The sequence below is a fragment of the Blastococcus litoris genome, from assembly GCF_003075095.1.
GTDB lineage: Bacteria > Actinomycetota > Actinomycetes > Mycobacteriales > Geodermatophilaceae > Blastococcus_B > Blastococcus_B litoris.
In genome coordinates this window covers 113168-162426 of the sequence record NZ_QCZF01000010.1, presented here as the reverse complement: position 1 = coordinate 162426, position 49259 = coordinate 113168, and the positions used below count along the sequence as shown (strand labels likewise).

Annotated in this window: 48 protein-coding genes and 1 rRNA gene; 30 read left to right on the top strand and 19 right to left on the bottom strand. The window is 74.0% G+C overall.

Annotation, left to right across the window (positions count from 1 at the left end):
- Nucleotides 1-3 precede the first annotated feature (3 nt).
- Nucleotides 4-120 (top strand): 5S ribosomal RNA (gene rrf, locus DCS98_RS19535).
- Nucleotides 121-239: 119 nt separating this feature from the next.
- On the opposite strand, the gene DCS98_RS19530 is transcribed toward rrf, so the two are convergent.
- Both DCS98_RS19530 and DCS98_RS19525 read right to left on the bottom strand, forming a co-directional pair.
- Nucleotides 240-902, bottom strand: coding sequence for a DUF2461 domain-containing protein (locus DCS98_RS19530; protein WP_116453055.1), 663 nt, complete (start codon nt 900-902; stop codon nt 240-242).
- Nucleotides 899-1489 carry a GNAT family N-acetyltransferase gene (locus tag DCS98_RS19525; RefSeq protein WP_116453054.1) on the bottom strand — a complete coding sequence of 197 codons (591 nt, stop codon included), beginning with the start codon at nt 1487-1489 and terminating at the stop codon, nt 899-901. Before DCS98_RS19525 ends, DCS98_RS19530 begins: the two co-directional genes overlap by 4 nt.
- 67 nt (nt 1490-1556) lie before the next feature.
- Between DCS98_RS19525 and DCS98_RS19520 the strand changes: the two genes are divergently transcribed.
- Together DCS98_RS19520 and DCS98_RS19515 are read left to right on the top strand one after the other, a co-directional pair.
- The gene (locus DCS98_RS19520) at nt 1557-2549 is read left to right on the top strand and encodes an EamA family transporter (protein ID WP_206340353.1); all 993 of its coding nucleotides are present in this window, start codon (nt 1557-1559) and stop codon (nt 2547-2549) included.
- 52 nt (nt 2550-2601) lie between these two features.
- Nucleotides 2602-3831, top strand: a complete 1230-nt coding sequence (locus DCS98_RS19515) for a winged helix-turn-helix domain-containing protein (protein ID WP_116453052.1) — start codon at nt 2602-2604, stop codon at nt 3829-3831.
- Here the strand turns inward: DCS98_RS19515 and DCS98_RS19510 are convergent.
- Nucleotides 3799-4236 (bottom strand): DUF1232 domain-containing protein, encoded by a 438-nt coding sequence (locus DCS98_RS19510; RefSeq protein WP_116453051.1) that lies wholly within the window; start codon nt 4234-4236, stop codon nt 3799-3801. The two genes, DCS98_RS19515 and DCS98_RS19510, sit on opposite strands and share 33 nt — an antisense overlap.
- Nucleotides 4237-4326: 90 nt before the next feature.
- On the opposite strand from DCS98_RS19510, the gene DCS98_RS19505 reads away from it, so the two are divergent.
- From DCS98_RS19505 to DCS98_RS19490, 4 genes are read left to right on the top strand one after another with little or no spacing between them, the layout of a single operon-like run.
- The gene (locus DCS98_RS19505) at nt 4327-5136 is read left to right on the top strand and encodes a thymidylate synthase (RefSeq protein ID WP_206340352.1); all 810 of its coding nucleotides are present in this window, start codon (nt 4327-4329) and stop codon (nt 5134-5136) included.
- Nucleotides 5133-5642, top strand: a complete 510-nt coding sequence (locus tag DCS98_RS19500) for a dihydrofolate reductase (protein ID WP_116453050.1) — start codon at nt 5133-5135, stop codon at nt 5640-5642. The genes DCS98_RS19505 and DCS98_RS19500 overlap by 4 nt, the downstream gene beginning before the upstream one ends.
- 9 nt (nt 5643-5651) lie before the next feature.
- On the top strand, nt 5652-6548 hold the full coding sequence (dapA, locus tag DCS98_RS19495) for a 4-hydroxy-tetrahydrodipicolinate synthase (RefSeq protein ID WP_116453049.1): 897 nt from the start codon (nt 5652-5654) through the stop codon (nt 6546-6548).
- Nucleotides 6545-8245 (top strand): ribonuclease J, encoded by a 1701-nt coding sequence (locus DCS98_RS19490; RefSeq protein WP_116453048.1) that lies wholly within the window; start codon nt 6545-6547, stop codon nt 8243-8245. The genes dapA and DCS98_RS19490 overlap by 4 nt, the downstream gene beginning before the upstream one ends.
- Nucleotides 8246-8308: 63 nt before the next feature.
- Here the strand turns inward: DCS98_RS19490 and DCS98_RS23375 are convergent, their stop codons facing one another.
- A complete protein-coding gene (locus DCS98_RS23375; RefSeq protein WP_206340351.1) occupies nt 8309-8503 on the bottom strand; it encodes a hypothetical protein in 195 nt (64 codons plus the stop codon).
- Nucleotides 8500-10440 carry a dipeptidyl-peptidase 5 gene (locus DCS98_RS19480; protein WP_116453047.1) on the bottom strand — a complete coding sequence of 647 codons (1941 nt, stop codon included), beginning with the start codon at nt 10438-10440 and terminating at the stop codon, nt 8500-8502. Before DCS98_RS19480 ends, DCS98_RS23375 begins: the two co-directional genes overlap by 4 nt.
- Before the next feature lie 80 nt (nt 10441-10520).
- Between DCS98_RS19480 and DCS98_RS19475 the strand changes: the two genes are divergently transcribed.
- From DCS98_RS19475 to pgsA, 3 genes are read left to right on the top strand one after another with little or no spacing between them, the layout of a single operon-like run.
- Nucleotides 10521-13028 (top strand): FtsK/SpoIIIE family DNA translocase, encoded by a 2508-nt coding sequence (locus DCS98_RS19475; protein ID WP_116453046.1) that lies wholly within the window; start codon nt 10521-10523, stop codon nt 13026-13028.
- A gap of 57 nt (nt 13029-13085) precedes the next feature.
- Nucleotides 13086-14525, top strand: coding sequence for a 30S ribosomal protein S12 methylthiotransferase RimO (gene rimO, locus DCS98_RS19470; protein ID WP_116453045.1), 1440 nt, complete (start codon nt 13086-13088; stop codon nt 14523-14525).
- A gap of 5 nt (nt 14526-14530) precedes the next feature.
- A complete protein-coding gene (pgsA, locus tag DCS98_RS19465; protein ID WP_116453044.1) occupies nt 14531-15193 on the top strand; it encodes a CDP-diacylglycerol--glycerol-3-phosphate 3-phosphatidyltransferase in 663 nt (220 codons plus the stop codon).
- Here the strand turns inward: pgsA and DCS98_RS19460 are convergent.
- Entirely contained in the window at nt 15190-15936 is a 747-nt protein-coding gene (locus tag DCS98_RS19460) for an AfsR/SARP family transcriptional regulator (RefSeq protein ID WP_116453043.1), read from the bottom strand. The two genes, pgsA and DCS98_RS19460, sit on opposite strands and share 4 nt — an antisense overlap.
- A gap of 114 nt (nt 15937-16050) precedes the next feature.
- On the opposite strand from DCS98_RS19460, the gene DCS98_RS19455 reads away from it, so the two are divergent.
- The 3 genes from DCS98_RS19455 (at nt 16051) to DCS98_RS19445 (ending at nt 17670) form a co-directional block, all read left to right on the top strand.
- The gene (locus DCS98_RS19455) at nt 16051-16530 is read left to right on the top strand and encodes a CinA family protein (RefSeq protein ID WP_116453042.1); all 480 of its coding nucleotides are present in this window, start codon (nt 16051-16053) and stop codon (nt 16528-16530) included.
- Nucleotides 16531-16679: 149 nt separating this feature from the next.
- Complete coding sequence (locus DCS98_RS19450; RefSeq protein ID WP_116453041.1) at nt 16680-17087, top strand: helix-turn-helix domain-containing protein; 408 nt, start codon at nt 16680-16682, stop codon at nt 17085-17087.
- An 88-nt stretch (nt 17088-17175) separates the two neighbouring features.
- Entirely contained in the window at nt 17176-17670 is a 495-nt protein-coding gene (locus tag DCS98_RS19445; RefSeq protein ID WP_116453075.1) for a TetR/AcrR family transcriptional regulator, read from the top strand.
- On the opposite strand, the gene DCS98_RS19440 is transcribed toward DCS98_RS19445, so the two are convergent.
- Together DCS98_RS19440 and DCS98_RS19435 are read right to left on the bottom strand one after the other, a co-directional pair.
- Entirely contained in the window at nt 17651-18127 is a 477-nt protein-coding gene (locus DCS98_RS19440; RefSeq protein ID WP_116453040.1) for a GNAT family N-acetyltransferase, read from the bottom strand. The two genes, DCS98_RS19445 and DCS98_RS19440, sit on opposite strands and share 20 nt — an antisense overlap.
- Nucleotides 18124-19137, bottom strand: coding sequence for a PfkB family carbohydrate kinase (locus tag DCS98_RS19435; RefSeq protein WP_116453039.1), 1014 nt, complete (start codon nt 19135-19137; stop codon nt 18124-18126). The genes DCS98_RS19440 and DCS98_RS19435 overlap by 4 nt, the downstream gene beginning before the upstream one ends.
- A gap of 120 nt (nt 19138-19257) precedes the next feature.
- On the opposite strand from DCS98_RS19435, the gene DCS98_RS19430 reads away from it, so the two are divergent.
- Nucleotides 19258-20103, top strand: a complete 846-nt coding sequence (locus DCS98_RS19430) for a PspA/IM30 family protein (protein WP_116453038.1) — start codon at nt 19258-19260, stop codon at nt 20101-20103.
- Nucleotides 20104-20130: 27 nt separating this feature from the next.
- Nucleotides 20131-20628, top strand: coding sequence for a cupin domain-containing protein (locus DCS98_RS19425; RefSeq protein WP_116453037.1), 498 nt, complete (start codon nt 20131-20133; stop codon nt 20626-20628).
- A gap of 1 nt (nt 20629) precedes the next feature.
- On the opposite strand, the gene DCS98_RS19420 is transcribed toward DCS98_RS19425, so the two are convergent.
- The gene (locus tag DCS98_RS19420) at nt 20630-21484 is read right to left on the bottom strand and encodes a DNA-formamidopyrimidine glycosylase family protein (protein ID WP_116453036.1); all 855 of its coding nucleotides are present in this window, start codon (nt 21482-21484) and stop codon (nt 20630-20632) included.
- A 97-nt stretch (nt 21485-21581) separates the two neighbouring features.
- Between DCS98_RS19420 and DCS98_RS19415 the strand changes: the two genes are divergently transcribed.
- Nucleotides 21582-22166, top strand: coding sequence for an antibiotic biosynthesis monooxygenase (locus tag DCS98_RS19415; protein WP_241038426.1), 585 nt, complete (start codon nt 21582-21584; stop codon nt 22164-22166).
- A 15-nt stretch (nt 22167-22181) separates the two neighbouring features.
- On the opposite strand, the gene DCS98_RS19410 is transcribed toward DCS98_RS19415, so the two are convergent.
- On the bottom strand, nt 22182-26756 hold the full coding sequence (locus tag DCS98_RS19410; protein WP_116453035.1) for an ATP-dependent helicase: 4575 nt from the start codon (nt 26754-26756) through the stop codon (nt 22182-22184).
- A gap of 100 nt (nt 26757-26856) precedes the next feature.
- Between DCS98_RS19410 and DCS98_RS19405 the strand changes: the two genes are divergently transcribed.
- The 4 genes from DCS98_RS19405 to DCS98_RS19390 all read left to right on the top strand — a co-directional run bounded on the left by DCS98_RS19405 (nt 26857) and on the right by DCS98_RS19390 (nt 30358).
- Nucleotides 26857-28152 carry an MFS transporter gene (locus tag DCS98_RS19405; RefSeq protein WP_116453034.1) on the top strand — a complete coding sequence of 432 codons (1296 nt, stop codon included), beginning with the start codon at nt 26857-26859 and terminating at the stop codon, nt 28150-28152.
- A 146-nt stretch (nt 28153-28298) separates the two neighbouring features.
- Nucleotides 28299-28493: a DUF3046 domain-containing protein gene (locus tag DCS98_RS19400; protein WP_116453033.1), complete on the top strand. Its 195-nt coding sequence runs from the start codon at nt 28299-28301 to the stop codon at nt 28491-28493.
- A gap of 174 nt (nt 28494-28667) precedes the next feature.
- The gene (gene recA, locus DCS98_RS19395) at nt 28668-29699 is read left to right on the top strand and encodes a recombinase RecA (RefSeq protein WP_116453032.1); all 1032 of its coding nucleotides are present in this window, start codon (nt 28668-28670) and stop codon (nt 29697-29699) included.
- 8 nt (nt 29700-29707) lie between these two features.
- Nucleotides 29708-30358 (top strand): regulatory protein RecX, encoded by a 651-nt coding sequence (locus DCS98_RS19390; RefSeq protein WP_241038424.1) that lies wholly within the window; start codon nt 29708-29710, stop codon nt 30356-30358.
- A 57-nt stretch (nt 30359-30415) separates the two neighbouring features.
- Here the strand turns inward: DCS98_RS19390 and ctaD are convergent, their stop codons facing one another.
- From ctaD to DCS98_RS19360, 6 genes are all read right to left on the bottom strand, one after another.
- Nucleotides 30416-32176: an aa3-type cytochrome oxidase subunit I gene (gene ctaD, locus DCS98_RS19385; protein WP_116453030.1), complete on the bottom strand. Its 1761-nt coding sequence runs from the start codon at nt 32174-32176 to the stop codon at nt 30416-30418.
- Nucleotides 32177-32389: 213 nt separating this feature from the next.
- On the bottom strand, nt 32390-32953 hold the full coding sequence (locus tag DCS98_RS19380; RefSeq protein ID WP_116453029.1) for a hypothetical protein: 564 nt from the start codon (nt 32951-32953) through the stop codon (nt 32390-32392).
- A 61-nt stretch (nt 32954-33014) separates the two neighbouring features.
- A complete protein-coding gene (locus tag DCS98_RS19375; protein WP_116453028.1) occupies nt 33015-33905 on the bottom strand; it encodes an amino acid ABC transporter permease in 891 nt (296 codons plus the stop codon).
- A complete protein-coding gene (locus DCS98_RS19370) occupies nt 33902-34549 on the bottom strand; it encodes an amino acid ABC transporter permease (RefSeq protein ID WP_116453027.1) in 648 nt (215 codons plus the stop codon). The genes DCS98_RS19375 and DCS98_RS19370 overlap by 4 nt, the downstream gene beginning before the upstream one ends.
- Nucleotides 34550-34623: 74 nt before the next feature.
- Nucleotides 34624-35520: a glutamate ABC transporter substrate-binding protein gene (locus tag DCS98_RS19365; protein ID WP_116453026.1), complete on the bottom strand. Its 897-nt coding sequence runs from the start codon at nt 35518-35520 to the stop codon at nt 34624-34626.
- A gap of 23 nt (nt 35521-35543) precedes the next feature.
- Nucleotides 35544-36299 carry an amino acid ABC transporter ATP-binding protein gene (locus DCS98_RS19360; RefSeq protein WP_116453025.1) on the bottom strand — a complete coding sequence of 252 codons (756 nt, stop codon included), beginning with the start codon at nt 36297-36299 and terminating at the stop codon, nt 35544-35546.
- A gap of 122 nt (nt 36300-36421) precedes the next feature.
- Between DCS98_RS19360 and miaB the strand changes: the two genes are divergently transcribed.
- Entirely contained in the window at nt 36422-37900 is a 1479-nt protein-coding gene (gene miaB, locus DCS98_RS19355; RefSeq protein WP_116453024.1) for a tRNA (N6-isopentenyl adenosine(37)-C2)-methylthiotransferase MiaB, read from the top strand.
- Here the strand turns inward: miaB and DCS98_RS19350 are convergent.
- The gene (locus DCS98_RS19350; protein ID WP_116453023.1) at nt 37897-39444 is read right to left on the bottom strand and encodes a DUF349 domain-containing protein; all 1548 of its coding nucleotides are present in this window, start codon (nt 39442-39444) and stop codon (nt 37897-37899) included. The two genes, miaB and DCS98_RS19350, sit on opposite strands and share 4 nt — an antisense overlap.
- 41 nt (nt 39445-39485) lie before the next feature.
- Here DCS98_RS19350 and DCS98_RS19345 point away from each other — a divergent pair, with 41 nt between their 5' ends.
- The 3 genes from DCS98_RS19345 to dapF are packed head-to-tail and all read left to right on the top strand — an operon-like array spanning nt 39486 to nt 42003.
- Nucleotides 39486-40211, top strand: coding sequence for a class III extradiol ring-cleavage dioxygenase family protein (locus DCS98_RS19345; RefSeq protein WP_116453022.1), 726 nt, complete (start codon nt 39486-39488; stop codon nt 40209-40211).
- On the top strand, nt 40208-41128 hold the full coding sequence (gene miaA / locus DCS98_RS19340; RefSeq protein ID WP_116453073.1) for a tRNA (adenosine(37)-N6)-dimethylallyltransferase MiaA: 921 nt from the start codon (nt 40208-40210) through the stop codon (nt 41126-41128). The genes DCS98_RS19345 and miaA overlap by 4 nt, the downstream gene beginning before the upstream one ends.
- Nucleotides 41125-42003: a diaminopimelate epimerase gene (dapF, locus tag DCS98_RS19335; protein ID WP_241038421.1), complete on the top strand. Its 879-nt coding sequence runs from the start codon at nt 41125-41127 to the stop codon at nt 42001-42003. Before miaA ends, dapF begins: the two co-directional genes overlap by 4 nt.
- A 6-nt stretch (nt 42004-42009) precedes the next feature.
- Here the strand turns inward: dapF and DCS98_RS19330 are convergent, their stop codons facing one another.
- A complete protein-coding gene (locus DCS98_RS19330; RefSeq protein WP_116453021.1) occupies nt 42010-42219 on the bottom strand; it encodes a hypothetical protein in 210 nt (69 codons plus the stop codon).
- A gap of 153 nt (nt 42220-42372) precedes the next feature.
- Between DCS98_RS19330 and hflX the strand changes: the two genes are divergently transcribed.
- The 3 genes from hflX (at nt 42373) to DCS98_RS19315 (ending at nt 45641) form a co-directional block, all read left to right on the top strand.
- Nucleotides 42373-43839 carry a GTPase HflX gene (gene hflX, locus DCS98_RS19325; protein WP_116453071.1) on the top strand — a complete coding sequence of 489 codons (1467 nt, stop codon included), beginning with the start codon at nt 42373-42375 and terminating at the stop codon, nt 43837-43839.
- Nucleotides 43840-43900: 61 nt separating this feature from the next.
- Nucleotides 43901-44620 (top strand): phosphatase PAP2 family protein, encoded by a 720-nt coding sequence (locus DCS98_RS19320; protein ID WP_241038419.1) that lies wholly within the window; start codon nt 43901-43903, stop codon nt 44618-44620.
- A 4-nt stretch (nt 44621-44624) separates the two neighbouring features.
- Nucleotides 44625-45641 carry a hypothetical protein gene (locus tag DCS98_RS19315; protein ID WP_241038409.1) on the top strand — a complete coding sequence of 339 codons (1017 nt, stop codon included), beginning with the start codon at nt 44625-44627 and terminating at the stop codon, nt 45639-45641.
- Between the two features lie 77 nt (nt 45642-45718).
- Here the strand turns inward: DCS98_RS19315 and lexA are convergent, their stop codons facing one another.
- The gene (gene lexA / locus DCS98_RS19310) at nt 45719-46471 is read right to left on the bottom strand and encodes a transcriptional repressor LexA (RefSeq protein WP_116453019.1); all 753 of its coding nucleotides are present in this window, start codon (nt 46469-46471) and stop codon (nt 45719-45721) included.
- Between the two features lie 207 nt (nt 46472-46678).
- Here lexA and DCS98_RS19305 point away from each other — a divergent pair, with 207 nt between their 5' ends.
- From DCS98_RS19305 to nrdR, 3 genes are all read left to right on the top strand, one after another.
- Entirely contained in the window at nt 46679-47239 is a 561-nt protein-coding gene (locus DCS98_RS19305) for a LysM peptidoglycan-binding domain-containing protein (RefSeq protein ID WP_164704665.1), read from the top strand.
- Between the two features lie 206 nt (nt 47240-47445).
- Nucleotides 47446-48318, top strand: a complete 873-nt coding sequence (locus tag DCS98_RS19300) for a hypothetical protein (protein ID WP_164704664.1) — start codon at nt 47446-47448, stop codon at nt 48316-48318.
- 438 nt (nt 48319-48756) lie between these two features.
- The gene (gene nrdR, locus DCS98_RS19295) at nt 48757-49257 is read left to right on the top strand and encodes a transcriptional regulator NrdR (protein WP_116453016.1); all 501 of its coding nucleotides are present in this window, start codon (nt 48757-48759) and stop codon (nt 49255-49257) included.
- Nucleotides 49258-49259: the final 2 nt, after the last annotated feature.

Genomic DNA, 49259 nt, shown 5'->3' with positions numbered 1-49259 from the left:
AGTTACGGCGGCCATGGCGAGAGGGAAACGCCCGGCAACATTCCGAACCCGGAAGCTAAGCCTCTCAGCGCCGATGGTACTGCCCTGGAGACGGGGTGGGAGAGTAGGACGCCGCCGGACAACCATTCCCGAAGGGCCCCAGCACACGCTGGGGCCCTTCGGCGTTCCCCCACCAAGCCGCGCATCACCGCCACGACGCCCGCACCCGAGCCACGCTTTCATCGCCATGAAGCCCGGACTCAGCGGCGGCGGGTGGGCTCCTTCGTCGTTGCGCCGACGTTGTCGTCCAGCCAGGCGTTGAGCGCCGACAGGTCGCGCCACGCATTCCGCACCTCGTCCAGCGCCCGGCGGGTGTGCAGCCAGTCCGCCGGCTCCCACGACCGGCCGGCGTGCAGCGACTTCCGCTTGAGCAGGTCCATCCGCGGGGCGTCGGCGTCGAAACCGGACGGCACCCGCACCAGGCGCTCGCCGTCGAGGGACCAGCCCGCCGCTGACAGCCGGTCGGTCTCCTTCTCCAGGCGGGGCCCCTGGACCCCGTCGGCCACGGCCCGGCGGTACCGGGAGACCTGGTCCGACTCGAGCCGCCAGCACCCGCCGGCCACCCGCAGCCCGTCGGCGGAGATCTGCACGTACAGGGCGCTCGCCCGGCCCTCGGGGTGGATCACGGCGCCCTGGTGCGTCTTGTAGGGCGTCTTGTCGTTGCTGAAGCGCACGTCCCGGTAGGGGCGGAACACCTTCGCCGTCCCGAACTCGGGGCCGAGCTCCTCCAGCAGTGCCAGCAGGGGGCCCCGGACGTGAGCCTCGTAGGTGCCCTTGCTGCGGGTCCAGTAGGTCTTGGTGTTGTCGGCCTCGAGACCTTCGTAGAAGACCAGGCCCTCGTCCGGGAAGCCCTCGAACGTCACGGTGCACCTTCCTCGTCGAGCAGCGCGTGCCAGCGGATCTCGCGCAGCGGATCCGAGCCGGTGTCCAGGGTCCGGGCCCAACCGTCCGGCTCCCATCCCGCCGATTCGTAGAAGCTCGCCGACACCCGGTCGGCCTCCAGCAGCCAGACCTGGAGCCGGGCGGCTCCGCCGGCGGCGGCGAGATCGCGCACCGCTGCGAGCAACCGGCTGCCGTGGCCGCGGCGGCCCCACCGGGGCTCCACCAGCAGCGTGCCCACCTCCGTCGTCGGGCCGGCCGGGTCGGGCTCCTCGCCGGACGTCAGCTCGGCGGGACCGTACGCCGCGAATCCCACCAGGGAGTTCCGCTCCAGGGCGACGAGGACGCCGTGGGCCGGGGTGGGCGGCGCAGCGACCGCCGAGCGCCAGCTGCTCTCCGCGGCGTCCGCGTCCCAGCCGTCGAGCACCTCCGGGGGGAGCGCGGACCGGTAGGCGGTCCGCCACGTGACCGCCTGGACCCGGGCGATCTCCGCCGCGTCCTCCGGAACCGCCGGGCGGACCGACACGTCGGCCCGTCCGGTGAGGCGGGGGAACGTCGAGGTCGGGTCCACGCGGGCAGCCTAGGTGCGCCGGGGAGTCGCCGGCCGACCCCTCCCGCCGAGGTGCTGCAATCACCGGGTGACCGCCACCGCCCCCCGCTCCGCACCAGGGGGCGCCGCAGTCGACCGGCCGGTGACGACGGGCGTCCTCGTCGCGCTGGGCACCGTGTACCTGGTCTGGGGATCCACCTACCTGGGCATCAAGTACGCGGTGGAAGGCGGGCTCCCGCCGTTCCTGGCCATGGGCACCCGCTTCCTGCTGGCGGGCCTCGTGCTGCTCACGGCCCTGCTGCTGCTCCGGGGCCGGGCCGCCTTCGCGATGACCCGCCCCCAGCTGGTCACCGCCGCGGTCACCGGCCTCTTCCTCCTCGTCGGCGGCAACGGGCTGGTCGCCGTGGCCGAGCAGGACGTCGACTCCGGGCTCGCCGCCCTGCTCATCGCGGGGACGCCGCTGTGGGTCGTCCTGCTCCGGGCCCTCCTGCGCGACCGTCCCTCGGGCGCGACCGTCGCGGGGCTGCTGATCGGGCTGGTCGGCGTGGCCGTCCTGCTGCTGCCCGGCGTGCGGGGTGCGGCGGAGCTCGGCCCGCTCCTGCTGGTGTGCCTGTCCTCGCTGCTGTGGTCGGTGGGGACCGTGCTGGCGACGCGGCGGCCGATGCCGGCCGACCCGTTCGCCGCGACGGTCGTCGAGATGGCTGTCGGCGGCACAGCGATGGTCGCCCTCGGCTCGCTGGGCGGGGAGTGGGGCCGGCTCGAGCTCTCGGGGACCGAGCCGTCGTCGTGGGTCGCGTTCGCCTACCTGGTGCTGGTCGGGAGCGTGCTCGGCTACAGCGCCTACGTCTGGCTGCTCGCGCGGGCGCCGCTGTCGCTGGCCACGACGTACGCGTACGTCAACCCGGCGGTCGCGGTGGCGCTCGGCGCGATCTTCCTCGCCGAGCCCCTCACCCCGAACGTGCTGGTCGGCGGCGTGGTGATCATCGGCGCCGTCGCCTGGGTGATCACCGCCGAGTCGAGAGCCCGCCGGCGTCCGCTGCCCGGCCGGGAGGCCGGGGCCGCGCCCCTCGAACCCACCTGATCGGGCGGCCCACCGGGCGGGATGTCGGACCCGACCGGCACGATGACCAGCCGTGAGCGTTCCCGAGAGGCTTCCGGCCGGTCTGGCACGGCGGATCGCCCTGGCCGCCCAGGGCTTCGCCGATCCGCGCCCGTCCGCCGACGTCGGCACCCGGCAGCTCCGGCGGGTCACCGAGCGGCTCGCCGTCGTCCAGATCGACTCGGTGAACGTCCTGTCGCGCTCCCACTACCTGCCCTACTTCAGCCGGCTCGGGGACTACCCGCGCGCCGCCCTCGACGACCTGACCGCCCGGCGGCACGCCGTGTTCGAGTACTGGGCGCACGAGGCGTCGTTCCTGCCGGTCCGCCTGCAGCCGCAGCTGCGCTGGCGGATGGCCGCAGCCGAGCAGCAGGCCTGGGGCAACATGGTCCGCCTCCAGCGCGACCGGCCCGGATTCGTGGCCGAGGTCCTCGAGCGCGTGCGGACCGAGGGGCCGCTGAAGGCCGGCGACCTGCTCGAAGGCCCGCGCGAGCGGTCCGGCGAGATGTGGGACTGGCACGCCGGCAAGGTGGCGCTCGAGTGGCTCTTCTTCACCGGGGCGGTCACGGCCACCCACCGGACCACCAGCTTCGAGAAGGTCTACGACCTCACCGAGCGGGTGCTGCCCGCCGCCGTCCTGCGAACGCCCACGCCCGACCCCGCCGACGCCGTCCGGGAGCTCGTGCGCGTCGCCTCCCGGGCCCTGGGTGTCGCCACCGAGCGGGACCTCCGTGACTACTTCCGGCTCACGCCGGCGGCCGCCCGCGCGGCGATCGAGGAGCTGGCCGACGCCGGGGAGCTGGTGCCCGTCGACGTCGCCGGCTGGGGCAGCCCTGCCTGGCTGGACCCGGGCGCTCGCCGGCCGCGGTGGATCCGCGCCCGGGCCCTCCTCAGCCCCTTCGACTCCCTGGTGTGGGAGCGGCCGCGCGTCGAGCGGATCTTCGGCTTCCGCTACCGGCTCGAGATCTACACACCGGCGGCCAAGCGCGTCCACGGGTACTACGTGCTGCCGTTCCTGCTCGGGGACCGTCTGGTCGCGCGCGCCGACCTCAAGGCCGACCGGCAGGCCGGCGTCCTGCGGGTGCAGGCGGTGCACGGCGAGGAGGGCATCCAGCGGCCCGTCGTCGCGGAGGCGCTGGCCGAGGAGCTGCGGCTCATGGCCGACTGGCTGCAGCTCGACGACGTGGTCGTCACCGGCGCCGGCGACCTCGCGGCCGACCTCCTCGGGGCCTCACGCGCGGTCCGGGCCGATCTCGGGGCCTGAGCCGGCCGGCAGCCCGGCCAGCCGCAGGACGACGGCCAAACCCGCCGGTCCGCCCGGCCACGCGGCAGCGAGGGCGTCGCTGCCGGCTCTCCGGACCACCGACCGGAGCGCCAGGGCGACCACGACGACGTCGTCGGCGTAGCCCAGGACCGGGACGACGTCCGGCACGAGGTCGACGGGCGAGAGCAGGTAGGCCAGCAGCAGCCAGAGGCGGATCCGGACGCCGCGGGGGAGTGACGGGTCGGCGGCCAGGCGGCGGACCAGCCGGACCAGGTCGGGCAGCAGGCGGAGCGCCTCGCGCACGGTGAGGTCCTCCGGCCGCGCCCGCCACAGGAGCGCGAGGCCGGCCGCCCAGACCAGCAGCAGGCCGCCCACGACGGCGAGCAGGGTCTGCCACCAGTCCACGCCGAGGAGTCTGCCGGGAGCCGGTGGGCGGCTGGGGCAGGTGGTGCCGGCCGCTCGGCCGTGTCGGTGCGCAGCCGTACCCTCGGGCCCGTGGACGGCGCACCGATCGACACCCAGTACGAGGACCTCCTGCGACGCATCCTCGAGCGGGGGACGCCGAAGGAGGACCGCACCGGGACCGGGACGGTGAGCCTCTTCGGCGAGCGGCTGCGCTACGACCTGTCCGAGCGGTTCCCGCTGGTGACGACGAAGAAGGTGCACTTCAGGTCGATCGCGGTGGAGCTGCTGTGGTTCCTGCGCGGGGACAGCAACGTGGGCTGGCTGCGCGAGAACGGCGTGACCATCTGGGACGAGTGGGCATCCCCCGAGGGGGAGCTCGGCCCCGTCTACGGCGTCCAGTGGCGCTCCTGGCCGACCCCCGACGGCGGGCAGGTCGACCAGATCGCCCAGCTGCTGGACACGCTGCGCTCCGACCCCGACTCCCGCCGGATGATCGTCTCCGCCTGGAACGTCGCCGCCCTGCCCGACATGGCCCTGGCGCCCTGCCACGCGTTCTTCCAGTTCTACGTGGCCGACGGGCGGCTCTCCTGCCAGCTCTACCAGCGCAGCGCCGACATGTTCCTCGGCGTCCCGTTCAACATCGCCAGCTACGCGCTGCTGACCCGGATGATCGCCGACCAGGTCGGCCTCGCCCCCGGCGACTTCGTCTGGGTGGGCGGCGACTGCCACATCTACAGCAACCACGTCGACCAGGTCCGCGAGCAGCTCTCGCGCGAGGTGCGGCCGTTTCCGACGCTCGAGCTCGCGCCCGCGCCGTCGCTGTTCGACTACACCTACGAGCACTTCACCGTGGGCGGGTACGACCCCCACCCGGCGATCCGTGCGGCCGTGGCGGTGTGACGGTCGCCCTCATCTGGGCCCAGGCGCGGGAGCGGGTCATCGGCGCCGGGGGCGGGCTGCCCTGGCACCTCCCCGAGGACCTCAGGCTCTTCCGGACGCTGACCACCGGCTCGACCGTCGTCATGGGGCGGCGCACCTGGGAGTCGCTGCCGGAGCGCTTCCGCCCGCTCCCCGGCCGCACCAACGTCGTGCTCACCTCCGACCCGGGGTGGACCGGCGAGGGCGCCTCCCGGGCGGGGTCGGTCGCCGAGGTGCTCGACCGCGACGAACCGCTCTGGGTGATCGGCGGCGGTGCGGTCTACGCGGCGTTCCTGCCCCACGCCGACCGGCTGGTGGTCACCGACGTCGACGTCACCGTCGAGGGCGACACCTGGGCACCGGCGCTCGGGCCGGAGTGGCGCCGGGTCGCACGGACGCCGGACGCCGGCTGGGAGTTCTCGTCGGCGTCGGGGCTGCGGTACGCGGTGTCGGAGTACGAACGGGGAGCGGTCGGCACCGCTGGGTAGATTCTCCCCATGACCGGCGACCCCGCGCGGCCCTTCGGGCGCGTGCTCACGGCGATGGTGACCCCGCTGGCCCAGGACGGCACGATCGACCTCGCCGGCGCTCAGGAGCTGGCCGCGCACCTGGTCGACCGGCAGTCGCACGACGGGCTCGTGGTCTTCGGGACGACGGGGGAGTCGCCCACCATCAGCGACGGCGAGCAGCACGCCGTGCTGGAGGCGGTGATGGACGCCGTCGGCGACCGGGCGACAGTGATCGCCGGTGTCGGCACCAACGACACCGCCCACTCCATCGAGAAGGCGCAGTCGGCGGCGGCGCTCGGCGTCCACGGGCTCCTCGTCGTGACGCCGTACTACAACCGCCCGCCGCAGGAGGGCCTGCTGCGGCACTTCACCGCGGTCGCCGACTCCACCGACCTGCCGGTGATGCTCTACGACATCCCGCCGCGGTCGTCGGTCCCCATCGAGGTCGAGACGCTGGTCCGCGCCGCGGAGCACCCGAACATCGTCGCGGTCAAGGACGCCAAGGGCGACCTCGGCGCCGTCGCGTGGACGCTCGCCCGCACGGACCTCGCCTACTACTCGGGCGAGGACATGCTCAACCTCCCGCTGCTCGCACTGGGCGCGGTCGGCGTGGTCAGCGTGGTGGGGCACGTCGTGGGCCCGCGGCTGGCCGAGCTGATCGCCGCCGTGGAGTCCGGCGACCTGGTCAAGGCGCGGGCGGTCAACGAGAGCCTGCTGCCGGTCTACACCGGCATCTTCCGCACCCAGGGCGTCATCCTGGCGAAGGCGGCCCTGCGCCAGCTCGGCCTGCCGTCGGGTCCGGTGCGACCGCCGCTGGTCGACGCCACCCCCGAGCAGGTGGCCCAGCTCCGCCAGGACCTGGTGGCCGGCGGGGTCGCGCTGTGAGTGGTCAGGTCACCCAGCCGCACCTCGACCTCAAGGCACCGCCCCCGCTCCCGGCCGGTGGCCTGCGCGTCATGGCGCTGGGCGGGCTGGGGGAGATCGGCCGCAACATGGCCGTCCTCGAGTTCGACGGCAAGCTGCTCGTCATCGACTGCGGCGTCCTCTTCCCGGAGGCCGAGCAGCCGGGGGTCGACCTGATCCTCCCCGACTTCGGGGTGATCGAGCACAGGCTCGACGACATCACCGCGGTCGTGCTCACCCACGGGCACGAGGACCACATCGGCGCGATCCCGTACCTGCTGCGGCTGCGCGAGGACATCCCGCTGATCGGCTCGCGGTTCACCCTCGCGCTGGTGGCCGCGAAGCTCCGCGAGCACCGGCTCGACCCCACGCTGGTCGAGGTCGCCGCCGGTGAGGACCACCTCGCCGGGCCGTTCCACTGCGAGTTCATCGCGGTGAACCACTCGATCCCCGACGCGCTCGCGGTCGCGGTGCACACGCCCGCCGGCGTCCTGGTGCACACCGGCGACTTCAAGATGGACCAGCTGCCGCTGGACGGCGTCCTCACCGACCTCGGCGCCTTCGCCCGGCTGGGCGTCACCGGCATCGACCTGCTCCTGGCCGACTCCACGAACGCCGAGATCCCGGGCTTCGTCACCCCGGAGCGGTCGATCGGCCCGGTCCTCGAGGACGTCTTCCGGCGGGCCACCCAGCGGCTGATCGTGTCGAGCTTCGCCAGCCACGTGCACCGGATCCAGCAGGTGCTCGACGCCGCCGAGACGCACGGCCGCAAGGTGGCGTTCGTCGGCCGCTCGATGGTGCGCAACATGGGAGTGGCCCGCGACCTCGGCCTGCTCCGCGTCGCGCCCGGCCTGATGGTGTCGCTCGACGACGCCGCCGCGATGCCACCGGAGCAGGTGGTGCTGGTCAGCACCGGTTCGCAGGGCGAGCCGCTCTCGGCGCTGGGCCGCATGGCGCGCGGCGACCACCACCAGGTCACCATCGAGGCAGGTGACACCGTCGTGCTCGCGTCGTCGCTGGTGCCGGGCAACGAGACCGCGGTCTACAAGGTGATCAACGGCCTCGCGCGGCTCGGCGCCACGGTCGTGCACAAGGAGACGGCGCGGGTGCACGTGTCGGGCCACGCGCCGGCGGGCGAGCTGCGGACGCTGCTGAACGTCGCCAAGCCCCGCTACCTCATGCCGGTGCACGGCGAGTGGCGCCACCTGCGTGCCCATGCCGCGCTGGCGGAGGAGACCGGGATGGCCCGCGACCGGGTGATCCTCGCCGAGGACGGCGTGGTCGTGGACCTCGTCGACGGCAAGGCCTCGATCGTGGGCAGCGTCCCGATCGGCAACGTCTACGTCGACGGGCTCAACGTCGGCGACGTCGGCGAGGAGTCGCTGCAGGCGCGGCGGATCCTCGGCGACGAGGGGTTCGTGGCGCTGACCGTCGTCATCGAGCCCTCGACGCGGACGATCGTGCGGCCGGTCCACCTGTCGACCAAGGGCTTCTCCGACGACCCGGCCGCCTTCGACGAGGTGCTGGCGCTGGTGGAGGACAACCTCAAGCGGGCCCTCCAGGACGACGAGATCGACTCGCACCGCCTGTCGCAGAGCATTCGGCGGACCGTCGGCAAGTGGGTGTCCGACACCCACCGCCGCCGCCCGATGATCATCCCGACGGTGCTGGAGGTCTAGCGGCGGACGCCTTGTCGGGCCGAGTGGGCCCCGGAGGGGTCCGCGCAGGCGTGACGCAGCGGCTCAGCGCGCCCTGGGGACGGCACGTGGCCGCGGTGTCGCCCGGAGGGCGACGATGTCGTAGTAGGGGCCGTTCCACGGGACGTCGGTGAACGTCGTGAGCGTGATCGCGGGCAGGTCGCGTGCTCGGGCCGCGGCGCGCTCGATCTCCCGGAGCAGCGGCAGGTCGGCGTCACGGGCCGGCCGGACCCCGGTCACGAGGTGGCGACGCGGATCGGCTCGATGCCTTCCTCGACCGGCAGCTCGAATCCCCACACCTGCGCGTAGAACGACAGCTCGCCGTCCAGGGCGGCGCGGATGTTCTCCGCCTTGCGGAAGCCGTGCTGCTCACCCGCGAACAGCAGGTACGCGTGCGGCACGCCCTTCGCCCGCAGCGCCGCCACGATGGCCTCCGCCTGGTCCGGCGGCACGACGGCGTCCTCGTCGCCCTGGAACACCGCCAGTGGCGTGTCGAAGGCGTCGACGTGGTTGATCGGCGACCGCTCGTCGTAGACCGCGCGGCCCGACGGCCACGGCGCGACCAGCCCGTCGAGGTAGCGGGACTCGAACTTGTGGGTCTCCGCGGCCAGGGCGCCCAGGTCGGCGACGCCGTAGTGGCTGGCGCCGGCCGTGAAGACCCCCGGTCGCATGCTCAGCGCGGCCAGCGTCGTGTAGCCGCCGGCCGAGCCGCCGCGGATCGCCATCCGGTCGGGGTCGACGCGGCCGCTGCCGGCGAGGAAACGCGCGCAGGCGACGACGTCGTCGAGGTCGATCACGCCCCAGCGGCCCTGCAGCGCGTCGCGGTAGCGCCGGCCGTACCCGACCGAGCCGCGGTAGTCGACGTCGGCCACGCAGAAGCCGCGAGAGGTCCAGTACTGCACGTCCAGGTTCAGCACCGGCACGGCGGCAGCCGTCGGGCCGCCGTGCACGACCACCAGGAGCGGTGGCAGGTCGCCGGCGGGCGCCGTCGCCTCGGGGTTGGTCGGCGGGTAGACCAGCGCGTGCGCCTCGCCGATGCCCGTCCCGGCGTCCTCGGTCGGGAACGTGACGTGCTCGGGCACGGAGAACCAGGCCGCGTCCAGCCCCAGGTCGCGCGCCGGGCGCAGCACCTCCTGCTCGCCGCTGTCGACGTCCACCCGGAGCACCACCGGCTCGCTCGACGGGCTCGCCGCCAGGCACACCACGGACGTCCCCTGCGCCTGCACGTAGCGGAACGTCCCCCACGGCACGTCGAGCTCGCGGACGCCGCCGTCCTCGAGCACGGCCAGCCGGTCGGCGCCGGCCCGCCCGTACGCGACGACCACCCGGCCGTCGAGCAGCAGCGTGTACCGGCTGGACCCGAACCGCCACTGCGGGCCGCCGATGTCACTGCCGACGTCGACCACGAGCTCGATCTCGCCGTGCGGACGACGTCGGTACAGCGACCAGAAGTTCGACCGGTCGCTCAGGAACCACAGGGTGCCGTCGGCACCCCACACCGGCTGCACGACCGACTCGCCGTCCCCGCCGGCCATCGGGTGCTCGCGACCGTCGCCGCCGCGCACGACCAGCCGCGCCGCGTCCCAGGGCATGTGCGGGTGGTCCCACTGCAGCCAGGCCAGCGCGTCGCCCTCCGGTGACGGGCGGGGGTCGGACACGAAGTCAGGGCCGGTCACCAGGACGTCGCTGCCGTCGGGACCGATGCGCACCAGCTCGTTCACGACGTCCGCGGCACCACCGGAGGCCGGGTGCGTCTCGCGGACGGCGAGCAGGCTGCCGTCCGGCTGCACGCGCAGGTCCGCGTGGCGGACCCCGGCCCGGACGGCGGGCTCGGGCGTGACCGCGACCGGGGTGCCGCTGCCCGGGTCGAGCCGGTACAGGCGCTGGTCGGAGAACTCGGTGAACCACAGCGTCCCGCCGGACACGGTCCACGCGCCACCGCCGTACTCGTGCACCCGGGTGCGCGCGTTCCACGGCGAGGGCAGGACGTCGGCGACCGTGCCGTCGGCCGCCCGGCGGACGATCACCGAGCGACCGCCCTCGGCCGGGCGGGACTCCGACCACCAGACGTCGCCGCCGTCGACCACGACCTCGCCGAGGACGGCGGCGGCGCGGACGACCAGCTCGGACGTGATGCGGGTCGGCCAGGAACCGTGGGGGAGAGCGGCGGAAACCATGCATGTGACGTTAGGGCCCCCAGGGGACACGTGCTCCGGCCTGCCCGGATCGGGCCCTGGAGACGATTACCGTCCGACGCATGCCTGCCCGCACAACGTCGTCGCGTCGACCGGCGGCCAGCCGCAGCCGGTCGGGATCGACGGCCAGCAAGAAGCGGCCGGCCGCCAAGCGCACCACGGCCAACCGTCGCCCCGCCGCGAAGAAGAAGCAGTCCTCCGGCCTCTGGGGTGTCGTCTCCGGCAGCTGGAACCTGCTCGCCCGCGGCGCCGGTGGGCTCGCCCGCTCGGTCGCCCGCCCCGAGGAGGCCGAGCCGCTCGCGCCCGAGCACCGCCGGGACGGCGTCGGCCTCGCCGTGCTGGGACTGTCGGTCGTGCTCGGCGCGGCCGCCTGGAGCAACGGCATCGGCCCCGTCGGCGCCGGCCTGACGCAGGGCGTGCGCTGGGTCATCGGGTCGCTGGTGATGGTCCTGCCCGTCGTCCTCTTCTTCGCCGCGCTGCGGCTGCTGCGCCGGGGACCCCGTCCCGAGGCGCGCGGCCGGCTGGCCATCGGGTGGCTCTGCGCCGTCGCGTCGGTGCTCGGCATCGCGCAGCTGGTCGGGACGCCGGCGAACCCGAAGGCGGGCATCACCGGCTCCGGGGGCCTGATCGGCTGGGGGGTCGGCGCACCGCTCGCGGCAGGTGTCGGCATGGCCGTCGCCGTCGTCCTGCTCGCGCTCGTCGCCTTCTTCGGCGTCCTCGTCATCACCGCCACCCCGGTGCACCAGATCCCGCAGCGCCTCGGCGACCTCGGTGACTGGCTGCTGGGCCGGGGCGAGGACTACGACGACGAGTACGACGAGTACGACGACGAGGACGAGGAGGAGGAGCCGACGAGCCGGCGCGGCCGCCGCAAGGCGGTCAACGAGGACCTGCTGAAGACCGGCCCCATCGACCACGCCGCCTTCGCCGCCGCCCCGGAGGCGACCCTCACCACCGGGCCCGAGCACACCGAGCTCGTGCCGCCGGCCTCGCGCCCGCCGGTCGTCGACCGCACGGCGCCTCCGGAGGACCTGCCGCCGATCACCGAGCCGGAGCAGCTGTCCATCCAGCCGGTGGCCGGCAACTACGTCCTGCCGTCGCTGACGATCCTGCGGCCGGGCACCCCGCCCCGGGCCCGGTCGAAGTCCAACGACGTCGCCATCGAGGCGATCACCGGCGTCCTCGAGCAGTTCAACGTGGACGCCGCCGTCACCGGCTTCACCCGCGGCCCGACGGTGACCCGGTACGAGGTCGAGCTCGGCAGCGGCGTCAAGGTCGAGAAGATCACCGCGCTGACCAAGAACCTCGCCTACGCGGTGGCCAACGACAACATCCGGATCCTGGCGCCCATCCCCGGCAAGTCCGCGGTCGGCGTCGAGGTGCCCAACACCGACCGCGAGACCGTGTCGCTGGGCGACGTCATGCGCTCGCAGGCGGCCAAGCAGGACCCGCACCCGATGCTGGTCGGCCTCGGCAAGGACATCGAGGGCGGCTTCGTCTGCGCCAACCTGGCCAAGATGCCGCACCTGCTCGTCGCCGGTGCCACCGGTGCAGGTAAGTCCAGCTGCATCAACTCGCTGCTGACCTCGCTGCTGCTGCGGGCCTCGCCAGAGCAGCTGCGGATGATCCTGGTCGACCCGAAGATGGTCGAGCTGACGCCCTACGACGGCATCCCGCACCTGATCACGCCGATCATCACCGACCCGAAGAAGGCCGCCACCGCGCTGGCCTGGCTGGTCGAGGAGATGGAGCAGCGCTACCAGGACATGCGGGCCACCGGCGTCCGGCACATCGACGACTTCAACCGCAAGGTCGAGAAGGGCGAGATCACCGCCCCGCCCGGCAGCGAGCGGGTCTACCAGCCCTACCCCTACATCCTCACGATCGTCGACGAGCTCGCCGACCTGATGATGGTCGCGCCCCGCGACGTCGAGGAGTCGATCGTCCGGATCACGCAGAAGGCCCGTGCGGCCGGCATCCACCTGGTGCTCGCGACGCAGCGGCCCTCGGTCGACGTCGTCACCGGTCTGATCAAGGCCAACGTGCCCTCGCGGCTGGCGTTCTCCACGTCCTCGCTCACCGACAGCCGGGTCATCCTCGACCAGCCGGGCGCGGAGAAGCTCATCGGCATGGGTGACGCGCTGTTCCTCCCGATCGGCGCCGGCAAGCCGATGCGCGTCCAGGGCGCGTACGTGTCCGACACCGAGATCGAGGCGGTCGTCGAGTTCACCAAGCGGCAGGCCGAGCCCGAGTACCGGGAAGAGGTCTTCACCGCGGCGGCGGGCGAGAAGAAGGAGATCGACGAGGACATCGGCGGCGACCTCGACCTGCTCGTGCAGGCCGTGGAGCTCATCGTCACCAGCCAGTTCGGCTCCACGTCGATGCTGCAGCGCAAGCTACGGGTCGGCTTCGCCAAGGCCGGCCGGCTCATGGACCTGATGGAGAGCCGCGGCATCGTCGGGCCGTCCGAGGGGTCGAAGGCCCGCGACGTGCTCATCAAGCCCGACGAGCTCGAATCGGTGCTGTTCACGCTGAGGGGTGGCGGCGGTCCCGCCGACGGGACCGCCTGAGACGGGCGACACCGTCGCGGGGCCGTCCCCGCCCCGAACGCCGACTACGATGGTCGGGTGACAGCCGCGCCCCACCCTGCCCGGAAGGTCGCGGTGGTGACCCTCGGCTGCGCCCGCAACGAGGTCGACTCCGAGGAGCTCGCCGGGCGGCTCGCCGCCGAGGGGTACCAGCTCGTCGACGACGCCGAGGGCGCCGACGCCGTCCTGGTGAACACCTGCGGCTTCATCGAGACGGCCAAGAAGGACTCCGTCGACGCCATCCTCGCGGCGACCGACTCCGGCGCATCCGTGGTCGCGGTCGGCTGCATGGCCGAGCGGTACGGCTCCGAGCTGGCCGGCGCCCTGCCCGAGGCCACGGTCCTCGGCTTCGACGACTACGGCACGATCGGCGACCGGCTGGACGACGTGCTCGCCGGCCGGCCGCTCGTGCCGCACACGCCGCGCGACCGGCGCACCCTGCTGCCGATCAGCCCCGTGCAGCGGACGGCGGCGACCGCGGCCCCGGACGCGCCGTCCATCCCCGGGCACGACTGGCTGCGCCGCAAGCGGCTCGCCTCGGGCCCGTCCGCGGCGCTCAAGCTGGCGTCCGGCTGCGACCGCCGGTGCGCGTTCTGCGCGATCCCGACGTTCCGCGGCGCGTTCGTCTCGCGTCCCCCGGCCGAGGTGCTCTCCGAGGCGCAGTGGCTGGCGTCGCAGGGCGTCACCGAGCTGGTGCTGGTCAGCGAGAACTCCACGTCCTACGGCAAGGACCTCGGCGACCTGCGCTCGCTGGAGAAGCTGCTGCCGGAGCTGGCGGCCGTCGAGGGCATCCTGCGCGTGCGCGTGGCCTACCTGCAGCCGGCCGAGCTGCGGCCCGGCCTGCTGGAGCTGATCGCCTCCGCTCCGGGTGTCGCCCCCTACTTCGACCTGTCGTTCCAGCACTCGTCGCCGACCCTGCTGCGTCGGATGCGGCGCTTCGGCGGCACCGACGACTTCCTCGCGCTCATCGAGCGGGCCCGTGCGCTCACGCCGACCGCGGGCTTCCGCACCAACGTCATCCTCGGCTTCCCCGGCGAGACCGAGGCCGACGTCGCCGAGCTCGAGCGCTTCCTCGTCGAGGGCCGCCTGGACGCCGTGGGTGTGTTCGGCTACTCCGACGAGGAGGGCACCGAGGCCATCGGCCTGGAGGGGAAGCTCGACCAGGCGGAGATCGACGCCCGCGTGCGGCGGATCACCGATCTGGTCGAGGAGCTCACCGCGCAGCGCGCCGAGGACCGCATCGGCGAGCGGGTCGAGGTGCTGCTCACCGAGGACCTGTCCGCGGAGGAGGGCCCGGGCGTCTGGCTCGGGCACGCCGCCCACCAGGACCCCGACGCCGACGGCACGACGACGGTCGCCGGCGTGCCGTCCGAGGCGGTGGCCGGGCAGTTGCTGACCGCCGAGGTCGTCGGCACCGAGGGCATCGACCTCGTCGCGCGGGCGCTGGTGGGCGCCGGCCTGGCTCCGGCCGGGCGGTGAGCTCCATGACCGACGTCGCCCCGGACCCCGCTGCCACACCGCCGTCGTCGGTCAAGCTCGTCAACCTGCCCAACGCCCTGACGGTGCTCCGCCTGGCCGTGGTGCCGCTGTTCGCCGTCCTCCTGCTGTCCGACGGCGGCCTGGACGACGACCGGCGCTACTGGGCGACGCTGGTGTTCGCGGTGGCGATCATCACCGACCGCTACGACGGGATGATCGCCCGCCGCACCGGGCAGGTCACCGAGTTCGGCAAGCTGGCCGACCCGATCGCCGACAAGGCGCTCACCGGCACCGCGCTCATCGGGCTCTCCGTGCTGGGCCTGCTGCCGTGGTGGGTCACCGTGGTGATCCTCGTGCGCGAGGTCGGCGTCACCCTGCTGCGCTTCTGGGTCATCCGGCACGGCGTCATCGCGGCCAGCCGCGGCGGCAAGGCCAAGACCGTCGTCCAGGCGCTGGCGATCGGGCTCTACATCCTGCCGCTCACCGGGCTGCTGGCCACCGGCCGGTGGTGGGTCATGGCGCTGGCGGTGCTGCTGACCGTGCTCACCGGTCTCGACTACGTCTATCGCGCGGTCACGCTGCGCCAGACCAGCGCCCGCGCGATGCGCGCGGCCGCGGCCCGGCGGGCGGCCGGGCCCAGCGGCACCCGCACCGACACCGCGGCCTAGCGCCGCGGACCGGGGAGCGGAACGCCCCGGCGGCGCGGGGCGGTGGCGACCGCGGTCAGCTCCGCGCTGGGCTCCACGCCGATCTCCCGCCGCAGGATGCGCCGGAAGGCGTCGAACTGCTGGCGCGCGATGGCCCAGTTGCCCGCCGCCTGGTGCGCCTCGATCAGCGCGAGCTGACCGCTCTCCCGCAGCGGCTCCGCCTGGACGGCGAGGTGCACCGCCTCCAGCGCCGCTGACGGGCGTCCCGAGCGGCGCAGCAGCAGGCTGAGCTGCTCGAGCGCGTGCACCCGGCGCAGGTGGACCCGTTCGCGCACCGCGAGGACCCAGTCGTCGTACCAGCCGGGCAGCAGCTCGAGCTCGGCGATCGGCCCGGGGTCCACGGCCAGGTCGTCGGGTCCGGCCGTGCCGGAGAGGATCCGGCCCGCCCACGCCTCGAAGCGCGCGAGGTCGACCTCCACGCCGTCGCGCAGGGCGAGGGTGCACTGCTCGGCGTGGACCAGCGGGCAGCCGACCTGCTGCAGCCGCCACAGCGCCGAGCGGAGGTTCCCGGCGGCGCGGCTCTCCTCGACGGTCGGCCACAGCACGCCCGCCGTGCTCCGGCGATCCACGCCGGACGGGTGCAGGGCGAGGTAGGCCAGCAGGCGGTGGCTCCCCGGCGGGAGCGCCATCCGCCGGCCGCCGTAGTGCAGCGACAGGCCGCCGATGAGGCGCACCTGCGGCGTGGAGGGATCGGTGTCGTACATGCCGGCGCCTTCCGGGTGGGCGCTCGGGCCCCCGGTGGGACGCCCGATGCGCACTCTAGGGAGACGGGGGAGTGCGAGGAAGGTACAGCTGCGCGGAGCGGGAGAAGATGGGGCGTGACCGATCCCGCAGCACCCGTCGCCGTCCGTGTGCACATCGCGCTGCTGGCGCGGTCGGAGACCGTCGCCGCCGCCGAGTCGCTCACGGCGGGGCTGTTCTGCGCCACCCTCGCCACGGTCCCCGGGGCCAGCGCGACCCTGCGCGGCGGCGTCGTCGTGTACGCGACCGACCTCAAGACCGAGCTGGCCGGTGTCCCGGCCGAGCTCCTGGACCGGCACGGACCGGTGAGCCCCCAGACGGCCGCCGCGCTCGCCGAGGGGGTCCGGGCCCGGTGCGCCGCCACCTGGGGGGTCGGTCTGACCGGGGTCGCCGGGCCCGAGCCGGTCGACGGCCACGGGCCCGGCCGGGTGTACCTGGGGGTCGCCGACGGACGGCGCACGGACGTGCACGAGCTGGACCTGACCGGCGACCGGGGGACCGTCCGCGCGGCCGCCGTCGCCACCGCGATGGAGGCGCTGCTGGCCCGGCTCTCCTGAGCCCGGGAACGCCCGGTCGGGGGACGGCGTTACGCCATCAGCGGACGCGCCACGGTCGGTCCGGCTTCCCGGGCCGGCGCCGCGTACCGTGAGCGCACGGCGCCCGTAAGGGCGCCGCCGCTTCCCCGCTCGCAGGACAGGAGACGGCCATGACGCTGCTGCGCACCCAGCTCGGGAACACCCTGCGTGGCCACCGGCTGCGTCAGCGCCGCACGCTGCGCGACGTCTCCGGCGCCGCCCGGGTCAGCCTCGGCTACCTCTCGGAGGTGGAGCGCGGGCAGAAGGAGGCATCCTCGGAGCTGCTCGCCTCGATCTGCGACGCCCTGGACGTCGAGCTCGCCGACCTGCTCGCCGAGGTCAGCCTGGAGCTGCGCGTCGCCGACGGAGGGGCGGTCCGCCCGCTCGCACCGGCCGCCGACGTCCCGGCCGTGGAGGTCCAGCCCGCCGCCGAGCAGCCGGCTGCCGCTCAGCCGGTCGCCGAGCCGGCGCTCGCCCTGGTCGGCGCGCCGGCCCGGTCCGCGCTGCGCCGCGGAGAGGCCGTCTCGCTCGCCGCCTGATCCCCGCCCCGCCATGTCGCTCGCCGGTCCCGCAGCGTGGGAGGGGCCGGTCCACCTCCCGGGCGCCCACACGCGCAGCGGGAACGCGATGGGCCGCACCCGGCTCGGGCTGCTGGCCGGAGCCGCCCGCGCCTTCGCCGAGCACGGGGTGCGGCGGAGCACCATGCAGTCGGTCGCGGCCGCGGCGGGCGTGGCCAAGGCGACGCTGTACAACCACTTCCGGACCAAGGACGAGGTCGTCGCGGCGCTGCTGGCGCTCGAGCTGGACCGGCTCACCGTGCTCGCCTCCGGGCTGCCGCTCGCGGAGGCGCTGGCGGCGCTCTCCGACGAGCTGGGGGGCCACCCGGTCCTCCGGCGGCTGGCGTCGACGGAGCCGGAGCTCCTCGCCGGGCTGCTGATGCTGGACGCCGAGCGGTGGTCGGCGCTGGTCACCCGCCTCGGTGCGGCCCTCGGGCTGGACCCGGACGGTGCGGAGCTGGTGGGGCGGTGGCTGCTCGGCGTGGTGCTGCAGCCCGGCCGGTCGACGACGCGGCACCGGCATGCGGCCCGGCTGGCGGAGCTGCTCAGCCCAGGGAGCGGGTGAGCAGCAGCCGGTCGGCGCCGGGACCCGCGTGGTCCGGCGCGAACGCCTCGTGCGCCCCGAAGCGGCGGCCCAGCTCCCGCACCACCGCGTCGCCGGGCGGCGCCACGGCCTGCACGGCCCGCGCGCCCACCGAGGCGGCCAGGTCTGCGAACCGCTCCACGAGCGCGACGGCGACCCCGCGCCCGCGCCACTCCTCGTGGACGGCGACGGCGTGGACGACGCCCAGCCGGTCGGCGCTCACGACGCCCAGCAGGTAGCCGGCATCCGCGCCGTCCGGGGTCATCGCGACCGCGCCGAAGCCGCCGAGCTGGTGGAAGAAGACCGGGTCGTGCAGCGCGCGCACCTCGTCGTCGGCGAGTGCCGAGCCGGCCCAGAACCGGGCGCGGTCGGTCAGCAGCCGCTCGCGCAGGGCGCCCGCCGACAGCTCCTCGAAGCCGACCAGCCGGAGATCGCTCACCGGGCCGGGCGCGCGGCCTCGAGCTCCGCGCGGGTGGGCGGGTCCGCGCCGACCCGGGTGCAGTTGAGGGCGGCGACGAGCGCGGCGTCGTCCACGAGGGCGAGCAGCTGCTCGTCGGGCAGCTGCTCCAGCGCGGCGCGGGTGGTGACGCCGGCGTCGAGCAGACCGGTGAGCAGCCCGGCGGCGAGGGAGTCGCCGGCGCCGACGGTGTCGACGACCGCGACGCGGGGCGTCTCCCGGTGGAGGAGCGGGCGGCCGGGGCGGGCGATCCGCAGGGCCGCCCCGCCGTCGGTGAGCAGGACCAGCGCCGGCCCCCGCATGGCCCAGCTCGTCGCCGCCTCGTCGAGGTCGGCCGGGCCGTCGAGCCAGCCGAGGTCCTCGGCGCTGACCTTGACGACGTCGGCCTGGGCGATCAGCCGGTCGAGGCGGGCGTGCACCACCGGCCGGTTGTTGCCGAGCGTCTCCCCGACGGGGCCGTCCGCGAGCATGGGCCGGATGTTGGGGTCGACGCTGACCAGCGTGCCGCCGTCCCCGCGCAGCCGCGCCACCAGGCGGGCGATCGCGTCGGCGCCCGGAGCGGTCCAGCTCGAGATCGAGCCGACGTGCACGATGCCGGTCCGGGCCGGCAGCACCCGGTCGAGCTCCTCGTCGGTCCACTGCCAGTCGGCCGCACCGAGGACGTGGAACCCGTAGTCCGCCGAGCCGTCGGGGGCGAGCCCGACGACGGCGAGGCTGACGGGCTCGGCCGCCTCGACGAAGCCCGCCGGGTCGACGCCGGAGAGCTCGGCGTGCCGGCGCAGGTTCGCGGCCAGCGGTCCGGTGCCCAGCCGGGCCATGAGGCGGACCGGGGCGCCCAGCCGCCCGGCGGCGACCGCGACGTTGAGGGCGTTCCCCCCGGGGCGGGCCACGTAGTGCGGGGCCGTCCCCTCCGGGCCGGCGTCGGCACCCGCGACGGGCAGCAGGTCGACCACCAGTTCGCCCAGGACGGCGAGGACGGGGGAGTCGGGCACGGGGAAACCCTAGCCGCGTGAGTGAACCGCCCGCCCGCGTTCGCTACGACGGCGCATCACCTGGGACGATGAGGTGACGAGCATCGCCGGGCCGGCAGCTGCGCCGGAGCAGGAGGACCCATGCCCAACCCGTTCGTGAAGCTGTGGAAGTACCTCACGGCGTCGGCCAACGCCCAGATCGACCAGCGGGCCGATCCCAAGATCCAGATCGCGCAGGCCATCGAGGCCGAGCAGCAGCGCCACCAGGCGCTGGCCAACCAGGCCGCCGCCGTGCTGGGCAACCAGCGGCAGCTGGAGATGCGCCTCAACCGCCAGCTCGGCGAGGTCGAGAAGCTGCAGGCGTCGGCACGGCAGGCGCTGGTGCTCGCGGACAAGACCCGCGCGTCCGGCGACGCGAACAAGGCGGCGGAGTACGAGAACGCCGCGCAGGCGTTCGCGACGCAGCTGGTCGCCGCCGAGCAGTCGATGGAGGACCTCAAGCGCAGCCACGACGAGGCGCTGCAGGCCGCCGAGCAGGCGCGCGGTGCCGTCGAGCAGAGCCGCATGCGGCTGCAGACGACCCTGGCCGAGCGCACCAAGCTCATGTCGCAGCTCGAGCAGGCCAAGATGCAGGAGCACGTGGCGTCCTCGCTCAAGCAGGTCAACGAGCTGTCTGCCCCCGGGAACACCCCGAGCCTCTCCGAGGTGCGCGACAAGATCGAGGCCCGGTACGCCAACGCCCTCGGCCAGGCCGAGCTGGCGCAGAGCTCGGTCGAGGGCCGCATGCTCGAGGTGCAGAAGGCCACGCTCGACGTCGCCGGTGCTTCTCGGCTGGACCAGATCCGCGCCTCCATGGGCGGGGGCGCCCCCGCGGTCGAGAGCGGCCAGCCGGCCGCGGCCATCGAGCAGGGCGCACCGCCGGTCTCCCAGCCCGCCACGGAGCAGCGCGAGGCGCAGCCCGCCGATCGGCCCGAGCAGCAGGCCTGACGGCGGGCCCGGGCGGGGGAGACGACGATGTCCGGCCCGGGCTACCCGCCTGATCGCTACACCGGCCCGTCCGGCGAGGTGAACGCCTCGCTGCGGCGGGCCGGTGCGGCTCCCGAGCTCTCCCTGGGCGGTGGCGGGTCCGCCCACTACCTGGCGACCGGCGCCACCACCGGCGGGGCGTTCGGGCTGTACCGGTGGGAGATGGGCCCGGCGCCGACCGGACCCGGGCCGCACTTCCACCGCGGCATCACCGAGTCCTTCTACGTGCTCGAGGGCACCGTCCGGCTCTTCGACGGCGAGCGGTGGCTGGACGGCGGCCCCGGCGACTTCCTGCACGTGCCGGAGGGCGGCGTCCACGGCTTCCGCAACGAATCGGGCGAGCCGGCTTCGATGCTGCTGCTCTTCACGCCGGGCGCACCGCGCGAGGACTACTTCGAGACGATCGCCGACGCCGCGCGCCGGAAGGCGATGACCCCGGAGGACTGGACGGAGTTCTTCCTCCGCCACGACACCTTCTGGGTGTGAGTCAGCGGTAGAGGGTCACCGGCTGCGGGTGGTCGGGCTCGCCGGTGCGCGCCTGCGGGTCGATCGGTGAGCGGGCCGCCTGGCACCTCGGGCACCACCAGGTCACCCGCTCCTGCGTGGTGGGTCCCTGCTCGCCCAGCAGGACCGTCGTGCCGCACCGGAAGCAGGCCTTGCCCCGGCGCCCGAAGACCCAGTGCTCACGGCCCCGGCGGGGGTCGCCGGTGGTGTTCTGCTCGGGGTGGTGCAGGTTGGCCCGCATGAGCGCTCGGGCGCGCTCGACCAGGATCTGCAGGTTGTCCACGTCGCCGACCCGCGCCCAGGGGTGGATGCCGCAGAGGAAGAGCGACTCGACCTTGTAGAGGTTGCCGATGCCGGCGAGGTTGCGCTGGTCGAGGATCGCGACGCCGATCTGCTCGTCCGGGTTCGCCCGCAGCCGGCGCAGCGCCTCGTCGAGATCCCAGTCCGGGCCGAGCACGTCGGGGCCGAGGTGGCCGACCAGGCTGCCCTCGTCGCAGGTGGGCACGATGTCGACGTCGTGCAGCCGGTAGCCGACGCACTCCCACTCGTCGGTGGCCAGGACGACGCGGACGTCGTAGGCGGGGCCGCCGCGCCACGTCGCGCCCGGCCGGTAGATGTGCCAGCTGCCGTCCATGCGGAAGTGGGTGCGCAGGGTGCGCTCGTCGGCCAGTCGGATGAGCAGGTGCTTGCCGCGGGGGACGACCTCGCGGACCGTCGCGCCGGTCAGGTCGAGGGCGGCGAGCTGGGGGAGCCGGAACTCGCCGCGGCGCAGGGTGGCACCGGCCAGCGCGGTGTTCATCCGCTGGGCGGCGAGCCACACGGTGTCTCCCTCGGGCACGGCTCCAGTGTCCCTGGCGTCCGTCGCGCCTGCTCAGATGGTGTGAGACCTCTGACAACCGGGATGACCGCGGCCGTGGCGGGTGCTGTCAGGTGGCGTGAGCGTCCCCCTCCGCCTGCGCAGCCGGCTCGGTGCCGAGACCGCCGCGCCGAGCCCCGAGCCCGTGACCGTGACGGTGGCGCGCGTCGTGCGCCCCGACCGCCGCGAGGCGTTCGAGCGCTGGGCCGAGAACGTCCTGGGCCTGGCGTCGCGCTTCCCCGGCAACCTGGGGACCAGCCTGCTGCGCCCCGGGCCGGGCAGCTCGGAGTACCACCTGGTCTACCGCTTCGAGGACGACGAGTCGCTGGCGGCGTGGGAGCGGTCGTCGGAGCGGCGGTCGGCTCTCGCACACGTCGAGGAGATGGTGGACGACGCCCGCTACGCCCGCGTCGAGGGCCTCGAGAGCTTCTTCACCCGGCCGGCTCGCCCCGGTCCCCGCTGGCGGCTGACCGTCCTCACCATCGCGGTCGTCTTCGCGATCACCTCGCTGTTCCAGCTGCTGGTCACACCCCACCTGGAGGGCTGGCCGGTCGAGGCGCGTCTGCTGCTCTCGGCCGTCGTCGTCGTGCTGCTGCTCGGCCACGTCGTGATGCCGCGGCTGACCCGGTGGCTCTCCGGGTGGCTGCGTCCCACCCGCGACTGACCCACCGCCGCGGCATCAGCCGCGCAGGCGCAGGCCCCGCGGGGTGGCGGCGAACCCGGCTGCCTGCAGGGCGGCCGACAGCGGCGTCGACTCGTGCACCGAGGCGCCGTCGGCCTTCTGCACGACCATCCGGCCCAGCGCGCCGGCCGACACCGCCCCCGACAGCGCCGTCGCCGCTTCCTTGAGCACCTGCTCGTCCTCGGTCCAGGAGAGCAGCGTCTTGCCGCCCCTCTCGACGTAGAGGACCAGGTCGCCGTCGACCAGGACCACCAGTGCCCCGGCCTTGCGGCCCGCGCGGTGCCCGGTCGCCTTGCGCCCGCCGGTGCCCTCGCCGATGTCGACGGCGTCACCGTCACCGGATCCCGGCCGGTCGGGCCAGGGCAGCGCGGCGCCGTACACGTTGGCCGGGTCGGTCGCGGCGAGGACGACGGCGCCGCCGGGAACCCGGTCGGGCGAGGCGAAGCTGCGCAGCCGGTCCACCGAGCCCGGTGTGCCGAACTGCGCGGCGCCCAGGGTCTCGACGAAGTAGCCGCGCCGTGAGCGCCCGTTCTCCTCGAACGCGCGCAGCACGGGGTAGACGGCGGAGAAGCCGCCCGGCACCTGCTCGGCCATCACCGCGCCGCGGGTCAGGACGCCGTGCCGTTCGAGCAGCGCCTCGGCCCGCGCCGTCGTCCGCCGCGTGCCGTTGACCTCCCGGTCGGGCAGCCGCGACCAGCGTCCGGCCACCGTGGGCGGTCCGGTGCGGGTCGGCATCGCCGGCCGGCCCACGCGCGGCCGCCCGTACCGGCTGCGCGTCACCCGCGGCGCCGTCGGCGTGCGCTTGTGGGTGCCGCCGCCGTGCAGCCGCGTGCGCAGCGGGGCGAGGGTGTCGTTGGTGAGCGCGCCGGCCCACACGAGGTCCCAGAGCAGGTCGGCCATCGCGGCGTCGTCGGTGGCGCCGACGAGGTCGGACAGGCCGCGGAAGAAGAGCGCCTGGCCGCCGGCGAGCTGGTCGAGGACCGGCCCGCCGCCCTCGGGCACGTCGAGGGGCTCGGGCAGCAGCAGCGGCGCGAGGTCGGCAGGGACGAGACTGATCCAGCCGTCGCCGCCCGGCAGGCCGCCGGCCCCGGCCCACAGCACCTCGCCGGCGCTGGTGAGCTCGTCGAGCATGGCGGGGGAGTAGTCGCGGACCCGGGTGGGGAGCACGAGCGTCTCGAGCGCGCTGGCCGGGACCAGCGCGCCGGCCAGCTGCTCGACGACGGCGAGCACACCGTCCGCCCCGCGCAGGCGACCGCCGACGCCCTGCCACGAGGGCGTGAAGCGGGCGAGCGTCCCGGTGGGGACCGGCTCCACCTCCTGGCGGAGCTTGGCGAGGCTGCGCCGGCGGATCGACCGCAGGACCTCGGCGTCGCACCACTCCTGCCCCGTGCCGCCGGGCCGGAACTCGCCGGCGACGAGGCGGCCGCTGCCGGTCAACCTGTGCAGCGTCGCGGTCACCACGGCGACCCCGAGACCGAGGCGGGTCGCCACCTCCGCGGGCTGGAAGGGGCCGTGGGTGCGGGCGTACCGGCCGACGAGGTCGCCCAGCGGATCGGCGACCGGCTCGGTGAACACCTCGGGCACGCCGACGGGCAGTGCGGTGCCCAGGGCGTCGCGGAGCCGGCCGGCGTCCTCGATCGCGACGTAGCGCTCCTCGCCGGCGATGCGCACCTGCAGCGCCCGGCGGGCGTCGACCAGCTCGTCCAGCCACGCCTGCGGCACCCCACGCGCCGCCGCCTCGGCGGAGGTCAGGTCGCCGATGCCGCGCAGGAGGTCCGAGGCGCCGTCGACGTCGCGCGGGTGCCGCTGTCCGGGCAGCCGCTGCAGCTCGGCCTCGATCTCGGCCATGGCCTCGCCGTCGAGCAGCTCGCGCAGCTCGGTCCGGCCCAGCAGCTCGGCCAGCAGACCCGTGTCGAGCGCGAGCGCCTGGGCGCGGCGCTCGGCCAGCGGCGCGTCGCCCTCGTAGAGGAACTGGCCGACGTAGCCGAACAGCAGCGACTGGGCGAACGGCGAGGCGGAGTCGGTTTGCACGTCGACGACGCGCACCTTGCGCGCGCGCACGTCGCTCATCAGCTCGACCAGGCCGGGGACGTCGTAGACGTCCTGCAGCACCTCGCGGGCGGCCTCGAGGGTGATCGGGAAGGAGGAGAACTCGCTCGCGACGGAGAGCAGCTGCGCGGCGCGCTGCCGCTGCTGCCACAGCGGGGTGCGGCGGCGCGGATCGCGGCGGGGGAGCAGGAGGGCGCGGGCTGCGCATTCGCGGAACCGGCTGGCGAACAGCGCCGAGGAGCCGACCTCGGCGGTCACCTCGCGCTCGACGTCGTCCGGGTCGAGCACGGCGAGGTCGGCCTCCGGCGGCTCACCCGTGGTGTCGGGCAGCCGCAGCACGATGCCGTCGTCGGAGTGCATGGAGGCGACGTCCACGCCGTAGCGCTCGCGCAGCCGGGCGGCGAGCACGAGGGCCCAGGGTGCGTTGACCTGGGCGCCGAAGGGCGAGTGCACGACCAGCCGCCAGTCGCCGAGCTCGTCGCGGAACCGCTCGACGAGCAGGGTCCGGTCGTCCGGGAGGTGGCCCGTGGCCGCCTTCTGCTCCGCGAGGTAGGCGTGCAGGTTCGCCGCGCCCCACTCGTCGAGGCCGGCGGCGCGGGCCCGTTCCAGCCCCGCCTCGGGCGTGGCCGAGCCGACCTCGCGCAGGAAGGCGCCGAGGGCCCGGCCGAGCTCGAGCGGCCGCCCGGGGGCGTCGCCGTGCCAGAACGGCATCTTCCCGGGCTGGCCGGGCGCCGGGGTGACCAGCACGCGGTCGTGGGTGATGTCCTCGATCCGCCAGGACGAGGATCCGAGCAGGAAGACGTCGCCGACGCGCGACTCGTAGACCATCTCCTCGTCGAGCTCGCCCACCCGCCGCCCGCCGGTGCCCTCGGCGCCGACGAGGAAGACGCCGAACAGGCCGCGGTCGGGGATGGTGCCGCCGCTGGTCACGGCCAGCCGCTGCGCGCCGGCCCGGGCGGTCAGGGTGTCGGTGACGCGGTCCCAGGTGAGCCGGGGCCGGAGCTCGGCGAAGGCGTCGGAGGGGTAGCGCCCGGCGAGCATGTCGAGGACGCCGTGCAGGGCGGAGTCCGGCAGCGACGAGAAGGCCGCCGACCGCCGCACGACGGCGGCCACCTCGTCCACCGTGCGCGGGCGCTCGGAGACCATGGCCACGATCTGCTGCGCGAGGACGTCGAGCGGGTTGCGCAGGTAGCGGATCGACTCGATCGCGCCCGCCTTCATGCGTTCGGAGACCAGCGCGCACTGCACCAGGTCGCCGCGGTACTTGGGGAAGAGGACGCCCCGGCTGACCGCCCCCACCTGGTGCCCGGCGCGGCCTACCCGCTGCAGGCCGCTGGCGACCGTGGGCGGCGCCTCCACCTGGACGACGAGGTCGACCGCGCCCATGTCGATGCCGAGCTCGAGGCTGGAGGTCGCGACGACGGCGGGCAGCCGGCCGGACTTGAGCGCCTCCTCGACGATCGCCCGCTGCTCGCGGGAGACCGAGCCGTGGTGCGCGGCCGCGACCGGCTGCACCCCCTCGGGGATCCCCCCGCCGGACCCGGCCTGCGCCATCAGCGCCGCAGCGTTCGTGCCCGGGGGCACCGGCTCGCCGGTCGCGCGCTCGTAGGCCAGCTCGTTGAGCCGGCTGGTCAGCCGCTCGGCCAGGCGGCGGGAATTGGCGAAGACGATGGTGCTGCGGTGGGCCTGCACCAGGTCGAGCACCCGCTCCTCGACGGCCGGCCAGATCGAGGTCCGGGGCTGGTTGCCGGCGGCCGATCCCTCCAGCTCACCGGTGGGCTGGCCCAGCTCGCTCATGTCCTCGACCGGGACGACGACCGAGAGGTCCCACTCCTTGGCCGACGGCGGGGACACGATCTGCACCGGCCGGCCGCCGGCCAGGTACGTGGCCACCTCCTCGATGGGCCGCACCGTGGCCGACAGGCCGATCCGCTGGGCCGGCCGCTCCAGCAGCTCGTCCAGCCGGTCGAGGGACACCGCCAGGTGCGCACCGCGCTTGGTGTCGGCGACCGCGTGCACCTCGTCGACGATGACCGTCTCGACGCCGCGCAACGCCTCGCGGGCGGAGCTGGTCAGCAGCAGGAACAGCGACTCCGGTGTCGTGATGAGGATGTCGGTGGGCCGGCGCGTGAACGCGCGCCGCTCCTCGGCCGGGGTGTCGCCCGAGCGGATGCCGACCCGGATCTCCGGACGCTCGAGCCCCAGCCGGGCCGACGCCTGGCCGATGCCGGTCAGGGGGGCCCGCAGGTTGCGCTCGACGTCGACGGCCAGCGCCTTGAGCGGGGAGACGTAGAGGACCCGGCAGCGCAGCTGCTCGTCGGCCGGTGGCGGGGTGGCGGCCAGGCGGTCGAGCGACCAGAGGAACGCGGCCAGCGTCTTCCCCGAGCCCGTGGGCGCCACGACGAGGGCGTGCTCGCCGCTGCTGATCGCGTCCCAGGCGCCCTCCTGGGCGGCCGTGGGGCGGACGAAGGCACCGGCGAACCAGGCCCGGGTGGCCTCCGAGAACCGGTCGAGTGCGGACACGGACCCAGTGTCCCCGGCGGGTACGACAGTCCGCCGGTCCACGCGGCGTCGAGGGGGCGGGACCACCCGTCCGGGGACGCCGATCGGGCAGACTGCCCGCGTGCAGCCCTCCCCGACACCGCTCCCCGGCGCGCTCGAACCGGCCGCGGGCTCCGTCCAGCGGCGCACCGTCGGGGTCCTCAGCGGCGCCGTGACGCTGGCCGGCCTGGGTGTCACCGTCGGGATCACGGTCGGCGGGCTGCTGGCCCGGGACGTCGCCGGCAGCGACACCGCCGCCGGCCTCGGCCAGACGGCCGGCGTGCTCGGCGCCGCGGTGATCGCCCTGCCGCTCGCGCGGATCAGCGACCGGGCCGGCCGCCGGACGGGGCTCGCGGCCGGCTACGCCGTGGCGGTGCTCGGCGCGGTCGTCGCCGTCGCCGCCGCCGCGATCTCCTCCCTGCCGTTGCTGCTCCTGGGGCTGTTCGCGTTCGGGGCGGCGACGGCCTGCGGACTGCAGGCGCGCTTCGCCGCCGCCGACCTGGCGACGCCGGAGCGCCGCGGCCGCGACCTCTCGCTCGTCGTCTGGGCGACCACGGTCGGCTCGGTGCTCGGTCCCAACCTCGCCGGCCCGGGTGCCGACCTCGGCCGGGCGCTCGGCCTGCCCGCCCTCGGCGGGGCGTTCGCGGTGTCGGCGGTCGTCTTCGCCGTCGTGGCGGCCGGTCTGCTCCTGCTGCTGCGCCCGGATCCGCTGCTCCTCGCGCGCCGGCTCGGAGGTGGGGGAGCTGGGCCGCGGCCCCGCACGGCGACGTCCACCGCGCTGCGGGCGGTCTGGGCGACGCCGGGAGGGCGTCTCGGCCTGACCGCCGTGGTCGTCGCCCACTCCGTGATGGTCGGCGTCATGGTCATGACCCCGGTGCACATGGGTCACGCCGGGCACTCCGACGGCGCGACACTGCGCGTCATCGGCCTGGTGATCAGCGTCCACGTGGCCGGCATGTACCTCTTCTCGCCGCTCGTGGGCGTGCTCGCCGACCGCGCCGGGCGCAGGGCGACGGTCGCCCTGGGCGCACTGCTGCTGCTGGCGGCCGCGGCGCTGGCCGGCACCGCGGCACCGGATGCCTCGGTGCAGCTCGGCGCCGGGCTGCTCCTCCTGGGGCTGGGCTGGTCGTGCGGGCTCATCGCCGGCTCGACGCTGGTCACCGAGGCCGTCGCGGTGGAGCTCCGGCCGACGGCGCAGGGCGGGACGGACCTGCTGATGGGCCTCGGCGCCGCGGTCGCCGGCGCGGTGGGCGGTCCGCTGCTCGCCATCGGCGACTTCGGGCTGGTGGCGGCGGTGTCGGCCGCGCTGGTGCTGCCGCTGGCGGTCGTGTGGCTGACCGGCGCGGGCCGGGCCGTCAGCGGTCCCGGTAGTTCCTGATCAGCAGCACGATCAGGACCACCAGCGCCAGGGCGATGCCGATCTGCAGGACGAGGTCCCACTCCGACGAACCGGTGCCCGGTACCACGGCTCCGAGGGTAGGCCGCCCGGCGCACGGCGGGGACCGCTCGGGTTAGCGTCGCAGCGTGCGCCTGCAGGAGTTCTGGTCCCGTCTCGACAGTCAGTTCGGTCCGATGCGCGCCCAGAGCGTGGCCCGCGACCACGTGTTCTCCGCGCTCGGCGGGCGGACCGCGCTCGACGCGATCGAGGCCGGACTGCCGGTGCGCAAGGTGTGGCTGGCCATCTGCGAGGAGTACGAGGTGCCGGTCAAGGAGCGGTGAGCGCACCGGTCGCCGGGGGCGGCGTGTCGCCCTGGCGATCGAACAGGTGTTCGTCCTACAGTGGCGTCCACAGGCAGGACCGCTCTCCACAGATCCGCCGGGGCCCCGGAATTGTCGGACCCCCGTCCTAGCGTCGATCCCGACAACTTCCCCAGAACTTCGAAGGTGGCCATCATGGCAACGCTCGACCGCGACAAGGCCCTCGACATGGCCCTCGCCCAGATCGACAAGCAGTTCGGCAAGGGCTCCGTCATGCGCCTGGGCGAGAGCCCCGAGGTGGCCATGAAGGTCATCCCGACCGGCTCCATCTCCCTCGACATCGCCCTCGGTGTCGGTGGCCTTCCGCGCGGCCGCGTCATCGAGGTCTACGGCCCGGAGTCCTCCGGTAAGACGACGGTGGCCCTGCACGCCGTGGCCAACGCCCAGGCCGCCGGCGGCATCGCGGCGTTCGTCGATGCCGAGCACGCGCTGGACCCGGAGTACGCCCGCGCCATCGGCGTGGACACCGACGCGCTCCTGGTCAGCCAGCCCGACACGGGTGAGCAGGCGCTGGAGATCGCCGACATGCTGATCCGCTCCGGCGCCCTGGACGTCATCGTCATCGACTCCGTCGCCGCGCTGGTGCCGCGCGCCGAGATCGAGGGCGAGATGGGTGACAGCCACGTGGGTCTGCAGGCCCGTCTGATGAGCCAGGCGCTGCGGAAGATCACCGGTGCGCTGAGCAACTCCGGGACGACGGCGATCTTCATCAACCAGCTGCGCGAGAAGGTCGGCGTGGTCTACGGCTCGCCCGAGGTCACCACGGGTGGTCGTGCGCTGAAGTTCTACTCGTCGGTCCGGCTCGACGTCCGCCGTATCGAGACCCTCAAGCAGGGCACCGACGCGGTCGGCAGCCGCACCCGCATCAAGGTCGTCAAGAACAAGGTGGCGGCGCCCTTCAAGCAGGCCGAGCTCGACATCCTCTGGGGTCAGGGCTTCAGCCGTGAGGGCGGGCTCATCGACGTGGGCGTCGAGCAGGGCTTCGTCAAGAAGTCCGGCGCCTGGTACACGTACGACGGCGACCAGCTGGGGCAGGGCAAGGAGAACGCCCGCAACTTCCTGAAGGACAACCCCGACCTCGCCGACGAGATCGAGAAGAAGATCAAGGAGAAGCTGGGCATCGGGCCGCGCCTCGACGCCCCGGTCGACGCACCCGCCGACTTCTGAGCCGGTCGGTGTCCGGCTTCCCCTCGACCCGCCGCCGCGGCCCGGGCGGGCGCCCGGGCGCGCGGCGGCCGGGCAGCAGGGGCGACGACGCCACTGCTCCCGAGATGGTCCCGGGGGCGCCCGACGACGAGATGGGCGATCCGGAGTCGGTCGCCCGCGGCATCTGCCTGCGGGCGCTGACCGGTGCGCCGAAGACGCGCCAGCAGCTGGCCGACCTGCTGGCGCAACGCGGGGTGCCGGACGACGCCGCGGAGACCGTGCTCGACAGGTTCACCGAGGTCGGCCTCATCGACGACGCAGCCTTCGCCCGGGCGTGGGTGAACTCGCGGCAGGCGGGCCGGGGCCTCGCCCGGCGGGCGCTCAGCGCCGAGCTCCGGGCGAAGGGCGTGGACCCCGAGGTGGCCGCCGAGGCGGTCAACGAGGTGGACGACGAGGACGAGCGCGCCGCTGCCCGCCGGCTCGTCGAGCGCCGGGCGCCGGGTATGCGGCGGCTCGACCGTGCGACGGCCAGCCGTCGCCTGATGGGCATGCTGGCGCGCAAGGGCTACAACGGCGGGCTGGCTGCCGCCGTCGTGCGCGAGGTGCTCGACCACGCGGATTCAGCCGACGACGCGGACCAGGCGTTCGACGACCTCGACGTGGACAGCCAGTTGCCCTGACGGCCCCCGTTCCGCAGCCTGCGCCGAGCGCGCGACGCGCCGGGAGGCGTCCGCCCGTCAGGTCGGGTCGGGGTCGTTCGGGCCCTGGCGCGGGCCCCCGCTCGCGCCGATCTCGCTGACGCCGCCGTAGGGCTCGTGGCGCCTGCCGGCGTGCGCCTCGTCCTGCAGCCGGTCGAGCAGGTGCGGGTAGTGCATCTCGAAGGCGGGGCGCTCCGAGCGGATCTTCGGGATCTCCACGAAGTTGTGCCGCGGCGGCGGGGAGGACGTGGCCCACTCCAGCGAGTTCCCGTGCCCCCAGGGGTCGTCCCGCAGGGCGAGCTGGCCGTACTTCCACGAGTGCACGACGTTGTAGAGGAACGGCAGGATCGAGGCGCCCAGGATGAATGCTCCGATCGATGACACCATGTTCAGCGCGGTGAATTCGTCGGTCGGCAGGTAGTCCACGTACCGGCGCGGCATGCCCTCGGCGCCCAGCCAGTGCTGCACCAGGAACGTGGTGTGGAAGCCGATGAAGGTCATCCAGAACTGCAGCTTGCCCAGCCGCTCGTCGAGCATCCGGCCGCACATCTTCGGGAACCAGAACGCGATGCCGGCGTTGGCCGCGAAGACGACGGTCCCGAACACGACGTAGTGGAAGTGGGCGACGACGAAGTACGAGTCGGTGATGTGCCAGTCGATCGGCGGGCTGGCCAGCAGCACGCCGGTCAGTCCGCCGAGCAGGAAGGTGACCATGAAGCCGATCGACCACAGCATCGGCGTCTCGAAGGTCAGCTGCCCGCGCCACATCGTGCCGATCCAGTTGAAGAACTTCAGTCCCGTCGGTACGGCGATCAAGTAGGTGAGGAAAGCGAAGAACGGCAGCAGCACCGCACCCGTGGCGTACATGTGGTGCGCCCACACGGCCAGGGACAGGAAGCCGATCGCCATGGTGGCCCCGACCATCCCCTTGTAGCCGAACAGGGGCTTGCGGCTGAACACCGGGATGATCTCGGTGATGATGCCGAAGAACGGCAGCGCGATGATGTAGACCTCGGGATGGCCGAAGAACCAGAACAGGTGCTGCCACAGCATCGGCCCACCCATCTCGTCCGAATAGACGAGGGCGCCCAGGTTGCGGTCGGCGAGCAGGCCGAACAGCGCGGCGGTCAGGATGGGGAAGGCCAGCAACACCAGCACGCTGGTGATCAGCGCATTCCAGGTGAAGATCGGCATCCGGAACATGGTCATCCCGGGGGCGCGCAGGCACACGATCGTGGTGATGAAGTTGACGCCACCGAGGATCGTGCCCAGGCCGCTGACGGCCAGGCCGGCGATCCAGAGGTTCCCGCCGACGCCGGGAGAGTTCACGCCGTCCGACAGCGGCGTGTACGCCGTCCACCCGAAGTCGGCCGGCCCGCCCGGGGTGACGAAGCCGGACACCGCGATGGTGCTCCCGATGAGGAAGAGCCAGAAGGAGAAGGCGTTCAGCCGGGGAAAGGCGACATCGGGGGAGCCGATCTGCAAGGGCATGATCAGGTTGCCGAAGGCGAAGAACAGCGGCGTCGCGAACATCAGCAGCATCAGCGTGCCGTGCATCGTGAACAGCTGGTTGTACTGCTCCGGCGACAGGAACTGCAGCTCCGGACGGGCCAGCTCGGCTCGGATGAGCATCGCCATCAGGCCGCCGAGGATGAAGAAGACGAACGACGCCGTCAGGTACATCAGCCCGATCGTCTTGTGATCGGTCGTCCGCAGCAGGTTCGACAGCCGGGATCCCTTGACGGGCATGTGCACCGGACTGGGCCGGCTGACGATCGGCTGCGGTGCGATGGCGGTCATGCCGCGCCTCGCGTCGTCGTCCGGCCCTCCACGGGCCACCGTCGAGCAGAAGTCGAGCTGCGGGACATGAGCGGCTCCCCGGTTCTCCGCACGCACTGCGGTTTCCGCGCCGCCCGCCCAGCCGGTGAGCGACGCCACCATCGTGGCCCATCAGTGCGCCGGGGGAAACCCGAGTTCCGATGGCGGGGGAGCGACCTGCCGAGCGGCGAGAGCTCAGGCCGCGGCGGTCCAGGCGCTCAGGTCGACCGCGAGACCGTCGGAGGCGTCCGGGTCGGCCACCAGCCACGCGTCGTCGCGGCGCTGTCCGGCGAGCAGCCAGCGGCGGATCTGCCGGTCGAAGCCGTGCCGGGACGGCCGCCCGGGCTCCCCCGCGGGGCCGAGGAAGGTGACGTCGACCAGCGCTTCGTCGGCGTGCCGGAGCACCAGCCGGCAGCGGGCGCGGCGGTGGCGCGCCGGCGGGACCGCCTCGCGGACCACCGCGGACACGGCACCGGCGGCCTCGGCGAAGTCGGCGGCGGCAGCGCGCAGCCGGGCCACGAACTGCTGGGCCAGGTCGGGTCCGCCGTCCTCGGACGGTCCCGCGGCCTCCGGATCGGCGACTGTCGCCGCCTGGACCGCGTGCTGCTCCCCGGTGGTCAGGTCCACCACGAAGCGTTCGGTCGGGACCTCGGTGTCGCCCGGCAACTCCGCCGCCGCAGGCGTCGGCTGCACGCCCGAGCGCGGGACGGGCGGCAGGGAACGCCGACCAGCGGCGTGCATGGTCTCCATGGTGGACACCAGTCTCACCGCCCCCGCCGCGGCGCGTCGCCCGCGACGCGCCGCAGCTGGGGCGGTTGGGTCAGCTGGTGGAGCTGCCGCCCAGCGGCGCGTCGACGGAGGCCTCGACGTCCTGGACCGCGGTGGCCTTGCGGCTGCGCCGGGTTCGCTTCTCGAGGTAGCGCGCCAGCTGCGACAGGAGCACGTTGATCACGATGTAGATCAGGCCGGCGGCCACGTACAGCTGGAAGGTGTACTCGTTGCCGAACCGCGGCGTGAAGAACTCGACCAGGCTGCGCGCCCCGCGCAGCAGCTCGAAGTAGCTGATGATGAAGCCCAGCGAGCTGTCCTTGAGCAGCACCACGAGCTGCGCGATGAGCACCGGCAGCATCCGGCGGATGGCCTGGGGCAGCAGGATCTGCGTCATGACCTGCGTCTTGCGCATGCCCAGCCCGTAGGCGGCCTCGCTCTGCCCCTTGTCGATGGACAGGATCCCTGCCCGGAAGATCTCCGCCAGCACCGCCGAGTTGTAGAGCGTCAGCCCGCCGGCCAGCGCCTGGAAGGGCGAGGGGCGCACGCCGAACTTCGGCAGCACGAAGTAGAGGGCGAAGATGACCACCAGCAGGGGGATGGCGCGGAAGAACTCGATGTAGATCCCGGCCAGCCACCGCACGAACCGGTGCTCGGAGAGCCGGCCGGCGGCCAGCAGGAGGCCGATCACGGTGGCCAGGACCATCCCGACGGCCGCCACCTGGAGGGTGTTCACCAGGGCCCGGCCGAGGGTCTGCGGGACGCCGGTGCGGCTGTCGAAGAGTACCGCCCACCGCTGGCCGTCGAGCTGGCCGTTGCTGCCGAGCCGGATCAGGACCAGGGCCACCAGGGCCGCGATCAGCAGGGAACCGATGATCGTCCCGATCCGGATGCGGGCACGGGCCTTCGGGCCCGGGATGTCGAAGAGCACCGGTGCGGTCATCGGAGGATCGCCACCCGGCGCTCGATGCGGTTGACGGCGAAGGCCAGCGGGAGCGTGATCACCATGTAGGCGACCACCACCCCCAGGAGCACGGCGGTGAGCTCACCGGCGTCGGCGTTCACCAGGCGCGGGAGCAGGGAACTCAGCTCGCTGGTCGCGAAGCCGGCCGCGATCGAGCTGTTCTTGACCATCGCGATGAAGACGTTGCCCAGCGGCGGGACGACCGTCCGGAACGCCTGGGGGAGGACGACCTCGCGCAGCGACTGGCCGAAGGTGAGCCCGATCGCGCGGGAGGCCTCGGCCTGGCCCGCGGACACGGCGTTGATGCCCGAACGCACCGCCTCGCAGACGAAGGCGGCGGTGTAGAGGCCCAGCGAGAGCACCGCGCCGGTGAAGAAGTCGAGGATGAAGTCGATCTGCGGCAGGCCGAAGATCATGAAGAAGAAGACGACGGTCAGGGGCGTGTTGCGGAACGCCTCGACGTAGAACGTCGCGAGTCCCCGCAGCGGCGGGATCGGGCTCACCCGGGCGGCGGCGAGCAGCGTGCCGAGCACGAGTGCCAGCACGCCGGCCAGGAACGACAGCCACAGGGTCGTGAGGAAGGCGTCCCACAGCAGGTCGAAGTTGTCGGCGAGGAACTGCACACCGCCTCCTCTCGAGATCGGTCAGGACGGCACGCGGGGCAGGGGAGACCCCCGCCCCGCGTGCCGGTGGGACGTCAGTAGCGGTCGACCTGCGGCGGCTCGGGCGCCTCGGTGCCGCTGATGTCACCGGCCGTGCGGTCCCAGGCCTCGGCCCACGAACCGTCCTCGAAGGACTCCTCGAGCACGTCGTTGATGAAGTTGCGGAACTCCGTGTCACCCAGGGGCACGCCGATGCCGTAGGGCTCGGTGGTGAACGGGTTGCCGACCAGCTCGAAGGCGCCGTCGCTGCCGGCGACCAGCCCGGTGAGGATGACGTTGTCCGTGGTCACGGCGTCGACCTGGCCGTTGGCCAGGGCGTCGGCGCACTTGGAGTAGACGTCGAAGAGGGTCAGCGTGGCCTCCGGGTAGTTGTCCCGGATGTTCTGCGCGGGGGTCGAGCCCTCGACGGAGCAGACGTTCTTGCCGGCCAGGTCCTCCGGGCCCTCGATGTTCTCGGGGTTGCCCTCGGCCACCATGATGTCCTGCCCGGCCTCGTAGTACGGCCCGGCGAAGTCGATGAGCTGCTTGCGTGCGTCGTTGATCGTGTAGGTGGCGACGACCATGTCCACCTGACCGTTCTGCAGGAACGGCTCGCGGTTGGCCGACACCGTCTCGACCCACTCGATGTCCTCGGCCGCGATGCCGAGCTTCGCGGCGACCATCTTGGCGATCTCGACGTCGAAGCCCTCGGGCTCCTGGGTGTTCGGGTTGAGCAGGCCGAACCCGGGCTGGTCGAACTTGGTGCCGATGGTGATGGTCCCGGCCTCGTTGAGCTCGGCCATCGTCGTGCCGGCCTCGAACTCGACGTCGGTCTCCACCGCGGCGGTGTTGTCGGCCGACTCCTCGGCCTGGTTGCCGGCGTCGCTGCCGCCGCAGGCGGTGAGCAGCAGGCCTGCTGCCGCCAGCGAGGCGGCGTATCGGGTGATGCGCATGAGCGGTCCCTCCAGAGGACGGGTCAGTGGTTGAGGATCTTGGACAGGAAGTTCTTCGCCCGGTCCGACTGCGGGTTCGTGAAGAAGGTCTCGGGGTCGGCCGTCTCGACGATCTGGCCGCCGTCCATGAAGACGACGCGGTTGGCGGCCCGGCGGGCGAAACCCATCTCGTGCGTGACGACGACCATCGTCATGCCGTCGCGGGCGAGGCTGACCATGACGTCGAGGACCTCGCTGATCATCTCCGGGTCGAGCGCCGAGGTCGGCTCGTCGAAGAGCATGACCTTGGGGTCCATGGCCAGCGCCCGGGCGATCGCGACCCGCTGCTGCTGACCGCCCGACAGCTGGGCTGGGTACTTGTCGGCCTGCGCGCTGACCCCGACCCGGTCGAGCAGCTCGCGGGCGCGCTGCTCGGCCTCGGCCTTCGACTTGCCGCGGACCTTGATCGGCCCCAGCGTGACGTTCTGCAGGATCGTCTTGTGGGCGAAGAGGTTGAAGCTCTGGAACACCATGCCGACGTCGCTGCGCAGGCGCGCGAGCTGCTTGCCCTCCTCGGGCAGGCGCTCGCCGTCGATGGTGATCTCACCCTTCTCGATGGCTTCGAGGCGGTTGATCGTCCGGCACAGCGTGGACTTGCCCGACCCCGAGGGACCGATCACGACGACGACCTCGCCGCGGGCGATCTCCAGGTCGATGTCCTGCAGCACGTGCAGTTCGCCGAACCACTTGTTGACGCCGGACAGGCGGACGAGAGGCTCTCCGTTGGGACGGCTGGTCACCCTTAGGGACCCTAAAGGCCGCGGGACACGGTGAGTGATCGGGGCGATCACGAAGGGGTAACGAAGCGGCCGGGCACCGGTTCTCCGGTCCGCCGTCGGCCGCGCCGTACCCTCGCCCTGTCATGAGCAGCGCAGCCGAGGTCCCCGTGGCGCGCACCTACCGGGTGCGCACCTACGGGTGCCAGATGAACGTCCACGACTCCGAGCGCCTCTCCGGCCTCCTCGAGCAGGCCGGGTACACCGCCGCCCCCGAGGGTGCCGACGCCGACGTCGTCGTCCTCAACACCTGCGCGGTGCGCGAGAACGCGGACAACCGGCTGTACGGGAACCTCGGACACCTGCGGCCGGCCAAGGACGCCAACCCCGGTATGCAGATCGCCGTGGGCGGGTGCCTCGCGCAGAAGGACCGCGGCGAGATCGTGCGGCGCGCCCCGTGGGTCGACGTCGTCTTCGGCACCCACAACGTGGGATCCCTGCCGGCGCTGCTCGAGCGCGCCCGGCACAACGCCGAGGCGCAGGTCGAGATCGCCGAGGCGCTCGAGGTCTTCCCGTCGACGCTGCCGGCCAAGCGGGACTCGGCCCATTCGGGCTGGGTGTCGATCAGCGTCGGCTGCAACAACACCTGCACGTTCTGCATCGTCCCGGCGCTGCGCGGCAAGGAGAAGGACCGCCGGCCCGGCGAGATCCTCGCCGAGGTGCAGGCGCTGGTCGACCAGGGCGTGCTCGAGGTGACGCTGCTCGGCCAGAACGTGAACGCCTACGGCGTCGAGTTCCGCGACCGCGGCGCCTTCGCCGACCTGCTGCGGGCCGCCGGCCGCATCGACGGCCTGGAGCGGATCCGCTTCACCAGCCCGCACCCCCGCGAGTTCACCGACGACGTCATCGAGGCCATGGCGGAGACGCCGTCGGTCTGCCACCAGCTGCACATGCCGCTGCAGAGCGGGTCGGACGACGTGCTGCGCCGCATGCGCCGCGGCTACCGGCAGGAGCGCTACCTCGGGATCATCGACCGCGTCCGCGCCGCCATGCCCGACGCGGCGATCACCACCGACATCATCGTGGGCTTCCCCGGCGAGACCGAGGCGGACTTCGAGCAGACCTTGGAGGTCGTGCGGCAGGCCCGCTTCGCCAGCGCCTTCACCTTCCAGTACTCGAAGCGCCCGGGGACGCCGGCCGCCGAGATGGACGATCAGCTGCCCAAGGAGGTCGTGCAGGAGCGCTACCTGCGGCTGACCGCCCTGCAGGACGAGATCAGCTGGGCGGAGAACCGGGCGCAGATCGGCCGCCGCGTCGAGCTGCTGGTCGCCGCGGGGGAGGGCAGCAAGGACGCCGCCCGCGGCCGGCTCTCCGGACGGGCGCGCGACGGACGGCTCGTGCACTTCACGGCGGCTGACGGCGTCCGGGCGGGGGACGTCGTGCAGACCGTGGTGACCGACGCCGCCCCGCACCACCTGATCGCCGATGGCGTGCTGCTGTCGCACCGCCGGACGCGGGCCGGGGACGCGAGCGAGGCGGGCGCCCGGCCGACGACGCCCGGCGTCGCCCTCGGCATGCCGAGGATGGGCGTGCCCGCCCCCCTGGCGCCCGTCGCGAGCTGCTAGCGGCGGGCGCTCTTCTCCGCCTCGGCCAGCCACTCGCGGCGGGTCGCCAGGTTGGCCCGGGCCTCCGCGATCCGGCGTTCGTCGCCGGCGGCCTCGGCCTTGGCCATCTGCTCCTCGGCCTTGGTGACGGCGGCCCGCATCGAGGCGACCATCGGGTTCTCAGGAGCCGTGCGGATGCGGGTGGAGTCGGCCGCGCCGCGCACCTTCTGCTCCACCGCCTGCATGCGGTCCTCGAGCTGGCGCATCACCCCGCGCGGGACGTGGCCGATGGCGTCGTAGCGCTCCTGGATCTTGCGCAGCGCGTTCTGCGCGCCCTTGAGGTCGGTGGAGGGGTCGAGCTTCTCCGCCTGCGCGAGGAGCTCCTCCTTCTGCTGCTGGTTGGCCACCTCCTCGCTGTTGCGCTTCTTGTCCGACTCCGCCCGGGCGGCGAAGAAGACGTCCTGCGCCGCGCGGAACTCCTTCCACAGGTCGTCGTCGCCGTCGCGGCCGGTCCGGGGCACGGCCTTCCAGCGGTCCATCAGCGAGCGCATCGCCGCGCTGGTGGGACCCCACTCGGTGGAGGTGGCGAGCTTCTGCGCCTCCTTGATGAGCTCCTGCTTCGCGGCGCGGGCCTCCCCGCGCTGGGCGTCCAGCGACGCGAAGTGGGCGCCGCGGCGGCGACCGAAGGCGTCGCGGGCGGCCGCGAACCGGCTCCAGAGCGCGTCGTCGGTCTTGCGGTCGATCCCGCGGATCGTCTTCCACTCCTCGACGATGGCCTTCAGCCGGTCGCCGGCCGCCTTCCACGACGTCGACTCGGCGGCGATCTGCTCCGCCTCGGCGGCCAGGGCTTCCTTGCGGGCCACCTGCCCGGCGCGCGCGGCGGCCTTCTCCGCGCGGAACTCGGCGGCGGCGGAGTCGGCGGTCTCGACCATGGCGCGCGCCCGGGCGGCCAGGCCGTCGAGGTCGCCCACGGCTGCGGCGGTCGGGATCGTCTCGGCCAGACCCTGCGCCTTGCTCCGGATCTCGGTCGGGTTGCCGGTGTGCGCCTTCAGCCGGGCCTCGAGCAGCGCCACCTCGGTGGCGAGGTCGTCGTACCGGCGGCCGTAGTGGGCCAGCCCGGCAGCGGGCTCGCCGGCCTGCCACGACCCGACGGCGCGCTCGCCGTCGGCGGTGCGCACGTAGACGGTGCCCTCCTCGTCGACGCGACCCCACTGGGCCGGATCGCTAGCGGGAACGGCGGGCACCTCGACGGCCGGTTCCGTCGCGGCGGCAGGGGCGGGGGAGGACGGCGGCATGGGGCGCGGCACCGGACGGGGCGCCATGGGCCGCGGCCTGGGCGGCGCGGGGACGGGCGCGTCGGCGGTCGGATCGGCGACCGCAGCGTCGGCGGGGGCCGGCGCCTCGGGCGTCCCGGCCTCCGGGGTCACCGCCTGCGAGGTCGCCTCGGGGGCCTCGGCCTCGGCCGGGACCCCGCCTCCCACCGGCGCGGGGGTCGTCTCCGGGTTCTCCGCAATCGGCGGAGAGTCCTGCTGCGCCCCGTTCCCGGGGTTGTCCGTGCTCGACACGTCGGGCAGTGTCCCACGTCGCATCCGGGAGACTGACCTGTGTGAGTGCTGTTCCCGAAGGGCCGCCCCTCCCCGGTGCCCGTGCGTCGGCCGCGGTGGCCTTCTGCCCGGCCCCTCCGCTGCTCCACCCCGACGTCGAGGTGCGGCCGGACGACGCGACCGCCGCCCTCCGCGCGGCGTGCGCCGCCGCGGTCGGCGACCTCCTGGCGGTGGCCCCCGACGTCGTCGTCGTGGTCGGTCCGGGCGCGGAGCCCGGCATGCGCCTGGGACGGGGGGACGCCGGCAGCTTCCGGGGTTTCGGCGTGGACGTCGAGGTCCCGTTCGACGGGCGGGCCCGCCCGGGCGGACGGCGGGTCCCGGTGCCGCACACGCTCGGGGCGTGGCTGCTGGACCAGGCCGGCTTCGCGGGTGCCCGGGTCGGCGTCGCGCCGGAGGACCTGGTCCAGCTCGTCCGCGACCTGCCCGCGCCGGTGGGGATCCTCGCGATGGGCGACGGCTCGGCCCGGCGCAGCGTCAAGGCGCCCGGCTACCTGGACGAGGCGGCGGAACCGTTCGACGCGGCGGTCGCGCGGGCCCTGCGGACGGGCGACGCCGGGGCCCTGCGCGACCTCGACCCCGCCGAGGGGGAGCGTCTCGCGGCCGCGGGGGTGCCTGTCTGGCGAGCCGTCGGCGCCGCCCTGGCCGGCCGCTCGCTGGCCGCTCGGCTGCACTCCGACTGCGCGCCGTTCGGCGTCGGCTACCTCGTCGCCTCGTGGGTGGCCGCGTGAGCGCGCCGCCGGTCGTCGCCGTCGTCGGGCCCACCGCGACCGGCAAGACCGCGCTCGCCGTCGCGCTGGCCCACCGCCTCGGCGGCGAGGTGGTCAACGCCGACTCCATGCAGCTCTACCGCGGCATGGACATCGGCACCGCCAAGCCGGACCTGGCCGAACGGGACGGCGTGCCACACCACCTGCTCGACCTGTGGCACGTCCGCGACGCAGCCTCCGTCGCGGAGTACCGGGACCTGGCGCGGGCGGAGATCGACCGGCTGCGGGCGGCCGGCACCGTGCCCCTGCTCGTCGGTGGCTCGGGGCTCTACATCCGCGCGGTGGTGGACGAGCTGGACTTCCCCGGCACCGACGCGGCCGTCCGCGCCCGGCTCGAGGAGGAGCTGGCCTCGGTCGGCGCATCCGCCCTGCACGAGCGGCTGGCCGGCCTCGACCCGGCCGCCGCGGCGGCGGTGCTGCCCAGCAACGGACGGCGGATCGTCCGCGCGCTCGAGGTGATCGAGCTGACCGGCGGCCCCTTCCGCGCCCAGCTGCCGGAACCGCGGCCGCACTACCCGTCCGTCGTGGTGGGGCTGGACCGCGAAGCCGCCGAGCTCGACGAGCGCGTCGCCGCCCGGGTGGACCGGATGTGGGCGGCGGGTTTCGTGGACGAGGTGGCCGCGCTCGCCGACGACGGGCTGCGCGAGGGCCCGACGGCCTCCCGGGCCCTGGGGTACGCGCAGGTGCTGGCCCAGCTCGACGGCGAACTCACGCCGGACGAGGCGCGCGAGCGGACCGTCTCGACGACGCGCCGGTTCGTCCGCCGCCAGCGTTCCTGGTTCCGTCGTGACGCAACGGTCACCTGGTTCGAGGCCGCCCGCCCCGACCTGGTCGACGCCGTCTCCGAGGTGATCACCGCCCGTACGATCGATCCGTGACTGCGCTGACCGCTCCCCGGGTGCTCGTCGGGCACGGGACGGAGAACGACTTCGTCGTCCTGCCCGATCCGGACGGCAGCGTCTGGCCCGAGGCCCGGCTGGACGGCGCGCTGGTGCGCCGGCTCTGCGACCGGCGGGCCGGCCTCGGTGGCGACGGCGTGCTCCGCGTCGTGCGCAGCGTGCACGTGCCCGACGCGCCGGCCGTGCTGGGCGAGGCGCTGGCGGCGTGCGAGTGGTTCATGGACCACCGCAACGCCGACGGGTCCACGGCGGAGATGTGCGGCAACGGCATCCGGCTGTTCCTGCACGTGCTGGTCAGCGAGGGGCTGCTCGACCGGGCCACGTGCGAGGCCGGCGTCCTGGTGGGCACTCGCGGCGGACCGCGGCGGGTCGGTGCGACCCCTGCGGGCGGTTACTGGGTGGACATGGGCCCGGCCCGCGAGTTCGGTGCCGGCGAGGCCGAGGTGGCCGGCCGGTCCTTCGCCGGTCTCGCCGTCTCGATGGGCAATCCGCACCTGGCCTGCCTGACCGACGCGGACATCGAGGAGCTCGACCTGACGGGGACGCCGCGGTTCGACACCGCGCTCTTCCCCGACGGGGTCAACGTGGAGCTGGTGAACGTCCTCGAGCCGGCGGCCCACGTGCGGCTGCGCGTCGTCGAGCGCGGGGTGGGCGAGACCCGCTCGTGCGGGACCGGCGCCTGCGCCGCCGGCTACGCGGCGCTCGCGGCGGAGGGGCGGACGGAGGGGACGGTGGTCGTCGACGTCCCCGGGGGCCGCCTGTCGGTGCAGGTGACCCCCGGGACAACGGTGCTCACCGGCCCCGCGGTGCTGGTGGCGGCCGGCGAGCTGTGCCCGGAGTGGCTGGCCGGCTGAGCCGGCTCAGACGCGGTCGTCGTCCTCGGTCGGCGACTCGGGCATCATCGACTGCCCCTCGGTAGCGGGGGAGCTCTCCGCCTCGCCGCGGCCGCTGTCCTGGTCCGGCCCGCCCCCGAGCGGGTTCCGGGACGGACCGCCGATGCCCTTCGGGTCCCGGCCCGGGTCGTCGATCTCGCTGTTCGCGCCCAGGCTGCTGGATCCGGACTCGCTCATCGCTGTCCTCCTCGTCGGTGTCGTCTCCGCCCGCCTCCTACCCCCGGCGACGCGGGATGTAGTCGGCACCGTCCGGTGTTGTACGGAGCGATGCGAACAGAGATGCAGACAACTCACGTGCTCCCGGCGACGGGGCATGCCACGCTGGAGACGATGACGACCGCCCCCGACGTCCCCTTCGACGACCAGACCCGCCCCGAGCCGCGCCCTGTCGCGGCCGCGACCGAGCAGTGGGACGAGCCCGACGACACCACCGGCTCCTACGCCCTGGAGGCCCGCGGCGCGCTGCGCCGGGTGGCCGGGCTGTCCACCGAGCTCGCCGACGTCACCGAGGTCGAGTACCGCCGGCTGCGCCTCGAGCGCGTCGTGCTGGTCGGGGTGTGGACCGAGGGCACCCAGGTCGACGCCGACCGGTCGCTGGCCGAGCTCGCCGCCCTGGCCGAGACCGCCGGATCGCAGGTCCTCGAGGCGGTCAGCCAGCGGCGCGACAAGCCCGACGCCGCCACCTACGTGGGCTCGGGCAAGGCGGGCGAGATCCGCGACATCGTCGCCGCGACCGGCGCCGACACCGTCATCTGCGACGGCGAGCTCACCCCGGGCCAGCTCAACCAGCTGGAGAAGATCCTCAAGGTCAAGGTCGTGGACCGGACCGCGCTGATCCTCGACATCTTCGCCCAGCACGCGAGCAGCCGGGAGGGCAAGGCCCAGGTCGAGCTCGCCCAGATGCAGTACATGCTGCCGCGGCTGCGTGGTTGGGGTGAGTCGCTGTCCCGGCAGGCAGGTGGTCGCGTCGCCGGTGGTGGCGGCATCGGTACCCGCGGTCCCGGTGAGACCAAGATCGAGACGGACCGCCGGCGCATCCGTGCCCGGGTGAGCAAGCTGCGCCGCGAGATCGCGGGGATGGCCACGGCGCGGGCGACCCAGCGGTCGAACCGCGACCGGAACGCCACTCCCAGCGTCGCGATCGCCGGCTACACCAACGCCGGCAAGTCCAGCCTGCTCAACGCCCTGACCGGCGCGGGCGTGCTGGTGGAGAACGCGCTGTTCGCCACGCTGGACCCGACCGTCCGACGCGCGGAGACGCCCGAGGGGCGCGAGTACACGCTCACGGACACCGTCGGCTTCGTCCGGCACCTGCCTCACCAGCTCGTGGATGCCTTCCGGTCGACGCTGGAGGAGGTCGCCGCCGCCGATCTGCTCCTGCACGTCGTCGACGGCTCCGACCCGGACCCGATCGGCCAGATCAACGCCGTGCACGTCGTGCTCCAGGACATCGACGCCTCGTCGGTGCCGGAGGTGGTCGTCGTGAACAAGGTCGACGCGATGGACGAGGAAGCCATCCTCACGCTGCGCCGTGCCCTGCCCGGTGCGGTCTGGGTCTCGGCCCGCACCGGCACCGGGATCGAGCAGCTCCGGGAGCTCGTCGCCGCCCGCCTGCCGCACCCCGACATCGACGTCGACGTGCTGGTGCCCTACGACCGGGGCGACCTGGTCGCACGGGTGCACCGCGACGGCGAGGTGCTCAGCGAGCGGCACGAGGACGGTGGCACCCGGCTGACCGCGCGGGTCGACGGCGGACTCGCGGCGGCGCTCGAGCAGTTCGGCGTCCCCGTCGCCTGACTTCCCTGGGCGTCGACCTCGGCGGGATCACGGTCCGGTCACGGGCCGGTACGGTGGCGGGGTGACCAGCGGCGCGGTGCGGGACGCCGGCGCGGCCGAGCGGACCCGCGTCGTGTCGATCGGGCGCCCGCCGTGGTGGCTGATGCTCGTCGCGCTCCTGGTCGGGGCGCTGATCACGGCCGATCTGCTCACCGGCGGCGTCCTGGAGCGGCTCGACCTGCGCATCTCCCACGCCGTCCGCGGCTGGGGGCTGCGCGACTCGGCCGGGTACCCGTTCGTCTGGGCGGTGACCCAGCTCGGCGGGCGGGGCACCATCCTCGGCGTGCTGGCGGTCCTGGTCGGCTACCTCGGCTGGCGCTACCGCACGTGGCTGCCCCTGCTCCGGGTGCTGCTGGCCCTCGGGACGCTGACCCTCGGCGTCTACGCGGTCAAGCACGGAACCGGGCGCACCGCTCCCGGCCACCCGGACGAGGTGTTCTTCCACCTCGACGGCGCCTCGTTCCCGTCCGGGCACGTGGCGAACGCGGTCATCATGTGGGGCGTCGCACGCTGGCTGGCCGTGGAGTACGACCTGCCCGCCCGCGTGCAGCGCGCCTTCTGGTGGCTCAGCATCGTCGGGCCCGTCGCGACCGGCGTCGCGATGGTGTCGCTGGACTTCCACTGGATCACCGACGCGGTCGTCGGAGGGGCCGTGGGGATCGTGCTGTTGGGCGTGGTTCACCGACTCGATGCAATCGTTCTGTCACGCTGGGTACGTGCCCGAGGCCGGCAGACCGCGTAGCGGCGTGCGGGGACGGCTGCTGGCGGCCGGGGGTCTCCTCGGCGCCGGCCTCGTCCTCGGCTCCGCCGTGCCCGCGCACGGCGAGGATGCCGTCGCGCCGACCACGCTCTGCCAGGTCACCGACCCGCGGCTGGCCGAGCTGTCGGGACTCGTGGCGGTCACCGACGGCGTTCTCGCGATGAACGACGGCGGCGAAGAGCTGGCGGTCCACCTGCTCGACGCCGGCTGCCAGGTGGTCGACTCCCAGTCGGCCCCCGTGGACCCCTACGACCCCGAGGACATGGCGGTCGGCGCGGACGGCACCGTCTGGCTGGCCGACACGGGGGACAACAACGCCACCCGGACGACCGTGGCGCTGCTCGCCCTCCGGCCCGACGGCACGACCGGCGTGTACCGGCTCACCTATCCCGACGGGCCGCACGACGCCGAGGCGCTCCTGCTGGCCCCGGACGGCACGCCGTACGTGGTGACCAAGGAGGTGCTGGGCGCCAGCGGCGTCTACAGCCCGGCGGCCCCGCTGGTCGACGGTGGGACCGTCGCCCTGGCGAAGGTGGCCGGCGTCAACATGACGCTGACCGGGACGGCCGGGGGCCCGGTGGGCCGGGCGGGGCAGCTGCTCGTCACGGGCGGCGCGGTGTCCGCCGACGGCCGCTTCGTCGCGCTGCGGACCTACACCGACGCGTACGTGTGGGCACTGACCGGCAACGACGTCGTGGGCGCGCTCGGCGGGCAGCCGGTGACCGTGCCGCTGCCCGACTCCCCGCAGGGCGAGGCGATCAGCTTCTCGCTGGACGGCACGAGCCTGCTGGTCGGCAGCGAGGGCACGCCGAGCGACCTGACCCAGATCCCGCTCGCTGGGGCGAACCTGCCGGCCGCGGCGCCGCCCGCACCCGAGGGGGCGGTGCCCAGCTTCACCGACCTGACCAGCTCGGGCCTGTCGCCGTGGACCTCCGCGCTGCTCGCGGCGAGCGTGGCCACCGTGGTCGTGTGGATCAGCGGGAAGCTGCGCCGCAAACCCTGAGACCACGCACGGCCCCGGACGACGAACGGCGGGCCCCACCCGGACGCGGTGGGGCCCGCCGTTCACGCGTTCCGAGGTCAGACCCGGCGCAGCACGCTGACCACGCGGCCGAGGACCGTGGCGTCGTCACCGGGGATCGGCTCGTAGGCCGGGTTGTGGGGGAGCAGCCAGACGTGCCCGTCGCGCCGCTTGTAGGTCTTCACGGTGGCCTCGCCGTCGATCATCGCCGCGACGATCTCGCCGTTCTCGGCGGTGGGCTGCTGCCGGACGACGACCCAGTCGCCGTCGCAGATCGCGGCCTCCACCATCGAGTCACCCACGACCTTGAGCATGAAGAGCGTGCCCTCGCCGACCAGTTCGCGGGGGAGCGGGAACACGTCCTCCACTGCCTGCTCGGCGAGCACCGGACCGCCGGCCGCGATGCGGCCGACCAGGGGCACGTACATGGGTGCAGGCACCTGCGTGTCCTCGCCCAGCCCGACCTCGGCGGGTGCGGGGACCGTGTGCGGCGAGTCGCCCGGCAGTCGCACGTCGAGCGCCCGGGGGCGGTTCGGGTCGCGTCGCAGCCAGCCCTTCTTCTGCAGCACCGACAGCTGGTGGGCGACCGACGAGGCGGAGGACAGGCCGACGGCCTCCCCGATCTCGCGGACCGACGGGGGGTAGCCGCGGCGCTCGATCGAGTCGCGGATGACCTCGAGGACCCGGCGCTGGCGCTGCGTCAGCCCGTCCCCGTCGGCCCCCCGGTCGGGGAACGACCTGACCGCAGCCGTCTGCACGCCCGCGTCCCCGGACGCCTTGCGGCCGCCTGAGCTCCCGCTCTTCTCCGCCACGTCGCCTCCTCGTCCGCCGCTCGCGCAGCGCCTGTGTCCGTGGCACGGACGGTAGCGCGTCGGACCGCCCGGATCAAACACATGTTCGAAATGCGTGCCGCGTCGTGTGGCTTTCGTCGGACCCGTCCGGTAGACATCGAACAGTCGTTCGAATCGAACAGGCGTTCGACGAGCAGGTGCCAGCCACGCAACGAAGGAGAACCGGTCATGGGGAGCGTTCAGCAGGCCGTGCTGGAGTTCGACGAGGAGGTCCGGGCGCCGTGGCGGCCGCGGCTCGTCGTCGTGGCCGCCGACGGCGAGGCGGTCCGGTCGCCGCTGTCCCACCCGTCGCGGCGCAGTCCCTCCCGGGTCGGCGTCTGCCGACCGCCCGGCCAGCCCACGGCGGCGCCCTCCCGGCGTCCGGCGTCGCCGCGCCCCGTCGACCGGGCCGCGCCGGCCGCTGCGGCTCCCCGGCCGCCGGCGCTCGCAGAGGCCCAGCGGCCCCGGTTGCGGCTGACCCGGCGAGCCCGACGCCTTGCCGTGGTCATGGCACTGGCCTGCGGCGTCGCCCTGGGGTCGTGGCTCGGTCCGCTCGTCGCAGGGGGCGAGGGCGGCCTGCGGCTGGCGGGGGAGAGCAGCATCGTGGTGCGGCCCGGCGACACGCTGTGGTCGATCGCTTCGGCGGTCGAGGGCGAGGGCGACGTGCGCGCGCTGATCGACGAGATCCAGGCGCTCAACGGGCTGCAGGGGTCGGTGCTTGTGCCCGGGCAGACGCTGGTCCTGCCGTGATCACCGGCGCGCCGCGTCCGCAGCGCGTCGTACTCGTCCAGGGCGCTGACCTGGGCCCGGACGGCGACGGTGCGGTGACGATGCCCGTAGCGGCTGACTGCGACCTCGCCACGGCAATAGGTCCACAACGTCGGAGCGCGACTTCGTCAACCCTCAGTGCGGGCGTCTTCACACTCTGTGGTCGCTCCACCGCTTACGGTCGTCGGGTGTCAGGCGCCATGGAGAACCGAGCAGCTGTGTTCACCAGTCAACCGCAGGCCGTCGAGGTCTACCAGGCAGGAACCTGGTGGGCGGGCGAGCTGCTCGGCTGGCGGCACGACGCCACCGGTTCGTGCCAGGTGTGGGTCCGGGTCGTCCTCGGCGGTGTCGAGGAGACGGCCTGGACGGACCTGGCATCCCTCCGTCTTCCCGAGCGGCACCTGTCGGTGGCCGCCGAGCCGGCCGGTCGCCGGGCGTACGGGCCCGGCACGCAGGAGATGTCCGTCGCCCGTCACCCCTCGGGGCGTCGCGTGCGGTCGGTCGACGCGGACGGTGCGGCCACGAGCGGTATTCCCGCGGTCCGGGACCTGTCCGTGGTGCCCGATGCGCCGGCGGCCGGTGGCCGCCGCACCGCCGACGAGACGGCGCAGTTCGCCTCCGTGGGGCGCCGTCGCGCCCCCGAGACCGCCGAGGCTCCCGCCGTGGGCGGGCGCCGGGCCGCGGCCGAGACCGCTCAGTTCGCCTCGGTCGGCCGCCGCCGCGCGCCGGAGGACGCTCCGGCCCGTCCGCTCCCGGCCGCATCTGCCGGCCGTCATCGCGCGCCCGGTGACCTCGGTCGGCACCGGACCGCCGACACCGGCCTGCTGCCTGCGGTGTCCCAGCCGGGCTCGTCCACGGCGCGGGTCTCCAACGGCCCTGTGGCCGGCGCCCCGGCCGTTCCGCGGCCTGCCGCGCGACCGGAGGAGCCGTCGCGCACCGGCGCGTCCTGGACCGCGCCCGAGGGGCTCGAGCCCGAGCTGCTGACGCGTCCGATGCGGCTGAGCGACCACGTGCCGCACGCCCGTCGTCCGCGCGTCGACGGGTCCGTCGGCGGCGTCTGACGCACCTCGCCGGACCGAACTCCCGATCGTCCTCCGCGGGGCGATCCCGGGGGCGTGAGTCCGTGTCCGATGCCGCCCGGTGGCGGTGACCCCGGTGTGCGCCGAGCGGGCGTCGCCGGTCCGCGGATGCGCCCGCACCGGCTCACCGTTGTGCCGGCGGGGACCTGTCCGGCGCGTCGCGGCGGCGTGTCGTGTGACTCGTGGGGAGCGATGTCCTCCCTGGTGACGGCAGTGTCAGGGCGGAACACGCCGAGCGAACGAGCGCTTGCACATCTTGTGTGACCCGGCCTAGGGTTCCCCTACATCTAGTAGTTACAGAGTTGTAAGCCTGTCCACAGGCTGGTCCTCAGGTTCTCCCCGGGACATCCACGGGATGTCCCCAGGAGGGTCCACAGGAGCGGTCCGGACGGGCCGGAACTCGGGAGGAGGCGAACCGCGATGCGCTGCCCGTTCTGCCACAACGCCGACAGCCGGGTCATCGACTCGCGGGAGGCCGACGAAGGGGCGACCACGCGTCGTCGCCGGTCCTGCCCCAAGTGCGGTCGCCGGTTCACCACGGTCGAGGAGGCCGTGCTCGCCGTCGTCAAGCGCAGCGGCGTCAGCGAGCCGTTCAACCGCTCGAAGGTCGTCGCCGGCGTCCGCCGTGCCTGCCAGGGCCGGCCAGTGGACGAGGACCAGCTCCAGTTGCTGGCCCAGCAGGTCGAGGACGCCATCCGCGCCACCGGCGCCGCGGAGGTCCCCAGCAACGAGGTCGGGCTGGCCATCCTCCGGCCCCTCCGGGAGCTCGACGAGGTCGCCTACCTGCGCTTCGCGAGCGTCTACCGCTCCTTCACCTCGGTCGCCGACTTCGAGAAGGAGATCGCCGAGCTCAGGGCCCGGCAGTCCTCGTCGGCCGAGTCGTCCGGATCCGCGTCCCCGGGTGCCCTCACCGGCGCCTGAGA

Bases quoted from the DNA above. Each gene is read 5' to 3' on its own strand.
- dapA (WP_116453049.1), top strand. From the start codon at position 5,652: ATGACCGGCGACCCCGCGCGGCCCTTCGGGCGCGTGCTCACGGCGATG.
- DCS98_RS19480 (WP_116453047.1), bottom strand. From the start codon at position 10,440: ATGGTTTCCGCCGCTCTCCCCCACGGTTCCTGGCCGACCCGCATCACG.
- DCS98_RS19475 (WP_116453046.1), top strand. From the start codon at position 10,521: ATGCCTGCCCGCACAACGTCGTCGCGTCGACCGGCGGCCAGCCGCAGC.
- pgsA (WP_116453044.1), top strand. From the start codon at position 14,531: ATGACCGACGTCGCCCCGGACCCCGCTGCCACACCGCCGTCGTCGGTC.
- DCS98_RS19460 (WP_116453043.1), bottom strand. From the start codon at position 15,936: ATGTACGACACCGATCCCTCCACGCCGCAGGTGCGCCTCATCGGCGGC.
- DCS98_RS19450 (WP_116453041.1), top strand. From the start codon at position 16,680: ATGACGCTGCTGCGCACCCAGCTCGGGAACACCCTGCGTGGCCACCGG.
- DCS98_RS19445 (WP_116453075.1), top strand. From the start codon at position 17,176: ATGGGCCGCACCCGGCTCGGGCTGCTGGCCGGAGCCGCCCGCGCCTTC.
- DCS98_RS19430 (WP_116453038.1), top strand. From the start codon at position 19,258: ATGCCCAACCCGTTCGTGAAGCTGTGGAAGTACCTCACGGCGTCGGCC.
- DCS98_RS19425 (WP_116453037.1), top strand. From the start codon at position 20,131: ATGTCCGGCCCGGGCTACCCGCCTGATCGCTACACCGGCCCGTCCGGC.
- recA (WP_116453032.1), top strand. From the start codon at position 28,668: ATGGCAACGCTCGACCGCGACAAGGCCCTCGACATGGCCCTCGCCCAG.
- ctaD (WP_116453030.1), bottom strand. From the start codon at position 32,176: ATGACCGCCATCGCACCGCAGCCGATCGTCAGCCGGCCCAGTCCGGTG.
- DCS98_RS19375 (WP_116453028.1), bottom strand. From the start codon at position 33,905: ATGACCGCACCGGTGCTCTTCGACATCCCGGGCCCGAAGGCCCGTGCC.
- DCS98_RS19365 (WP_116453026.1), bottom strand. From the start codon at position 35,520: ATGCGCATCACCCGATACGCCGCCTCGCTGGCGGCAGCAGGCCTGCTG.
- miaB (WP_116453024.1), top strand. From the start codon at position 36,422: ATGAGCAGCGCAGCCGAGGTCCCCGTGGCGCGCACCTACCGGGTGCGC.
- DCS98_RS19330 (WP_116453021.1), bottom strand. From the start codon at position 42,219: ATGAGCGAGTCCGGATCCAGCAGCCTGGGCGCGAACAGCGAGATCGAC.
- hflX (WP_116453071.1), top strand. From the start codon at position 42,373: ATGACGACCGCCCCCGACGTCCCCTTCGACGACCAGACCCGCCCCGAG.
- DCS98_RS19305 (WP_164704665.1), top strand. From the start codon at position 46,679: ATGGGGAGCGTTCAGCAGGCCGTGCTGGAGTTCGACGAGGAGGTCCGG.
- nrdR (WP_116453016.1), top strand. From the start codon at position 48,757: ATGCGCTGCCCGTTCTGCCACAACGCCGACAGCCGGGTCATCGACTCG.